Raw genomic sequence first — 55,323 nt, 5'->3', positions numbered from 1 at the left:
AGGGGGCGTTCGACATGTTCTCCATGCCGCCCGCCACGATGACCGAGGCCCCGCCCAGCGCCAGCTGGTCATGGGCCATCATCACCGCCTTCATCCCCGAGCCGCACATCTTGTTGAGCGTCGTCGCGGGCACGTGGCGCGACAGGCCTGCGCTGAACCCCGCCTGACGCGCCGGGGCCTGGCCCTGCCCCGCCGGCAGCACGCAGCCCATCAGCAGCTCGTCCACGGCCTCGGGGCGGACGCCGGCGCCAGACAGCGCGGCCGCGATCGCCTCGCCGCCCAGCCGCGCGGCGGGCACGCCGTCAAAATCGCCCTGAAAGCCGCCCATCGGGGTGCGCATGGCCCCCGCGATCACGATGCGTTCCATGCTCGGTCTCCTGATGCTTGCTTGCCGGTTTCTGCATACCGGATCGTAACCTTTGCCGTCTAGCCATGTTCCCGGGTGGACGAGAGGTACGGGATGCAACTGACAAAGGAATACGAACCCGATCTGCTGATCGTCACGGTGACGGAGGATCGCCTGGACGCCGCCGCCGCTGTCGCCTTCAAGGACGCGATGAAGGCCGCGACCCGCGATGCGCCGCGCCGCGTGATCCTGGACCTTGGCCAGGTGACGTTCCTGGACAGCAGCGGCCTTGGCGCGATCGTCGCCGTGATGAAACAGCTTGCGCCGGCGCGACAGCTTGAGGTGGCGGCGTTGCACCCGAACGTGATGCGCGTCTTTCGCCTGACGCGCATGGACTCGGTGATCCCCGTCCACCCGGGACGGCCCCGGCGTAATCAGGATCTGCCGAAAGTATCTTGAAAGGACCCTCTTGATGCCACACCCCGTATCGGTCCCCCTGCGCCCCTCCCCTCCAGGGTCGCGCCCGCCCATGAGCGGCGGCAGCAGCCTGACGCTGAGCCTGCGAAGCGAGCTGATGGCCGTGCGCCAGACACTGCGCGCGGTGCGCCGCAGCCTCGACGCCATGCCGCTCACCGAAGGCGGCGCCGGCATGGTCGAGCTTGCCCTGGCCGAGGCGATGAACAACGTGGTCATCCACGCCCACGGAAAAGCGACCGGCATCCTTCAGCTGCGCCTGCGCCAGACCGGATCGCACCTGTTGGTGCGGCTTCGGGACAACGGGCGGGGAATGCCCGGCGGATCACCCCCCGATGGCCTGCCGCCCTTGACCGGGGAATTGGGGGAGCCGCCGCGCGATGGCGGGTTCGGCTGGTTTCTCATCCGCTCGGTCACGTCGCGCGTGCGCTACCGAAGGGCCGGCGGCTGGAACTGCCTCAGTTTCAGCGTCCCGCTGATCCTGCGCGGCCCGGCGGAGGGCCCATCGCCCCGACCCCGGCATGAACGGCCGGGTTTCCGCTTGGGCGTCGTGCCGACGCGGGAGGAGGCGGGCAGCCCGCTGCCGCGAAGCTGGGTCATCGGGTAGCCGGTTCTGGTTCCCTGATCTTGGCCTCCCAGCCCGGGCGCGCGGGGAGTGGCGTCGGCCCCCCCGTATTCTTACATCCTTTCTCGCGCTTCCATCGGCTGGCTGTACCCCAGAGAGCTAGGGACGGCCCGAGACTGCTGCCCCCTCCAATGCCATCCTCGCCCCCAAAGGCACTCGATCCCACGCACACCCGTTTGCCTCCGGCGAGTTGCCGCATCCGGTGCCGCCATCGGGCCCAAGGGCCGCGATCGGGTCGGGGAATGGGCAGGCCCCGGGGCACAGTCCGCGCCGCCGGCGCGAAAGGCTGCGCCTTCGTCTTGGCAAGCCCCGCCGCTCGGGCTAGCGTGCCGGCGCAGCAGCAGGGGGGCCAGAACATGCGCGACTTCCAACAGCCGGGACGCTCGACCGTCATCGCTACCAATGGCATGTGCGCGACATCCCATCCGCTGGCCGCGAAAGTCGCCGTCCAGATGCTGGAGGCGGGCGGCAACGCGGTCGACGCCGCCATCGCCGCCGGCGTCCTTCTGGGCATCTGCGAGCCGCAGATGACCGGTATCGGCGGCGACTGCTTTGCCCTCATCAAGCCCGGCGACAGCGACGACATCGTCGCGATCAACGGCTCTGGCCGGGCGCCGGCGGGTCTTTCGGCGGAAAAGCTGCGTGCGCAGGGGCATGCCGAAATGCCCCAGGGCAGCGCGCATACCGTCACCGTCCCCGGCGCAATTGACGCCTTCTGCCGGATGTCGGCGGAACACGGTCGGATGGGTCTGAAAGCGGTTCTCGCCCCCGCCATCCACTATGCCGAAGCGGGCGTGCCCGTGGCCGCCCGCACCGCCTTCGACTGGGTCAACGGGGCCGAGAACCTGCAGGGCGCTGCCCGCGACAGCTATCTCGCCAATGGCCAGCCGCTGAAGGTCGGCCAGATCTTCCGTTCTCCCGGCCAGGCCGAGGCCCTGCGACTGGTTGCCGAACACGGGCGCGCCGGTTTTTACGAGGGGCCGGTCGCCCAGGACATGCTGGCCGCCCTGCGCGCCGCCGGCGGCACCCACACCGAGGAGGATTTCGCCCGGACCGAGGCCACGGTGGGCACACCCGTCTCGGGTCAATACAAGGGGTTCGAGCTGGTCGAGCATCCGCCCAACGGCCAGGGCGCGACCGCGATCCTGCTGGCCAATATCCTGGCACAGTTCGACGTGGCCGCGATGGACCCCATGGGCGCCGACCGCCTGCACCTGGAGGCGGAGGCGACAAAGCTTGCCTATGACGCGCGCAACCGCTTCATCGCCGATCCGGACCACACCGAGAGGCTAGACCACCTGCTGGACATGGGCACGGCCAAAAAGCTGGCGGCGTTGATCCGCATGGACAGCGTGCTGCCCGACGCCTCGGCCGCGGCGGGGGGCGTGCACAAGGACACCGTCTACCTGACCGTCGTGGACCGCGACCGCATGGCCGTCTCGCTGATCTATTCGATCTTCCGCGCCTTCGGCTCTGGCATCGCGTCCGAGCGTTACGGTATCTTGTTCCAGAACCGTGGCATGGGCTTCACCCTGCAAGAGGGTCACCCGAACGAGGCCGGCGGCGGCAAGCGTCCGATGCACACGATCATTCCGGGCATGCTCAAGCGCGACGGCCGTTTGCTGATGCCCTTCGGCGTGATGGGCGGGGCCTACCAGGCCACGGGCCACGCGCGGTTCCTGTCCAACATCGCCGATTTCGGAATGGAGCCGCAGCAGGCCATAGACGCCCCCCGCGCCTTCGCCGAACAGGGCATCCTGAAGGTCGAGCGGGGCTATTCCGACGCGGTGCGCGCCGACCTGTCGGCCCGCGGCCACCGGGTCGAGGTGCCCGAGGTCGCGATCGGCGGGGCGCAGGCAATCCTGATCGACGACGAGGGCGGCACGCTGCACGGCGCCTCGGATCCGCGCAAGGACGGCTGCGCACTGGGCTACTGACGGATATAATGGCGGGGCGATGCCCCCGTGAAACTGTGGAGAAGACCGAAGATGGCAATCACGCCGGTAAAGAAACTGGTCGAACAGGCCAAATCCGAGATCGAGTCGCTGACCCCGCGCGAGGCCAAGCAGTTGGCCGATGATGGCGAGGCGCTGCTGCTGGACATCCGCGACGTGCGCGAACTGGACCGCGAGGGGCGCGTCCCCGGCGCCAAGCACGCCCCCCGCGGCATGCTGGAATTCTGGGTCGATCCCGAAAGCCCCTATCACAAGGAAGCCTTCGCCACCGACCGCAAGCTGGTGCTGTTCTGCGCCTCTAGCTGGCGCTCGGCGCTGGCGGCCAAGACCCTGCGCGACATGGGGGTCGAGAACGTGGCCGAGATCGAGGGCGGCTTCAAGGCTTGGGTCGAAAGCGACCTTCCCGTCGACAAGGACTAGGGATTTCGGGGAACCGGAGGGCCGCATCGGCCCTTCCGGAACCGCCACTTGAACGGGCGGGGCCGACCGTTGGCGTCAGGCCGCCCGAAGCCTGCGGGCAGGGGCCCGCGCGGGGCCCGATTGTCCGGGATGGCAGGTGTGTGGCCGGCTCGCCTCGGGGCTCAGTTCAGCTGGAAGTGCAGCGGGTAGCGCCCGTTCTCGAAATCGCCGAACAAGTCGGGAAGATCGGGATGTTCGACCGGCTCGCCGGTCTCGTCCGCGATCAGGTTCTGTTCGGACACATAGGCCACGTAGTAGCTTTGGTCGTTCTCGGCCAGAAGGTGGTAGAACGGCTGATCCCGCCGGGGACGGCTGTCCTCGGGGATGGCATCATACCATTCCTCAGTGTTGGAAAACCTGGGATCGACGTCGAAGACGACCCCGCGGAACGGGTGCCGTTTATGTCTGACCACCTGGCCAAGGTGATATTTGGCCTTGAGTTTAATCATTGTTGCAACCCCCGTGGACCGTTACTAGACGATTGATCGGGGGCCTGTCCATGATACGGGCGCTTTTGCGGGGAAACAGTCTGTGAACCTTGTTTTGACAGTCTTGCAGACTGTTGCGCCTGTTTTTCTGCTGGGTGCGATCGGTTTCATCTGGGTCAAGCTTGGGTTCGAGTACCGGGTCGCCTTCGTCACCCGCATGGCCATGACCCTGGGGATACCCTGCCTGATCTTCGTCGCCCTGATGAAGACCGAGATCGAGCCTGCCGCGCTGACCACCGTCTCGCTGGCCGCGATTGTCGCCTACGCCGTCGTCACGATTGCCAGTATCGCCGTGGTCAAGCTGAACGGTCTGGACCAGCGGACCTACCTGGCGCCCCTGATTTTCGGCAACACCGGCAACCTGGGCCTGCCGCTGGCGCTTTTCGCCTTTGGTGACGCGGGGCTTGGCTATGCCGTGGTGATCTTTGCCATCATGGCCGTCTATTCTTTCACGGCGGGGATCTGGCTGGTTTCGGGCGGGGGCAGCATCGTCAAGGTGTTCCAGGAGCCGCTGGTTGGAGCCACGCTTCTGGGCGGGCTGTTCCTGTGGCAGGGATGGCAGACCCCGGTCTGGATCACCAACACGCTGGAGCTGATCGGCCAGATGCCGATTCCGCTGATGCTGATCACCCTTGGCGTGGCGGTGGCGCGGCTGCATCCGGGCGGCATGGTGCGGGCCTTCTGGATATCGGCAGCCAAGCTGGTGATCTGTATCGCCGTGGCCTGGACCGTCGGCCTTTGGTTCGAGCTTCCTCCGGTGGCTTTTGCAGTGCTGGTCCTTCAGATCACGACCCCCGTGGCCGTCACCTCCTACCTGCTGGCCGAGAAATACGGTGCCGACAGCGACGCGGTGGCGGGGCTTGTCGTGGCCTCGACCCTGATCTCGGTCCTCGCCATTCCGGCGACGTTGGCAATTCTCCTCTGAGCCGCGATCAAGCCCATTCAAACCCGGCGTGAAATGGGTTAATCTTGGCGCAACTATAAAAAATGGCTGAGGCTCATGAGCAGACTGATCGCGTTGTCCGCATTCCTGTTCCTTGCTGCGTGCTCGGGCTCGGGATATTCGCCGCCCCGCAATCTCGACAACGCCTGCGAGATTGTCAGGGAACGACCGGCATATTTGAAGGCAATGAAGAAGACCCAGCGGAAATGGGGCGTGCCCGTCGCGACCCAGATGGCGGTCATCTATCAGGAATCGAAATTCATCGGCGATGCCCGCACGCCGCATAAATACGCCCTCGGGGTGATCCCGATGGGCCGGCAAAGCTCGGCCTATGGCTATGCGCAGGCGCTGGACGGCACCTGGGACGAATACCTGGCTTCCGAAGGGGGCTGGCGCGCCAAGCGGCACAAGATCGAGGACGCGACCGATTTCATCGGCTGGTACTTCAGCAAGACCGCCGAGCGGAACGGCGTCGCGCTGAACGACACCCGCAACCAGTACCTGGCCTATCACGAGGGGCGGACCGGTTACGCCCGCGGCAGTTACCGCAGCAAGCCGTGGCTGATGACAGTGTCGGACAAGCTGCAGGACCGGGCGGTGCGCTATCACATGCAGCTTCTGAGTTGCCGCCAGATCTAGGATCGCCCCTTCCTGAAAAAGAAAAAGCCCTCGCGGAGATGATCCGCGAGGGCTTTGTCGTGACCCTGCCCAAGAAAGGGCCGGGCGCACGGCGCGGATCAGTTCAGGCCGCGCGCCTGGATCTCCTGGGGGATATTGAAGAGGCGTGCGCCGACGCTGGCGCCGTTCTTCAGGCTGTTGAGGATGACGGTCGTCTTCTGACCGCTGTCGTCGGTCACCACCCACTGGCGAAGCTCGACCGGGCTGCCGGTGAAGACCAGGCGGATGTTGCCGTATTCCGGATGCTGAGGGTCCTGTGCGACGACCGTGGTGGACTTGGCGTCCGCGCTGTGGCCGATGACCATGCCCGACCGTCCAAGGTTCACGTTCTTCTCGAGGATTATCTTCAGCGGCGTCCGGCTCAGCGGGAACTGGTCGGGGGGCGTGTTCGACTTGGGGTCGAAAACCGCGACCTTGCCGCCGCCGGCAATCACCAGGCTGCGATCGGGGGGATCATATTCGAACCGCATCCGGCCCGGGCGCTGGATATACAGCTTGCCCGTGGTCATGGACCCGTCGGGGTTGATCTGGGTGAACTTGCCCGACGCGTTCTTGATCGTGTTGAGATAGCCCGAGATCTCCCCAAGGGGGATCTTGGCGGCGAAAGCCGGACCGGCGGCCAGCAGGCCGGCGGCACCAAGCAGGAATGAGCGACGTGTGTTCATGAAATCTATCTAGGTGCTCCACGTGGATATTGCAGGCAAAACGTGCTCACGTTCTCGCCAGTTCCACGTTGCGCGCAAACCTTTGTCCTGCAAGGGGTTTGCCCGTCCCTGCCCCGTGGCCACAAAGGCGATGCGCGCCTGCCCAGCGCCGGTTTCGTGATCGGCCGCGCCCGACCGGGTCGCGGCGAGGGCGGGCAAGCGCAGGGGCGCGCGATTCGGCGCCCCCGCGCATCAGCTCTGTTCGGGGACCAGGATCTCGCGCTTGCCGACGTGGTTGGCGGGGCTGACCAGCCCTTCCTCCTCCATCTGCTCAACCAGGCGCGCGGCCTTGTTGTAGCCGATCGCCAGCTTGCGCTGGATGTAGGAGGTCGAGCATTTGCGATCCTTGATGACGATCGCGACCGCCTGATCGTAAAGCGCGTCCTCGCTGTCGGTGTTGCCGCCAAGACCAAGCACCGCATCGATGTCGCTGCCCTTCTCCTCGTCCGGTCCCTCGACGACGCCACCGACATAATCGGGCGGGCCATAGGACTTGAGGTGGTTGACGATCTCCTCGACCTCCTCGTCCGAGCAGAAGGGACCGTGCACGCGGGTGATCTTGGCACCGCCCGCCATGAACAGCATGTCGCCCATGCCCAGAAGCTGCTCGGCGCCCTGTTCGCCCAGGATGGTGCGGCTGTCGATCTTGGAGGTCACCTGGAAGGAGATCCGGGTGGGGAAGTTGGCCTTGATCGTGCCGGTGATGACATCGACCGACGGGCGCTGGGTGGCCATGATGAGGTGGATGCCCGAGGCCCGCGCCATCTGCGCCAGACGCTGGATGCAGGCCTCGATCTCCTTGCCGGCGACCATCATCAGGTCGGCCATCTCGTCGACGATGACGACGATGTAGGGGATCGTCTCGGGCTTGAACTCGTCGGTCTCGAACACGGGTTCGCCGGTCTCGTCGTCAAAGCCGGTCTGGACGGTCCGCTTGAACATCTCGCCCTTTTCAAGCGCGTCGCGGACCCGGCCGTTGTAGCCTTCGATGTTGCGCACGCCCATCTTGGACATCTTGCGATACCGCTCTTCCATCTCTCCGACGACCCATTTCAGGGCGACGACCGCCTTCTTCGGGTCGGTGACCACGGGCGACAGAAGGTGGGGAATGCCGTCATAGACGCTGAGTTCCAGCATCTTCGGGTCGATCATGATCAGCCGGCATTCGTCGGGCGACAGCTTGTAAAGCAGCGACAGGATCATGGTGTTGATCGCCACCGACTTGCCCGAACCGGTGGTGCCCGCGATCAAAAGGTGGGGCATCTTGGCAAGGTTCGCGACGATGGGATCCCCGCCGATGTCCTTGCCAAGGGCCAGCGGCAGGCGCTGGTTGCCGTCGCCGAAATCGCGGTGGCTGAGAATCTCCCGCAGGACGACCTTCTCGCGGTGTTCGTTGGGAAGTTCGATGCCGATGACCGAGCGGCCGGGCACGGTCGAGACACGCGCCGACAGGGCCGACATCGACCGGGCGATGTCGTCGGCCAGGCCGATCACCCGGCTGGCCTTGAGGCCCGGCGCGGGCTCCAGCTCGTACATGGTGACGACGGGGCCGGGGCGGACCGAGACGATCTCGCCCTTGACGCCATAGTCGTCGAGCACGTTTTCCAGCATCCGCGCGTTTTCTTCCAGCGCCTCGTCCGACAGGTGGTGCCGCTGGATCTCGGCGGGGTTGGTCAGAAGCGACAGCGGCGGGCTTTCGTATTCCGGCAGCGGCGCATCCTCGAACCGCAGGTCGGGCTGGGCCTCCTGCCGGGCCTGGCGGCTGGGCTGGGCCGGCTTGCGGGGGCTGTGCTGGACGACCTTGCGCGGCTCGTAGGCCGGGATGCCGGGAACCGGGGCGGCGTCGGGCGCGGTGCGGCTGACCACAGGCTGGAACATGGGGCGGGGCGCGCCGCCGGGGGCCGACTGTTGCGACAGCGCGTCGTGGTCGTCCTCACTGTCTGCCAGGGAATCATATCCCTCGTAGGGGTCCTCATGGCCGTATTGGTCCAGACCCTCTTCATAAGCGGCAGCATAGGGATCTCCGGCGAAGGGATCGTCGCCGAAGGGATCGGAGGAGTCGCCATGGGCGGGCGCGGCGTCGAAGGCGTTCATCGCGCCCGAGGCCGCGGCAGAGGCGGCTCCGATGCCCGCACCGGCGGCACCGGCGGCGGATCCAACCCCCGCCCCCGCGATCGAGGCGGCGAGTGCGGCGGCGGTGGTGCCGCTTTCGGCAACGCCCGCGCGCGGTCCGCGGTCGGCGATCAGCGGCTGCGGGCCGCGGGGATGGCGGCGGGCGGCGGCAACGACCGGCGGCTCGCTGCGGGTGGTCAGGATCGGTGCCGCGCGCACGCGGCTCTTTATGACGCTGGCGATTTTTTCGCGGATGCGGTCGTCGTCGGGTGCCGCGACCTCCAGGTCCGGCGCAACCTGCGGCGACACCAGTTCGGGCACCGGGTCGGGGGTGCGCCGGATCAGCGAGGTCACACCCGAGAGCAATCCGCGCCGGGGCGCCGGATCGTCGAAATCCTCGTCGTCCAGCAGGTCGGGTTCGACCTCGGGCTCGGTGCGCGCGCGGGTGACGCGGGCGGTCCGGCTGAGGGAGGGATCGGGCTGGCGCGCGTCGCGCTCGGCGCTCGATGCGGCGCGGGCGGCGGCACGGGCTTCGCGCCCGGCGGCGTGGCGGTCCTGAAGGCCCTGTGCCCCCTGGGCCGCGCGCATCGCACCCTGACTGGCCAGCCGAACCGTGTGGTCATAGGCCAGGATCACGCCGACCAGCATGAAGCGCCCGATGCCCCGCAGCTCGGCCATGCTGAACCCCAGCACGAATAGCGCCGTCACCACGGTGATCGCGGCAACAAGCACCGACAGGCTTTTCAGCCCCAGCGAGGCGCTGACGGGGATCACGCCCAGGAAGGCGCCAAGGATCGTGTCACCGAACAGGCCGCCCAGGCCGAAGCTGTGGGACCAACCCTCGAACGGCACGTGGGTCGAGGCAAGGACAGCCCCCAGCGCCACCGCGATCGGGGCAAAGATCACCCGGCCCAATGCACGCTCTTCGCCGATGTGGAACAGGAAACGCCCGCCCCAGACCAGCAGCGCCAGCGCGATGCCCCAGCCGCCGAGGCCCACGATCACGAACAGCGGCGAGGCCAGCGAGGCCCCGAACCGTCCGAAGAAGTTGCGCGCTGGCTCGTCGGTTGCCGACAGCCAGCTTGGATCGTCGGGCACATAGGTTCCCAGCACCAAGGCCACGCAGAGGCCCAGCGCGATCAGGGCAATGCCCAGAAGCTCCTTGCCGCGGCGTTCGATGGCGGCCTGCATTTTGCGGTCCAGCAGGGGGTCCCTGGAGCGTGCCTGATAAGATGCCATGTGTCTCGGTCCTTATCCGTAGAGGCAGTCGCGAAGGCTGGTCAGCCCGCGCTGCATTTCGTCCTGATCCACCACCAGCGCGACGCGGATATAGCCCGCGCCGGGGTTGTGCCCGTCCACCTCGCGCCCAAGATAGGCCCCCGGCAGCACGCGCACGCCCGTCTGCTGCCACAGCTTCAGCGCGGCGGCCTCGCCGTCCTCGACCGGAAGCCACAGGAAGAAGCCCGCTTCGGGGGGGTGATAGCCGGGCACATCGCCAAGGATGTCATCGGCCAGGCGGTATTTCTGCTGATAGAGGGCGCGGCTGGCCTCGACGTGTTCCTCGTCCTGCCAGACCTTTTCGGCCACGTGCTGCAACGGCAGCGGCAGCGGCGCGCCGCCGTATGCCCGCAGCCGCTTCATCGCCGTCATGCTGCGCGGCCCCGCCACGGCAAAGCCCGAGCGGATGCCAGGCAGGTTCGAGCGCTTGGAAAGCGAGTGGAAGGCGACGACACGCTCGGGGTCGGCGCCGGTCTCGGCCAGCGCCTCCAGCACGCCGGGGGGCGGCGCGTCGCGATAGATCTCGGAATAGCATTCGTCGGCGAAGATGCGGAAATCATGCTTCTCGGCCAGGCGCAGCAGCTCGGCCCAATAGGCGCGACTGGCGACAGCCCCTTGGGGGTTCGAGGGCGAGCAGACGTAGATCACCGCCGTCCGGTCCAGAAGTGCGGGGTCAAGCCCGGCGTAATCGGGCAGAAAGCCCGTCTCGGCCTCGGCGGGCACGAAGACGGGCTCGGCCGCGACGGTCAGGGTCGCCACCGCGTAGACCTGATAGAACGGGTTCGGCATCAGGACGGCGGGGCGCTGACCGTTCTTGGTTTCCGGGCACAGCGCCAGCAACGTGTTGAAAAGACCCTCGCGGGTGCCGTTCAGCGGAAGCAGGCGGGTGTCGGGATCAACCTCGACCCCGTAGCGGCGCGACAGGAACCCGGCAAAGGCCCCGCGCATGCCGGCGGTGCCGTCATTGGGGGGATAACGCCCCATGTCACGCCAGCTTTCGGCCAGAACCTCACCAATCCAGTCGGGGAAGGCGTGGCGCGGCTCGCCGATGGTCATCTCGATCCGGTCGCCGCCCGGTTCATGGACGTCGAGCAGGCTTCTTAGACGCGGGAACGCGTATTCTGGCAGGTTGGAAAACCGCTCAGGGAACATCTATGCCTCATGGTTCGGGGTCGTGCCGCCCCTTTTTTGACAGGATAGCCAAGTGGATGCTGGGGGTCCAGAGAAACCCGGGCGCGCCATCGGGGCCCGCCGGGGGCCTGTGGCTTTTGGGTTGGGGGACGGGCGGTTGTGACTCGCCCGCCCGATTTCGTGCCCCCTGCCCGCCTTGGGCCGCGGGCCGGGTCTAGCCCCGGCGCAGGGCCTTTTCGGCGGCTGTCCCCAGCCGCAACAGCCGCTCTTCGCCGCCCGAAGGGGCCAGGAACATGATCCCGGTGGAGGGCACGCCCGTCGGCAGGGTCAGCCCGGCCGAGTTCATCAGGTTGCCGATCCGGGTATTGCGCAGGGTCAGCATGTTGCGGGCCTTGAAATACTCAGGGTCCGCGGTCAGCCGGGCGATGTCGGGCGGCATGATCGCCACCGTCGGCGCGATCACCGCGTCAAAACCCGCCGTCTCGGCCAGCCACTCTTCGCGCAGGCGGTCGAGCTCCCGCCAGGCGCGGATATATTCCACGCCCGAGAAATTGGCGCCGGCGCGGAACCGCTCCAGCGTGGGGGGGTACATCACCCCCGGATCGCCCTCGATCGTCTCGCCCCAGACCGCATAGGCCTCGGTCGAGTAAAGGACCCCCGACAGCGCCTCGGCGGCGGCGACCTGGGGCATCTTGCGGCGCTCGATCACGGCGCCGGCGGCTTCAAGCGTGGCGATTGCCTGCTCGAACCCCTGGGCCGGCTGATCCTCCAGCGCGTCCAGCGCCAGCGTTTCCAGCACCATCAGCCGGACGCCGGACAGATCCGCGCCGGCTAGGTCGGCGGCCCTGCGCCCTTCCAGCACCGCCAGGATCTCGGCCGCGTCCTCGACCGTGCGGCACAGCGGGCCGACCGTGTCGAAGCGCGGACAAAGGTCCACCACACCCCGGTTCGACAGGCGCCCGGACGAGGTTTTCAGCCCCACCAGGTCGTTCCAGGCCGAAGGCACCCGCACGGACCCGCCTGTGTCCGACCCGATCCCCGCCGCTGCCAGGCCATGTGCGACCGATGCCGCCGCCCCCGACGAGGACCCACCGGGCGCCAGTGCCGGGTCGTTGATGTTGGGCGGTGTCTGGGTCGCGAGGTTCAGGCCGACGCCCGAGAAGGCAAGTTCGGTCATGTGGGTCTTGCCCAGGGCGACCGTGCCGGCCGATGTCGCGTTCACCAGAACTTCGGCATCCGCATCGGGCGTGCGCCCGGCCAGCAGCCTGGAGCCCGACTCGGTCGCGACGCCGGCGGTGTCGAAAAGGTCCTTCCACGAGATTGGCACCCCATCCAGCAACCCCCGGCGCAGCCCGTCGCGGGCGCGATTGGCGGCGGCCTCGGCCTCGGCGCGGGCGCGCTCTGGCATGGTGCGGGCATAGATGCGCGGCCCGAACTCGTGGGCGTCGATGGCGTCAAGGAACGCCTCGGTCAGCTCACGCGGATCGATGCGGCCCGCCCCGATCTCGCGGCCTAGGTCGGACGCGCTCATGTTTCGCCAGGTCTCGGACATCGCAGGTTCTCCCCCGTATTTCATGGTGATCGTCCGACAGGGCCCCGCCCCGCAGCGGACCGGCGATCACCGTTGCGCGGACGCTAGCGCGTCCGGCAGGCATGGACAATGCCGGCAGAGCCGCCATATTTCCCCCGATGACAGATGTATCCCCCACCGCCCGCCCCCAAGGCGATGTCCTGATCGTGGGATCGGGTCTGAACGGCCTCAGCCTTGCGCTGGCCCTGGCCGAGGGGGGGCTTTCGGTGCAGGTGATCGACGCCGCCCCGCGCCCCGCCGATGACCCCGACAGCCACGCCGCCTTCGACGGGCGCGCCTATGCACTGGCCCTGGGATCTCAGCGGATGCTGCGCGCCCTTGGCCTGTGGGAGAAGCTGGATGCGGTGACACAGCCGATCCTTGGCATCACCGCCAGCGACGGGCGTCCCGGCGAGGGGCCGTCGCCCCTGTCGCTGCATTTCGATCACGCCGAGATCGAAGAGGGGCCGATGGGCTACATGGTCGAGGATCGGCACCTGCGCCCCGCCCTGCTGGCGGCGGTCGCGGCCCATCCGCGGATCCGGCATGAGTGGAACGCGCGTGTGGTGGCCCAGCAGCGTGACGCCGCCGGTGTCGGCGTCACGCTGCAGGACGGCCGGGCCTTCACCGCACGGCTTCTGGTGGGATGCGACGGGCGCCGCTCGGGCACGGCAGAGCGGGCGGGCATCGGCCGGACCGGCTGGCCCTACCGGCAGACGGCGCTGGTCTCGGCCATCTCGCACGAGGCGCCGCATGAGGGCGTTGCGCACCAGTTCTTCATGCCTGGCGGTCCGCTGGCCATCCTGCCGCTGCGGGGCAACCGCGTCTCGATCGTCTGGTCCGAGCGGACCGAGGAGGCCCAGCGCATCGCGGGGCTGGACGACGCGGGCTATCTTGAGGCGCTGCGCCCCCGCTTCGGCGACTTCTTGGGAGAGATCGCCCTGGACGGCGCCCGCTTTGCCTATCCGCTAGAGTTGAGCCTGGCAAATTCCATGACCGGGCAGCGGCTGGCGCTGGTTGGCGACGCGGCACATGCGGTGCATCCCATCGCGGGCCAGGGCTTGAACCAAGGTCTGCGGGACAGCGCCGCGCTGGCGCAGGTCCTGATCGAGGCGCTGCGCAGGGGCGAGGATTTCGGGCGCGAGGATGTGCTGGACCGCTACCTGCGATGGCGGCGCTTCGATGCCACGACCCTTGCCCTGGCGACCGACGCCTTCACGCGGCTGTTCTCGAACGACAATCCCCTGCTGCGGGGGCTGCGCGACCTGGGGCTTGGGGCGGTCAACGCCCTGCCCGGCCTGCGCCGCGGCTTCATCCGCGAGGCGGCGGGCCTGACCGGCGACGTGCCGCTTCTGCTTCAGGGGCGGCGGATCTGAGACGGGGTTGGCGGGGGCGCGGATCCTGCGACCCGGCGCGGTCTACTCGACCTCCCGCGCCTCGCTTTCCAGCATGATCGGAATGCCTTCGCGGATCGGGTAGGCCAGATGCGCGGCCTTGGAGACCAGTTCCTGGCGCTCGGCGTCATAGGACAGCGGCGCCTGGGTCACGGGGCAGACCAGCGCCTCGAGCATGTGGCGGTCGAAATCGGGGCGCGTGTTCATTGCAGCACATCCTCTCCATCGCCCCGGCGCAGCGCGAAATCAATCAGGGTCGTCAGGGTCCGGCGCCGCTCGGCCAGGGTTTTGGCCTCAAGCAGGGCCTGCTTTTCCTCGGTATCGAAGGGGCAGAGCATCGAGAGCGAGTTGATCAAAAGCTCATCCTCGGCCTGTTCCAGGCTGTCCCAGTCGGCCGAAAGCTCCCGCGCGCCGAAGAAGCGGCGAAGCTGGTCCAGGAAACAGCCGCGATCAAACTCGGGATCATGCTCCACCGGGCCAAGGTCCCGCTCATAGCCCGACCAGTCCACGTCAGCCCGCAGATAGGGCGAGAAGCCGTCGACCATGCCGGTGATGCGGAACCGGCTGATTCCCGACAGGGTGATCATGTAGCGCCCGTCCTCGGTCTCGGAAAAGGCGGACAGGCGGCCGGCACAGCCGATCCTGTGCAGGCCCTGGCAACCTTCGTCGTTCTGGGCGCGGATGCCGCCCCCTTCCTCGAGGGGCTGGACCATGCCGATCAACCGATGCGGTGTCTTCAGCGTGTCGTCCAGCATCGCCAGGTAGCGCGGCTCGAAGATATGAAGGGGCAGACGGGCGCGCGGCAGCATCAGGGCACCGGGCAGCGGGAAGACCGGAACGGATCCGGGCAGGTCGGCTGCTGTAATCAGTCCCATGATGTGCCTTTCGGGCTCAGGTGAAGATCATCGAGGATAGTTTCCGCCGACCGTTAAGGGCGATGGGATCCTGCGGCTTCAGCGCGTCGAAGATCGTGAAAAGTTGGGTCTTGGCGGCCCCGTCGTTCCATTCGCGGTCCTGCCGGAAGATGTCGAGAAGCAGGTCAACCGCCTCCTGCACCTGGCCCGAGGCATGCAGCGCGATGGCCAGATCAAACTGGACCTGAAGATCGCCGGGGTTCTCGGCCAGACGGGCCCGAAGTTCGGTCACGGGGCCGGCGCTGGCGGCCTGCTGTGCCAACTCAAGCTGGGCCCTCGCGGCCTCGATCTCGGGGGCGCTGGCAATCTCGGCCGGGGCATTGTCCAGCAGGGCCTGAGCCTGCTCGACCTCGTCCATCGCAAGATGCGCGCGGATCAGGCCGCCATAGGCTGCGGCATTGGCCGGATCCTCGCCAAGGATGGCGGCGAAGGTCTGGGCCGCATCCACGGCCGCCCCCTCGGTCAGCATCTGCTCGGCCGCTTCGATCGCCTCGTCAAGGCCGCCGCTGGCGTCGCCACCCGACGCGGCCACCAGCCGGTCGATGAATGCCTTGATCTCCGAAGGGCTGACCGCGCCCTGGAAGCCATCGATCGGCTGACCCTTGTAGAAACCGTAGACAGTGGGCACCGACTGGATCCGCAGCTGTGCTGCGATCTGCTGGTTCTGGTCTATGTCCACCTTGACCATGCGCACGGCGCCACGGGCTTCGGTCACAGCCTTCTCGAGGGCGGGGCCCAGTGTCTTGCAGGGGCCGCACCAGGGCGCCCAGAAATCGACGATGACGGGGACCTCCTGGCTGACGTCCACCACGTCCGCCATGAAGTTGGCTTCGTTCGTGTCCTTGATCAGGTCCGAGGACCCGCCGGCCGAAGCACCCGTATTGCCGAATTCTAGCATCTTCCCACCACTCCGCTTGGGTTGTCGTCTTGCATGCGCCGCGCCCCGCCATCCCGGCCGGCCGCGCGGCCATTGGCCTTATATGTGGAGCGCGCCGGAATTTGTCAAAGATCGAAACTGGCGAAGACCGGCGCGTGGTCCGAGGGTTTTTCCCATCCGCGCGCCTCGCGAAGCACCCTGCTGGAGTGTCCGGCGGCGGAAATGTCGGGCGTGGCCCAGACGTGATCCAGCCGCCGACCCTTGTCCGCGGCATCCCAATCGCGGGCCCTGTAGGACCACCATGAATAAAGCTGCCCCGTGGGATGATCCTGGCGGGTGATGTCCACCCAGCCGCCCGCGTCCTGGGCCTGTGCCAGGTGCTCGACCTCAACCGGGGTGTGGCTGACCACCTTCAGAAGCTGCTTGTGATTCCAGACGTCATCCTCACGCGGGGCGATGTTCAGATCACCCACCAGCACGGACTTGCGCGGGGCCTCGGCGTGGAACCAGTCGCGCATCTCGGTCAGGTAATCCAGCTTCTGGCCGAACTTGTCATTGCGCTCCCGGTCGGGGATGTCGCCCCCGGCGGGCACGTAGAAATTGTGGACCGTGACGCCGTTCTCCAGCCGCGCGGCGACGTGGCGGGCATGGCCGAGGGTCGCGAAGTCATGGGCGCCCGCTTCCTCGATCGGCAGCTTGGACAGGATGGCGACCCCGTTGTAGCCCTTCTGCCCGCGCGCAACCATGTGCTGGTAGCCCAGGGCACGAAAGGCCTCGAGCGGGATCTTCTCGACCGGTGACTTGCATTCCTGAAGGCACAGCACGTCCGGCGCGTTCTCGCGCAGCAGGCGGCTGACGATCGGCTCGCGAAGACGAACCGAGTTGATGTTCCATGTGGCAAGCGTGAAGGCCATTGGCGATCTCCCCGGGCGGTTTTTCAGGCGCGTCCGCTGCTCATCGGATAAAAAAAGCCCCGGCACAAGGCCGGGGCAAGTCCAACAGGGAGGTTCATGTCATAACCCGGACATGAGACGGGATTGCTCAGGATACCAACCGCGCCGCGGCCCGAAGGTTCCCCGAAGGGCCTTTCGGGCCTCAAGCGGCGCGCATATCCGCGCTCAGGCTACCAGGCGATAGCCGCCGGATTCGGTCACCAGAAGACTGGCGTTCGAGGGGTCCGGCTCGATCTTCTGGCGCAGACGGTAGATGTGGGTTTCCAGCGTGTGGGTGGTCACGCCGGCGTTGTAACCCCAGACCTCGTGCAGCAGCACGTCACGGGGCACCACCCCCTCGGAGGACCGGTAGAGGAACTTGAGGATGTTGGTTTCCTTCTCGGTCAGGCGGATCTTGCGCTCATTCTCGTCGATCAGCATCTTCATCGACGGCTTGAACGTGTAGGGCCCAAGCTGGAAGACCGCGTCCTCGGACTGTTCGTGCTGGCGCAGCTGGGCGCGGATGCGCGCCAGCAGAACCGGGAACTTGAAAGGCTTGGTGACATAATCGTTGGCGCCCGCGTCGAGGCCCAGGATGGTGTCGGCGTCGCTGTCATGGCCGGTCAGCATGATGACCGGGCATTTCACGCCCTGCTTGCGCAGAAGGCGGCACAGCTCGCGCCCGTCGGTGTCGGGCAGGCCCACGTCCAGGATCACCAGGTCGTAAAGGCTCTCCTTGACCCGCTCCATCGCCGACTGGCCGCTGTTACCCTCGATGACCTCGAAATCCTCGGTCATCACCAGCTGCTCGCTCAGCACCTCGCGCAGGTCGTCGTCATCGTCGACCAGCAGGATCTTCTTGACGTTGCTCATCTTGTCTCACTCCCTCTTGGGAACCGCGGCACTCCCCGGGATGCGGGAAGCGGGGCGGCCCGTTCAGGCGGAAGGTGTTGCCAGCCGGGCCCAACCTCAAGCTTTGCTGCATCCGCCTCACGCGCTCGTGTCGCGCAGCGGCCTATTGTTTCATATCTGTCGCAAACTCTGTACATCTTCACCTGCCCGCGCCACCCCGGCGCCCCCGCGACCGCCCCGGCAAGGGGCACCCAGGACGGACACAGACATGAGCCTTGCCCCCGGCATGACCGAACAACTGTCCCGCGCCCGCGCCGACCTGCGCCTCGGCGTGCCTGTGGTGCTGCACGACGGCACGCATGCCATCGTCGCCGCCGCGGCCGAGACACTTGGCAAGGTGCGCTGGCGCGCGATGCAGGAGTTGGGCGCGCCCCTGACCCTGGCCGTCACCGCCCGTCGCGCCGCCACCCTCAAGGCCCGCGCCTATGACGGGGATCTGGCACGTATCGCGGTACCGGCTTCGGCCGACCTGCGCTGGATCGCCCAGGTGGCCGACCCGGCCGACGACCTCAACGCCCCCATGAAAGGCCCCTTCCAGACCCTGCGCGAAGGGGACGCGACCCTGCACCGCGCCGCCATCGCCCTGCTGAAGGGCGCGCGCCTGCTGCCGGCCGCGCTGACCGCGCCCGTCGTGGGAAACGCCGCCGAATTCGCCGGGCGCCATGATCTCATCTCCATCCCCGTCGATCAGATCGACGACAGCGCGGCCCTGCTGGAAAAGGTCGTCAGCGCCCGCGTGCCCCTGGCCGCCGCCGCAGGCACCCGCCTGCACGTCTTCCGCCCCGAGGATGGCTCGGAAGAGCATTACGCCATCGAGATCGGCCAGCCCGACCGCGCCGCCCCGGTGCTGGCCCGGCTGCATTCGGCCTGTTTCACCGGCGACCTGCTGGGATCGCTGAAATGCGACTGCGGTCCGCAGCTTCGCGGCGCCCTGGCGCGGATGGGGGCAGAGGGCGCCGGCGTTCTCCTCTACCTCAACCAGGAGGGACGCGGCATCGGCCTCGTCAACAAGATGCGGGCCTATTCGCTTCAGGACCAGGGCTTCGACACGGTCGAGGCGAACCACCGTCTGGGCTTCGAAGATGACGAAAGGGATTTCCGCATCGGCACCGCCATCCTGAAATCCATGGGGTTCGGCGCCGTGCGGCTGATGACCAACAACCCCGCCAAGGTCGCGATGATGGAAGCCCAGGGTATCACCGTGACCGAGCGGGTGCCGCTCAAGATCGGCGAGAACCCCCATAACGCCGACTACCTTGCCACCAAGGCGGCCAAGTCGGGGCACCTGCTATGAGCGCGCCGCTCTCCCCCCGCGACCTCGTGGTCACGCCAACGGGCTGCCGCTTCCACGGCCGCGTCATGCCGTGCGTGATCGGGCGCGGCGGGCTTGTCCGCGACAAGCGCGAGGGCGATGGCGCCACTCCAATCGGCACCCACCGGATCACCGGCATGCTCTATCGTCCCGACCGGCTGCGCCCGCCCGCCGACTGGGCCCAGCCCATCGGCCCGGGCGATCTGTGGTCCGATGATGTCGCCGATCCCGCCTACAACCAGGCCGTCACCGCGCCGCACCCCTTCCGCCACGAGCGGCTGCGCCGGGCCGACCCTCTCTACGATCTCGTGCTGCTGACCGACTGGAACAGCGCCCCGCCGGTCCCCGGTCGCGGCTCGGCGATCTTCCTGCATACCTGGCGCCGCCCGGGCTTCCCGACCGAGGGCTGCGTCGCCTTCGCCCGCCCCGACCTGCTGTGGATCAGTGCGCGGCTTCGCCCCGGCGATCTGCTGCGCGTCCTGCCGCGCCCCCAGGCCACCGGCTGACCCGCCCCGCTTCATTGTCGTGAAAATATCCCGGCGCGGCGCCGGCCGCCCCCGCCCGACCCCGGGCATGGGCCCGGCCTAGCCCTCGGTCGTCCGCGCCCCGAAGATGGCCGATCCCACCCGCACGTGGGTCGCCCCGAAGGCCACCGCCTTCTCGAAATCCGCGCTCATCCCCATCGACAGCCCCTCAAGACCGTTGCGGGCGGCGATCTTTGCCAGCAATGCGAAATGCAGCGCCGCCTCTTCCTCGACGGGGGGGATGCACATCAGCCCCCGCACCGGCAGGTCCATGGCGCGGCACTCGGCGATGAAAGCATCGGCCTCGGCGGGCAGGATCCCGGCCTTCTGCTCTTCCTCGCCGGTGTTAACCTGAACGAACAGCTCGGGGCAGCGCCCCTCTTCCTGGGCCAGGCGGGCCAGGGTGCGGGCCAGCTTGGGCCGGTCCAGCGAATGGATCGCCTCGAAGAGGTCCAGCGCCTGGCGTGCCTTGTTGGTCTGCAGCGGCCCCAGCAGGTGCACGGCGACACCCTCGTGGCGGGCGCGCAGTTCGGGCCATTTGCCGGCCGCCTCCTGCACGCGGTTCTCGCCGAACAGGCGGTGGCCTGCCTCCAGCACCGCCTCGATCCGCGGCAGTGGCTGCACCTTCGACACGGCAATCAGCTCGACCGAGCCCTCGGGCCGGCCGGCGGCGCTCTCGGCGGCCCTTAGCCGCGTCCTGATCTCATCCAGCGACATCGTCATCCTCCTCCAGATCAAGGGCCTCCAGCATCGGCGCCAACTCGTCGCGATAGCGCCGCCACCCCTTCAGCGAGGAGGCATAGATCGGTTGGCGGACCTGGTAAACCGACAGGGTGCGCACCTCGTGGCGGGCCTGGTGAAAGCTCAGGCAGCCCGGCTCGAACTCAAGCGCGCAGGCCTCCAGCAGCCGCCGCGTCTCGCCCTCGGGATCGGCAACCAGCGCCTCATAGGAGATCTCGACGAACCAGCCGGGGAACTTCTGGCGCCAGATGCGGATCGTCTCGTCGAAAAGCTTCCAGGTCTCGGCCAGGTCGCGCAGGTCGCTGGCATAGCCATAGCTGCCGGCGGCAAAACTGTTGCGATAGATCGACAGAAGCGTGTCGCGAGGATCCCGGCGCACCACCACCACCCGGCTGGCAGGCAGGGCCAAGCGGATAAGCGGCATCACCCGGTAGGTCTGGATCGACTTGTCGATGACGCGCCGCCCGTCGAGATCAATGCCCGCCCGTTCCAGCAGTTTGCCGTACCGGTGGCCGAGGGCCGCGATCTCCTCGTCCTGCAGGCTATCCACGGGCCGAAAACCGGGGGCCTCCCCCTCCGCCCCGGCCCCGATTGCGCTCAGCAGGCGCCCGGCCTCGCGCGCGGCCAGGCCGATCTCGCCGATGCCGCGGGTGCGGGAATGGCTGGCCAGGATCTGCTCGACCAGCGTCGTGCCCGACCGGGGCATGCCGGTCACGAAGATGGGGGCCAGATCGCTCGTCCCGGCGGGGGGCGTGGCGCCCGCACCGAGGCCCGCGAAGGCGGCCGTCATGGCCCGCGCGTGGCGAAGCTCGGCCTTGATGTCATAGGGGGACTGGCGGCGGGCGGCGGCGTTGGCCGCGTGCAGGTAGCCCATCACCCGGTCATGCCGGCCCAGGTCCTCCATGACCTTGGCCAAGGCAAATCCCAGCGCGCTGCGCTCGGCATCCGACAGGGTTGCTTCGTCAAAACGGGCCGCCATCCGTTGGAGGTGCGGGTCATCCTCGCTCAGCTTCACGCTCAGGGCATAGCCGCGAAAGATCTCCGCATCCTCCGGTGCAAGCGCCAGTGCTGCTTCGAAGGCGGCGCGGGCCTCGGCGAAGGCCCCGGTGGTTTGCAGAAGGGAGGCTTTGCGCGACAGGATCGCGGCCCCTGCGGGTGCCTCCCCCTCGACCTGGGCCAGCAGACGGTCGTGAAGCGCCAGCGCCTCTGCCGCGCGGCCCAGTCGGGCCAGCGCCTCGGCAAGGCGCAGCCCCGCCTCCGGGCCCGGGTCCAGCGCCACCAGCTTGCGAAAGCTTTCCTCGGCCCCGACGAAATCCCGCTCCTGCATCTGCTGGTCGCCCAGGATGGCGAGGGGGATGGCGTCGGCCCCGGGGGCCTTCGAGGGCAGGGCAAGCGCCCGGCGCGCCGCCGCGATGGCGGCGGGTGCGTCGCCCCCGTCGGCCAGCATGCGGGCAAGGTCAATCCAGGCGCGGCGCATGCCCGGCAGCAGCGCCAGGGCCTTTCGGGTGGCCGCCAGCGCCTCGGCCCCGCGCCCCGTGGCGGCAAGGATCCGGCCCCGGGCAGCGTGGGCCTCGGCATAGTCCGGCGCCAGAGTGATGGCCTGCTCGACCGCCTTCAGCGCCGCGCCGTGTTGCTTCTGGGCGGCCAGCACGTCGGCCCGGATCGCGTGCAGCGCCGGGGCACGGGTGTTGCCGGCCAGCAGCGCCTCGATCCGTTTGCGGGCCTGGTCAAGGCGGCCGGCGGCCAGCGCCTCGATCGCCTGCTGCACTTGCCGGGGGTCGGCCGTGCCGATGTCGGCGCGGGTCGCGGACTTGGCGCGGGCGGGCGGGCGGGCGCGTTCCTGCACCTTCAGAAGAGCGGCCGGGGACAGTCGGGCCTTCTTCGCGCGGGCCAGGAAGTCACGGGTCAGGGCGGCATCGTCCAGGGCGCGCACGGCCTGGGCGGCCTCGGTCCAGATCGCGGGCTCACCGGGCTTAAGGGCCAACGCCCGTTCGAACCCCTCAAGGGCGGCGCCGGGATTGCCTTGGGCGGCGTCGATACGGGCGGCCTGGAAATGAACCTCGGCCAGGCCGGTGTTGGCGGTCAGAATGCGCTGGTAGATCGCGCGCGCCTCGTCCAGCCGGCCCGCCGCCTGAAGGCCCATCGCCTGCTTGTAGAGGGCTGGGATCTGGGCGGGGTTGACGGGGATCATCGGCGCGGCTCGTCACTGGTTCGGGTGCGGGCCGGCGGTCGGTCGCTTCGGGACTGTCGGCACGGCTGGCCTAGCACGACGGCGGAACCCTGTCGAACCCGCGATAGCCCAAAAGAAAAGGAGCGGGCCAAGGCCCGCTCCTCTCTGTCGTTTCAGATCCGGTTGGGATCAGAAGGACATGGATGCGCCGAACGAGTACATGTCGGTCGAAGCGCCAGCGGCGGGCTCGTTCTTGCCGTAGCCAGCCAGCAGCTTCAGGCCGCCGCCCAGGTCGTAACCAGCAGCCAGGCCGTAGCCCGAGGTCTTGCCAGCGTTGTCCGGGTCGAACTGACCGTAGTTGGCGTGCAGCGAAACTGCACCGGCCGAGTAGCCAACGCCAACACCGATGTGCTTGCCGTCAACGCCAGCGGCGCCGCCGATGTCGTTCATCATGGTGTAGGTGACGCCAGCCGAGACGCCAGCAGCCATCTTGGTGCCAACCGAGATACCGGTCTGCGAGGTTTCGCCAGCGGCCAGAGTGGCCTGCTGATGACCAACGCCGAGGTTCAGCGTGGTGCCGCCCAGGTCGAGGTTGTACTTCACACCGACGGCGTAGCCGACGTTGCGAACGGGAGCGGTGTCGTCAGCTTCGATCGACACGGCGAAACCGAAGTCGCCGTAGGTGTTGTCGTAGCGAACGATCTGGCCGTCATACGAACCGTCGAGGTACGCACCGAGGTAACCGGCGTGCGAGGTCTCGTCGTCGTTGATCGAACCGGGGTTGCCGACGTTGCCGGCTTCGGTCATGGCCCAGTCCAGAGCGCCATCGGTGTCGCCCATGGTCAGGGTGCCGAAGTCGCCGGAGACGAAGATGCTTGCGCCACCGTCGTCAGCGTTGTTGGCCAGCGCGCCGTTGGGGGCTGCGCCGTTGGTGCCCTGCCAGGATTCGTCCAGGTCGATCGAAGCGCCGAACGACAGGCCGTTGTCGGTGGTGCCCGACATGCCGAAGGTCACGTCCAGATCCTGGAAGAACTGAGTTTCAATACCGGTACCGCCGAAGATACCCATTTCGGCCTTGCCGCTGACTGCAACTTCGGCAGCTGCAACACCAGCAGTGGCAACCAGAGCCGTGGAAGCAAAGAGAACCTTTTTCATGGTTTTCCCTCATTTCGTTAAAAGGTGCACCTCAATCCAGCGTCTCCGAATTGAGTATGCTGCTTCATCCCCCTTTGCCGTCTTCAATGCAACATGCCCAAGGAACCCCCCCGGAGAGTCCCGTTTGATGGTGCAGCTTTGCCACAGTGATCCGCCCGGCCCCCGTCGCCCCCTCCCCGGCCGCTTTCACCGGGCCCGCGCGGCCCGCGGGATCGCTTGGCGGGAGGCCGGGATGCCGGGCACTGCGCCACCGCATCCCCTCGCGGGCGCGCGCGAGGGGATGACTGAGGGGATGGCGTCGCACGCCGGCGGAAACGGGCCGTGGTGGCCGGGGCGCGGCAGGGGAAAACCCTTGTCGGCCTGATTCCGCTAAGTTACACCGGCAGGAGCGATCCAAGGCACAAGGTGACGGGACCGATGATTTTGCGTAAACTGCTACTTGTTGGCCTGCTGGCGAGCCTGGCCGCCTGCGGAAACTCGTCGCCCTTCGGCAGCTCCGACGCCGATGCCTACGAGCGCAACCAGCGCCGCGCGAAGCAGCAGCTTGAGGCCAACGGAGTTCTGCAACCCAAGCGCGAATCCATCTTCGACCTGTTCCAGAACCGCGACGATCCCAACACCACGATCGAGGTGAACAAGTACCTCTGGACGGCGGCACAGGACGTGCTGTCCTTCCTGCCGATCGAGTCTGTCGATCCCTTCTCGGGCGTGATCGTCATGGGCTATGGCACGCCGCCGGGATCGAACCGCGCCTACCGCGCCACCGTCTATGTCCGCGACCCGGCGCTTGACGCCCGCTCGCTCAACGTCGCGATCCGCACCCGCTCGGGTCCCGCATCCCGCGAGACCGTGCGCGCGGTCGAGGATGCGATCCTGACCCGCGCCCGGCAGCTTCGGATCGCCGACTCGAAGCTCTAGCACTTCGATCCGCGACGACGTATCAACACGCCGGGCCCGCGCGCCCGGCGTTTCCATGTCCAAAGGAAGAATAAGCCCATGTCCCGCCTGAACACCGCCGAGGTCGAACCCAAATGGCAAAGCGCCTGGGAAGAGGCCGGCGTCTTCACCGCGACCCGCGACGAGTCGAAGCCGAAATACTACGTGCTCGAGATGTTCCCCTATCCCTCGGGGCGGATCCACATGGGCCACGTGCGCAACTACACGATGGGCGACGTGATCGCGCGCTACAAGATCTCGACCGGGCACAACGTCCTGCATCCGATGGGCTGGGACGCCTTCGGCATGCCGGCCGAGAACGCCGCAATCGAACGCGGCGGCCATCCCGCCACCTGGACCTATGACAACATCGCGGACATGCGCGCCCAGATGAAGCCGCTGGGCCTCAGCATCGACTGGAGCCGCGAGTTCGCGACCTGCGACCCCGAGTATTACGGCCAGCAGCAGGCGATGTTCATCGACATGCTCGACAAGGGGCTGGTCTATCGCAAGAACGCGGTGGTCAACTGGGACCCGGTGGACATGACCGTGCTGGCCAACGAACAGGTGATCGACGGGCGGGGCTGGCGTTCGGACGCGCCGGTCGAACGGCGCGAGCTGACCCAGTGGTTCTTCCGCATCTCGGATTTCGCCGACGAGCTGCTCTCGGCGCTGGACGGTCTGGACAACTGGCCCGAGAAGGTCCGCACCATGCAGGCCAACTGGATCGGCCGGTCGCGCGGTCTGGAATTCGCGTTCCAGCTGACGGCCCCCACCAATGGCTTTGCCGAGCTGCCGGTCTACACCACCCGGCCCGACACCCTGCTGGGCGCCAGCTTCGTCGGTATCTCGCCCGACCATCCGCTGGCCAAGTCGCTGGAAGAGGGCAACCCCGAGCTTGCGGCCTTCAGCGCCGATTGCCGCCGCATGGGCACCTCTGAGGCCGATATGGAGAAGGCCGAGAAAAAGGGCTTTGATACAGGGCTGCGGGTGCGCCACCCGCTGAACCCCGCGTGGGAGCTGCCGGTTTGGGTCGCCAACTTCATCCTGATGGATTACGGCACCGGCGCCGTTTTCGCCTGCCCGGCCCACGATCAGCGGGATCTGGATTTCTGTCGCAAATACGACTTGCCGGTGACGGACACGTTCTTCGCCCTCGACAACCCCCGCCCCGTCGAGGACGAGGCCTTCGTGCCCCCCAAGACCGAGCCCGTGCGCTGGGTCGATCATTTTGCCGGGCTGGACGTCGCCACCGGCCAGGAGGCGATCGACGCCACCATCGACCTTGCCGAGAAACAGGGCTGGGGCAAGGGCGTCACCCAGTTCCGCCTGCGCGACTGGGGCCTGTCGCGGCAACGCTACTGGGGCTGCCCGATCCCGGTCGTCCACTGCGACGCCTGCGGCGTGGTGCCCGAGAAAAAGGAAAACCTGCCGATCGAACTGCCGCGCGACGTCAGCTTCGACAAGCCCGGCAACCCGCTGGACCGGCACCCGACATGGCGCGACTGTGCCTGCCCCGCCTGCGGCCAGCCCGCCAAGCGCGAAACCGACACGATGGACACGTTCGTCGACAGCTCGTGGTATTACGCGCGCTTCACCTCGCCCCGGGCCGCGACGCCCACCGATGCCGAGGACGCGGCCTACTGGATGAATGTCGACCAGTATATCGGCGGGATCGAACACGCGATCCTGCACCTGCTTTACTCGCGCTTCTTTGCCCGCGCGATGAACCAGACCGGCCACCTGCCCGAAAAGGCGATCGAGCCGTTTAACGCGCTTTTCACCCAAGGCATGGTGACCCACGAGATCTATGTCACCCAGGATGACAAGGGCCGCCCGGTCTACCATCTGCCCGAATCCATCGAATGGACCGAGTCCGGCGCGCGCCTGGGCGAGTCGGGGGCCCCCGTGCAGGTGATCCCCTCGGCCAAGATGTCGAAATCCAAGAAGAACGTGGTCGACCCGGTCAACATCATCGAGGCTTACGGCGCCGATACGGCCCGTTGGTTCATCCTGTCCGACTCGCCCCCCGAGCGCGATGTCGAATGGACCGCCGCCGGGGCCGAGGCCGCCTTCCGTCACCTCAACCGGGTCTGGCGCATTGCCACCGACGCCGCCGAGGCATCGGATGCCGCCGGGGATGCCGCCGAGGACCAGGCGCTTGACCGCGCCACCCACCGGGCCATCGCCGACGTGACCGAGGGTGTCGAGAACTTCGCCTTCAACGCGGCCGTCGCCAAGCTTTACGGGTTCACCAACACGCTGGCGAAATCCAAGGCCAGCGGGCAGGCGCGCCGCCGCGCTGTCGCGACGCTGGCCCAGCTGATGAGCCCGATGACCCCGCACCTGTCCGAGGAGATCTGGGCGCTGCTGGGCAACGTGGGGCTGGTGGTGCGGGCGCCCTGGCCCAAGGCCGACCCTGCCCTGCTGGTCGAGGACAGCGTCACCCTGCCCATCCAGATCAATGGCAAGCGCAAGTCCGAGATCACCGTGGCCGCGGACCTGCCCCGCGAAGAGGTTGAAAAGATCGCCCTTGCGGATAAAGCTGTCCAGAAGGCGCTGGCCGGTGGTCAGCCGCGCAAGCTGATCGTGGTTCCGGGCCGGATTGTGAATGTCGTCATCTGATCGCCGCCTCTTTCTCGCCCGCCTGGGCGCCGGCACGCTGGGGCTTGGCGCCGCGGTCGGGCTGGGCGGCTGTGGCTTCACCCCGGTCTATGGGCCCGGCGGCAGTGCCGCGGGCCTGCGTGGCCGCATTCGCGTCGGCGATCCCAAAAGCCGTCGCGGCTTCATGCTGGTGGGTCGGCTGGAAGAACGGTTGGGCCGCCCCTCGGCCCCCGATTTCGAGCTGGATTTTAAGCTGGGCACCCGTAGCGAGGGGGTCGCGATCAGCTCGTCCAACGACATCGAGCGCTACCAGCTTTTCGGCAACGTCGATTTCACCCTGCGCCCGCTTGGCGGCACCCAGGTCCTGACCACGGGCCGGGTCCGCAGCTTCACCTCCTACTCGACCACCTCGTTGACCGTCGGCACGCTGGCGGCGGAAGAGGATGCCTATGACCGGCTGATGGTCTCGCTGGCCGACCTGGTGGTGGCCGAGCTTCTGGCGACGGCGGTGGACTGGAACGCGGGGGGCCGCGCGCGATGAAGCTGTCGCCGCGCGATGCCGGGCGGTATTTCGCAAAGCCCGATCCCGACCGCGCCGGCATCCTGATCTACGGCGCCGACGCCATGCGCGTGGCCCTGAAGCGCCAGGAACTGATCGCCGCCCTCGTCGGCCCGACCGGCGAGGAGGAGATGCGCCTCACGCGGCTTCCCGCGGCCGAGGTTCGCAAGGACCCCGCCCTGCTGCTGGATGCGCTGAAGGCACGGGGATTCTTTCCCGGCCCCCGCGTCGTCTTTGTCGAGGAGGCGACGGACCAACTGGCGAAACCCGCGACCACCGCCCTGGCCGAGTGGCAGAAGGGCGATGCGCAGCTTGTCGTGACCGCCGGGCAACTGACGGCCAAGTCAGCCCTGCGCAAGCTTTTTGAAGGGCATCCCTCGGCCTATGCCGCCGGGATCTACGACGATCCGCCCGGACGTGAGGAGATCGAGGGCCTGTTGAAGAAAGCTGGGCTTGCCCAGATCGAGCCCGAGGCGATGACAGACCTGGGCGCCCTGGCCCGCGAGATCGACCCCGGCGATTTCCGCCAGACGCTGGAAAAGCTGTCGCTTTACAAGCTCGGCGACAACAGCGCCGTCACCTCGGACGAGGTCGCCGCCTGCGCCCCCGCCACCATCGAGGCCGAGACCGACGACATCCTCAACATCGCCGCCGAGGGGCGCCTGTCCGAAATCGGCCCCGTCATGCGCAAGCTGGAGGGCCAGGGCGTGCAGCCCGTCGGCCTGACCATCGCCGCCACCCGCCATTTCCGCCTGTTGCACGCGGCCAGCAACGATCCGGGCGGCGCGGCCGCGGGCCTGTCGCGGGCGCGCCCGCCGGTCTTCGGGCCGCGACGGGACCGCATGGCCCGCCAAGCCCAGAGCTGGGGCACCCACAAACTGGAATCGGCGCTGGGAATGCTGACCGATACCGACCTGCAACTGCGCTCGGCCGGGCAGATCGCCCCGGCCATGGCGCTTGTCGAACGCACTCTCATCCGCATTGCCATGCTGGGAAGGAAATAGCCCGTGTATACAGTCATCGGACCCGTCAAAAGCCGCGCCCTGCGCGTCCTGTGGATGCTTGAGGAGCTGGGCGAACCCTACGAGCATCGTCCCGAGGCGCCGCGCTCCGACGCGGTGCGCGCGCTCAACCCCTCGGGCAAGGTGCCGGTGCTGCTGGCCGATGGCGCGGCGATCACCGACTCGACCGCGATCCTCCAGTTCCTGGCCGACCGCCACGGTCGCCTGACCCATGAGGCCGGCACGCTGGCGCGCGCCCGCCAGGACGGCATGACCCATTTCGTTCTGGACGAGATGGACGCGATCCTTTGGACCGCCGCGCGCCACAGCTTCATCCTGCCCGAGGAACGGCGCCTGCCCGAGATCAAGGACAGCCTGAAGTGGGAGTTCACCCGCAGCCTCGAGCGGCTGGAAGAGCGGCTGGGCGACCAGCCCTTCCTGATGGGCGAAGAGATGACCGTGCCCGACATCCTGTGCGGCCATTGCGGCAACTGGGCCACCAACGCACGTTTCCCCGTGCCCGAGGAGGGGCCGGTGGCCGCGTATTTCCAACGGTTGCGCGATCGGCCTGCCTTCGGCCGCGCCGTGGCGCAGGCGGCCTAGGCCGCCCGGCTCAGTCCTTGGGCGATCCGGCCAGGCGGGCGGCGGCGGCGCGGCCCGCGTGCCGGCCCGTGGCAAGACAGGCGGTCAGAAGGTAGCCGCCGGTCGGCGCCTCCCAATCCAGCATCTCGCCCACGGCGAAGACCCCCGGCAGGGCGCGCAGCATGAGATCTTCGTCCAGCGCGTCCCAACGGATGCCTCCGGCGGTTGAAATCGCCTCTTCGATGGGGCGCAGGCCCTGATGGGCCACGGGCAGGGCCTTGATCAGTGCCGCCAGATCCCCGGCCTCCTCGGGCAGGGGGCGGCCAAATTCCTGCAACAGCGCCAGCTTGACCGGGTCGAGGCCCAGCGCCTTGCGGATATGGTTGGCCCGGCTCTGCTTGCCACGAGGGCGCCCCAAGCGTTCGGCTACCCGCTGGGCCCCCAGATCAGGGCAAAGGTCGAGGCAAAGGCGCGCGCCCTCGCGGACGGGTTTCGAGATGCTGTAGACGCCGCCCCCTTCCAGGCCACGGGCGGTGATGACGAATTCGCCCCGGCTGAGGTGGCGCTGCCCGTTGTCACCCTGGGCCAGCAGAGCGACACCCTTTACCGGCGCGCCGTGGTGGCGGGTCATGTGATCGCTCCAATCCACGGCGAGTCCGGCGTTGGCCGGGCGCAGGGGGGCGATGGCGACACCCGCCTCCTCCAGTGCGCCCACCCAGGCGCCGTCCGAACCCAGGCGCGGCCAGCTTGCCCCGCCCAGCGCCAGCACCGTCACGCGGGGGCGCAGTGTCAGCGGCCCGTCCGGCGCCTCGAAGCAAACCGCGCCACCTTCGGCAAACCCGGTCCAGCGCCAGCGCGTCCGGGTTTCGACCCCTTGGCCGGCCAGCCGCGCCAGCCAGGCCCGCAGCAGTGGCGAGGCCTTCATCGCCTTGGGAAAGACTCGCAGCGAGGTGCCGGTGAAAACCTCCTGCTCCAACCCCTCGGCCCAGGACACGACCGCCCGGGGACCGAATTCGGCCAGCATCGGGGCCAGGGGCGCGGATGCCTCTTCGTAGGCGGCAAGGAAACGCGCGTCATCCTCGTCGCGGGTCAGGTTCAGGCCTGACTTACCGGCCATCAGGAACTTGCGCCCGAGACTGGGCCGGGCGTCGGCCACCAGCACGCGGTGGCCCGCGCGTGACAGTTCCTCGGCGGCCATCAGCCCGGCCGGGCCGCCGCCGATCACCAGCGCGTCGGGCGTCACCTCGTCGAAATCGCTCATCGCATATCGCCTTTCGGACCCGCCTAGCGCAGCAGGTCCTTGATTGCCGCCACGTGGGCCGGGATGGCGTTGACCGCGTCCCGGGTCACATCCCGGATCGCCTGTTCCAGACCCCGGCGCGGCACCAGGCGGTCAATCAGCCCGAAGGACAGCGCCTCCTGGTCCGACAGGCGAGCGCCGCCGATCAGGACCATGCGCGCCCGGGCCGGACCCACCAGCGCCGCCAGCCGGGCCGGATCCGACGGCTGTGGCTGAAAGCCCAGCCGCAGCACGGGATAGAAGAACTCCGCCCCCTCGACCCCGATCCGCAGGTCGCAGGCCATCGCCATGCCGAAGGCGCCCCCCGCCAGCGTCCCGTTGAGGGCAGCGACCGTCAGGAAGGGCAGCGCGGCGACCCGCGACGACAGCCGTTCCCAGATATCGTCAAGGGCCAGGCCGGCGCGGGCCTCTTCCAGATCGGCGCCGGCGCTGAAGACATGCCCGCGCCCGGTCAGCACCAGCGCGCGCGCCCCCTGGACCGAAGCGTCGTCCATCACCGCCGTCAACTGAACCAGCATGTCGCGGGTCAGGGCGTTGGCCTTCTCGGGACGGTTGAGCGTGACTATCCAGCACGGTTGCGACTTGTCGACCTCGATCGTCACAAGCCGATCCTCTGTCGCATGGCCGGATCGCGCAGGGAAATCTCCTCGCCCAGGAAATCGTCCGAGCTTGCGTCGGCCATCCAGAGAAGGGCCTGGGCGGGCCATTCGGGCGGGATGTGGTCGGACCAGTCCAGACGGCTGACGGGGTTGATGCCCGAGGCCTTGATCTCGCGCTGCATCTGGGTCGCGACGGTGCCGGGCGAAAGGCCCATGGCCCGGATGCCTTGCGCGGCCGCCTCGTGGTGCAGGCTGCGGGTCAGCATCGCCGCCCCGGCCTTGGAGGCGCAATAGGCGCTCCAACCCTCGACGGGGTAGTGGGCCGCGCCGGAGGACACGGTCAGGATGCTGCCGCCACCGGCCTCGATCATTACGGGAAGTGCCGCGCGCATGCCGTGGTAGACGCCCTTGAGATTGACATCGATCGCCAGCGACCATTCGTCGGGATCGGTGTCGGCGAAGGGGGCGATGGGATCGATGACCCCGGCGTTGTTGATCACGACGTCCAGGCTGCCGAAGGCCTTGATCGTGGCCTCGACCGCTGCCTGCATCTCCCAGAAGCGGCTGACGTCGCAGGGGATGGCCAGGGCTTTCGGCCCGATCCGGCCCGCCAGGTCCGCGATCGCCTCCCGGCTGCGGGCCAGCAGGACCACGTTGGCACCGGCTTCCGCAAAGGCCAGCGCGGCGGATTCACCGATGCCCCGGCTGGCGCCAGTTATCAGAACCGTCTTCGAGTCAAACCGCATTGGAATACTCCCTCCCTCCACGTGGAAATCCGCATCCGCCGACCTGTCGAATACAGGAGCTACGCCCTTCAAGACCAGAGTTCCACAGGATTCCGTCCTTGACCGGTCGGTTGCCCATGACCCAAGCTGGTCTCGTCAATTTCTATTTCGAACGGATTTTAGTGATGTTTCGCACTGCTGTCGCCATTGGCGGACTGCTGGCGCTTTATCTGGTTCCTTCTGTCGCACGCGCCGCCATGACACCCCAAGAAGCTTGGGAATTCGTCCTCTCGCTGAACGCGGGCTATGGCGTCACCATGGAGTCCGCGGCCCGTGACGAGGGCCCCGACGAGTTGATTCTCCACGATGTCTCCTACGCGATGCCCCTGCCCGGCGGAACGCTGGAGGGCAGCATCGGCGAGATCCGGCTGACCCGGGTGGAGGGCGGCGATATCCTGTTCGAGATGAGCGCGCAGCACATGATGCGCCTGCAAGTCGTGGCCGACGACCAGTCGCCGCCGCTGGTGGCCGATGTCCTGATGGAGACCCCCGGCCTCAGCATCAGCTTGGCCGGCACGCCCGATGACGCGCTGATCGACTATTTCGCGCCCGCCATCACCCTCAGCCTGGACGGGATCGAAAGCGGCGCGAACCGGCTGCCGTTGCAGGCGGTCGTCGACCTTGAGGGGCTGGAGATGACCTACCGCGTCGCCGGTGAAGGGCCCACCGCCGTCGCCCGCGAGACCATCACCGACGGAACCATCGCGGCGGCGGGTTTCGTGGTGTCGCTGGCCAAGCCCGGCGGTGACGGCCAGTTCGACGCCGAAGGCGCCTTCGTCGAGATCGGCTTCAGCGGCTCGGGGGCCAGCGGTCAGCAGCCGGTGGACCTGGCCGAGACCACCCTGCCGGAACTGCTGCGTCAGGGTTTCGAAAGCGACCTCAGCCTCAGCCACACGGGCAGCGATCTATCGTTCAGCCTGGTGGATGGGACCGCCAACGCCGCCGGGCACGTCACCTCGGACAACGGCCGGCTGGACCTGTCGCTGTCCCAGGCCGGGCTGCGCTATGCGGGTGCGACCGAGGCCATCGCCGCCAGCTTCGAAAGCTCCGAACTGCCGATGCCCCCCGTCTCGGCCCAAGCGGAGGCGCTGGAATTCTCCGTCGGCCTGCCGGTGCAGAAATCCGACACGCCCGAGGATGTCGATATCCTGGTCGATGTGGCCGAACTCAGCCTTGCCGACCCGATCTGGCAGATGCTGGACCCGATGGGCGTGCTGCCCCGCGAACCGGCCAGCCTGGTGATCGACATGGCCGCGAAGGCCAACTGGTTCGGCGACATCCTCGAGGAACCCGAGGCGATCGGCGCCATCGGTCCCGAGGCCGGAGAGATCCACGCCCTCGACGTGCGGCGAATTCGGTTGCGGGCCGCGGGCGCGGATCTGACGGGCGCCGGCAGCTTCACCTTCGACAACAAGACCCCGTCGCCCTTCGGGCCCGGACCGAAACCCGTGGGCCACGCGCAGCTTCGCCTCGACGGGGCGGAGGCACTGTTGCAGAACCTCACCCGGATGGGGTTGCTGCCCCAGCAGCAGGCGATGATGGCCCAGATGATGCTGGGCATGTTCGGCCGCACCGTCGAGGGGGAGGATGCCGTCACCTCCGAGATCGAAATCACGCCCGATGGCGGGATCCTGGCCAACGGACAGCGTGTCCAGTAACTCGCAATGATGCCGTAAACACCGTCCGGCCCCCCGCTCCTGCGCCTGCCGGGGCCAAGGCAGCTTGCGTCGCGGCCTTCGGGGCACTACCTCCGACAGGTCAGGAACAGACGGGACTTCACATGACGCAGACCTCCTTGCCCGATTTGACCGCCGCACTGCTGGACCTTGCCAAAAGCGCGGGGGCCGAGGCGGCCGATGCCCTGGCCGTCGACGGGCGGTCGGTCTCGATCGACGTGCGCGGCGGCGCGCTGGAACACGCCGAACGCGCTGAGGGGATCGAGATTGGCCTGCGCGTGCTGATCGACGGGCGGCAGGCCTGTGTCTCGGCCTCGGACACCCGCCACGACACTTTGGCCGAGATGGCCGAGCGTGCCGTCGCCATGGCGCGCGAGGCGCCGCGCGACCCCACCCTGGGCCTGGCAGACCCCGCCGCCCTGGCGACCGGTTGGGACGCCGCCGCGCTGGAACTGTCGGATCCCGCGCCCGAACCCGACCCCGCCGCCCTGGAGGAGGATGCCCGCCGCGCCGAGGCCGCCGCCCTGGAGGTGCCCGGCATCAGCAAGATCGACACCGCCTCGGCCGCCTATGGCGCGCGGCGCCTGCACCTGGCCGCGACCAACGGCTTCTCGGGTGGCTATTCGCGCACCGACCGGGCGCTTTCCTGCGTCGCCATCACCGGCGAGGGCACGGGGATGGAACGTGACTATGCCGGCGAGGTGCGCATCTTCCAGTCGGACCTGCCCAGCCCCGAGGAGATCGGCCGCCTGGCTGCTGAGCGCACGATCGCCCGCGCCGGCGCCCGCCAACCCGGCACCGGGACATATCCGGTCCTGTTCGACGAACGGGTCTCCGGCAGCCTGATCGGCCACCTGCTGGCCGCGATCAACGGCTCCGCCATCGTGCGCGGCTCGTCCTGGCTGCGTGATGCGATGGACCAGCCGGTTCTGCCCGACGCCCTGTCGCTGGTCGAGGATCCGCACCGGCCCCGGGTCGGCGGCTCCCGCCCCTTCGACGGCGAGGGGCTGCCCACCGCGCGCCGCGCCATTGTCGAGGACGGGGTTCTTCGGGGTTGGACGCTGGATCTGTCCAGCGCGCGCAAGCTGGGGCTTGCCTCCTCGGCCAATGCCAGCCGGGGCGTTTCCTCGCCACCCTCGCCTTCGGCCGGGAACGTGACGCTGACCCCGGGCTCGCACAGCCGCGACGATCTGGTTGCGCAGATGGGCACCGGCCTGCTTGTGACCTCGATGATCGGCTCCTCGATCAATCCCAACACGGGCGACTATTCGCGCGGCGCCTCGGGCTTCTGGGTCGAGAACGGCGAGATTGCCTACCCGGTCAACGAATGCACCATCGCGGGCAACCTGCGCACCATGCTGCGCGGGATCATTCCCGCCAACGACGCGCGCCAGTACCTTGGCCGCGTCGTGCCCTCGCTTCTGGTCGAAGGGATGACCCTTGCCGGAAAGTGAGCTGTCGCTGCTGAGCGAGGCCGCCCGCGAGGCCGGGCGCATCGCGATGGGGTTCTGGCGCCGCCAGCCCAAGGTCTGGGACAAGGAACTGGGCCTCGGCCCGGTGACCGAAGCCGATCTGGCAGTGGACCGCATGCTTCACGAACGCCTGCTCGGGGCGCGGCCCGACCACGGCTGGCTGTCCGAGGAGACGCCAGATACCGACAGTAGGCTGGGCACGCGGCGCACCTTCATCGTGGACCCGATCGATGGCACCCGCGCCTTTGTCGAGGGCAATCCCACCTTCGCTCATTCCCTTGCCCTGGCCGAGGATGGCCAGGTGGTCGCGGGCGTCGTCTACCTGCCCGAGCCCGACCTGCTATATGCGGCGACCCGGGGGGGCGGCGCCACCCTGAACGGCCGGCCGCTGAAGCTTGGCACCGCCAAGGCCGGGGCCGAGGGCGCACGCATCCTGGCCGCCCGACCCGTGTTCGACGGGCATCACTGGACCGGCGGCGCCCTGCCGGCCGAACGCCATTTCCGCGCCTCGCTGGCCTATCGCATGTGCCTGGTCGCCGAGGGGCGGTTCGACGCGATGATTACCCTGCGCGACAGCTGGGAATGGGACATCGCCGCCGGCACACTGATCGTCGAGGAGGCGGGCGGCACCGTCAGCGACCGCCACGGCGCGCCGCTTAGCTTCAACCACCCGGTGCCGCGTCGCCCGGGTGTGCTGGCCGCCGGCGCGGACCTGCAACGCGATCTGCTGTCACGGCTGCGGGTTCCGCAGTAGGATCGAACCGGGCCGCCCGATGCGGCGGACCCGGCGCCACATCCCCGACGGCTTGACCGGGCGGGGCTTTGCAATAGGGTGCGCGCCACCCAGTCAGCTCAAGGAGGATCCCGTGGTCCAGCGACTTCACCTGGTGTTCGGCGGCGAGTTGATCGACCCCGGCAAGACCGAATTCCGCAACTCGGACGATATTCACGTCGTGGGCGTCTTTCCCAGCTACGAGACCGCCTACAACGCCTGGAAATCCGAGGCGCAGCGCACCGTGGACAACGCCCACATGCGCTATTTCATCGCCCACCTCCACCGTCTGCGCGACGAGGAGGAGCCGACCTCGCCGACCGAGGAACTGGGCGGGCGGACAGGCTGAGCATGCGCAAGTCGCTGGGCGTCGGCCTTTACCTGTTCCTGTCGAAACGCGGCACCGGACACTGGAACCGGATTCTCAAGCGCCGTCTCGACGAGGGCAAAGAGGATCCGGCCCGGATCGAAGAGCGCCGCGGCTTCGCCTCGGTCGACCGTCCCGAGGGGCGGGTGGTCTGGTTCCACTCGGCCAGCGTCGGCGAGGTGCTGTCGATCCAGGAACTCGTCCGTCGCCTGGGCGAGGAGGATCCCGGCCTCAGCTTTCTGCTGACCACCGGGACCCGCACCTCGGCCGAGATCCTGGAAAGCCGGCTGCCGCCGCGCACCGTGCACCAGTATATCCCCATGGATTCGGTTGAATTCGTGCGCCGTTTCCTTGACCACTGGCGGCCCGACGTGGCGGTCTGGACCGAATCCGAGATCTGGCCCGCCCTGATGGTCGAGACCCATTCCCGGGGCATCCCGATGCTTCTGGTCAACGCACGGATCTCGGACCGGTCTTTCCGGCGCTGGCGCTTCATGAAGGGGGCGGCGGGCTCGCTGTTCTCGCGCTTCAGCATGGTGCTGTCCCAGGACGCCCGCACCGCCGCGCACCTGCGGCGGCTGGGCGTGCCGAAGAACCGGCTTCAGATCACCGGCACCCTCAAGGAAGGCACCGCCGCCCTGCCCTGTGACGAGGCCGAGCGCGACGAGATCGCCTCGCAACTCAAGGCGCGGCCGGTCTGGCTGCTGGCCTCCTCCCACGCGGGAGAGGAAGAGATTGCAGCCCAGGCCCACGAGGTCGCGCTTGGCAGCTCGCACCGGCTGCTGCTGATCGTGGCCCCCCGCCACCCCGAGCGGGGCGACGAGATTGTCGCCATGTGCCGAGAACGCGGCCTGGTCACGGCCCAACGCTCAAAAGGCGACACGATCCGCGAGGAAACACAGGTCCTTGTCGCCGACACGCTGGGCGAGATGGGGCTGTGGTATCGCCTCGCCCCGATCAGCATGATCGGCGGATCCCTGGTCGAGATCGGCGGACATAATCCGTTCGAGCCTGCGGCGCTCGGCTCGGCCATATTGCACGGGCCGCACGTGCAGAATTTCCGCGATATCTACGACCGGTTGACCGACGCGGGCGCCGCCTGGCAGGTCACCGATTGCCGTTCGATGGCCGAGGCCGTGCGCGCCCTGCTGGAACCCGACCGGGCTGCCCGCATGGCCCATGCCGCCTGGGAGGTCTGTTCCGACGGGGCCGAGGTCACGGACCGCGCGCTCGGCATCATCATGGACACTCTGGACGAGGTCGCCTGATGCGGCGGCCGGGCTTCTGGTATCCCGCGCCCGAGGGCCGGGATGCGCCCGGCGCCGGCCTGTCCCTGGCCCCCCGGCTGCTGTCGCCCCTGTCGGCGATCTACGCCACCGCCACCCGCCGCCGGGTGGCGCGCCCGCCCCTCATGCGCCCGCCGGTGCCGGTGATCTGCGTCGGCAACCTCAACGTCGGCGGCACCGGCAAGACCCCCACGGTGATCGAGATCCTGCGCCGCCTGGACGGGATGGGCGTGACCGCGCACGTCCTTTCGCGCGGCTATGGCGGCAGCCTGGAAGGACCCGTCCGGGTCGATGAGCGCCGCCACGAGGCCGGGCAGGTGGGCGACGAGCCGCTGCTGCTTTCGGCCTTCGGCCCGGTGTGGATCGGGCGCGACCGCACCGCCACCGCCCGCCAGGCCGTGGACGCCGGGGCCCAGGCCTTGATCCTGGACGACGGGTTCCAGAATCCGTCCCTGGCCAAGGACCTGTCACTGGTCGTGGTCGATGCGCACCTGGGTTTCGGCAATGGCCGCGTCCTGCCCGCCGGCCCCCTGCGCGAGCCGGTGTCGCGGGGGCTGGCACGGGCCGACCTGTTGCTGTCGATCGGCTCCGACACGGCGCAGGCGCGGTTCTCCCAGCGCTGGGGTGGCATGGTGGGGTGCCCGCATCTGCGCGGCGCGCTGCGCCCGCTGGCGACGGGGATGGACTGGGCCGGACTTCGGGTGCTGGCCTTCGCCGGTATCGGCCACCCCGAGAAGTTCTTTGCCACCCTGCGCGAGCTGGGCGCCGAGACGGTGCGCGCCGAGGCGCTGGACGATCATCAGCCCTTCACCCCGTCGCTTCTGACCCGCCTGGAGAAGGAGGCGGCGCTGCGCCACCTTCAGCTGGTCACGACCGAAAAGGACGCGGCGCGCCTGCCGGCCGGGTTCCGGCGCAAGGTGCTGACCCTGCCGGTCCGACTTGAGATTGCGGAGGATGAAGCCCTCACGCGGGCGCTCAGCCGCCTGTTCTGAGCCGGTGCGCGCCGTCGGGCGCCGCCGGGCCGAACCCCTCTCCCTGATGCTCGCCCAGCTTCGGTGAGGGGCGTTCCAGCGACAGTTCGGCCCCCGAAAAGCGAAAAGGCGAGAGCACGGTCGGCACGCCGCCCACCTCCGAGGCAAGGCCCCTGTGGCGGACCTGCGGATCCTCGAACACCTCCTGGAAATTGTTGATGGGGCCGGCGGGGATCCCTTCGGCCTCGCAGGCCGCGAGCAGCGCGGCCTTGGTGAAGGCCATCGTCCCCTCGGTCAGGCGGCGGGTCATCTCTTCGCGGTGGGCGATGCGGTCCGAGTTGGTCGCGAAACGCGGATCGTCGATCATGTTCTCGCATCCCAAAACCCGGCACAGGCGCCGATACTGGGCATCGTTGCCGGTGGCGATGATGATCCAGCCGTCGCTGCAATCGAACACCTGGTAGGGGGTCAGGTTCTGGTGCGCATTGCCGATCCGCTGGGGCGGGGTGCCGGTGGTCAGGTAGTTCATCGCCTGGTTGGCGGTGACCGACGTGGCCACATCCAGTAGGGCCATGTCGATATGCTGCCCCTCGCCGGTCTGGTGGCGCTGTTGCACGGCGGCGAGGATCGCCGCGACGCTGTAGAGCCCGGTGAAGATGTCGGTCACGGCGACACCCACCTTCTGGGGCTGGCCGGCGGGATCGCCCGTCACCGACATCAGCCCCGACATGCCCTGGATGATATAATCATAGCCCGCCCTGTGGGCGTAGGGCCCAGTCTGACCGAAGCCGGTGATCGAACAGTAGATCAGCCGCGGATTGACCTGGCGCAGGCTATTGTAATCCAGCCCGTATTTCGCCAGCCCGCCGACCTTGTAGTTCTCGATCAGGATATCGGCCTCGGCGGCAAGTTCGCGGATCGTCTGTTGGCCTTCCGGGGTGCGGAAGTCGACCGTGGTCGAACGCTTGCCCCGGTTGCAGCTGTGGAAATAGCTGGCAGACCGGTCCGCGTCCCGGGTCACGAAGGGCGGTCCCCAGGCGCGGGTGTCGTCGCCGGCGGGGCTTTCGACCTTGAGCACGTCTGCACCCAGATCGGCCAGGGTCTGACCGGCCCAGGGGCCGGCCAGGATTCGTGCCATTTCCAGGACCTTCAGCCCCGCCAGCGGTGCCGCCATCAGTCGGCCAGCTTCTCGTCGAGAAGCTTGGAGAAGTCGGCGTAGTTCATGTTGGAGTATTTCTTGCCGTCGATGACGAAGGACGGGGTCGAGTTGATGTCGTCCTTCTTGGCGTTCTCCTGGTAGGTGGCGACCATGGCCTGGGCCTTGGCGCCGTCCGAAAGGCAGGCCTCGAGCTTTTCGTCGGTGAGGCCCGCGCTGCGGCCGATGCGGCGCAGGTTGTCGGCGATCACGGCGGGGTCGTTGCCTTCCAGCCATTCCTTCTGCTTGTCATAGAGGATGTCGGTCAGGCCGAAGTACCGCTCGGGGCCGGCGCAACGGGCGACCATCCCGGCCCAGAGGCCGTAGCGGTCGAAATAGACCTCGCGGTAGACAAAGCGGACCTTGCCGGTGTCGACATAGTTCTTCTTGATCTCGTCGAAGACGTTCTCGTGGAAGCTTTGGCAATGAGGGCAGGTGAACGAGGCGTATTCGATCACCTCCAGCGGCGCGTCCTCCTGGCCCAGGGCCATCTCGAGGACCTCGGGGGTGGCGGGGGTGCTCGCCTCGGCGGCGGGCTTGGTTTCGGACGTGGCGGCGGTGCTGGTCTCCTGCGCCTGGGCGGCGCCGAAGGGGGTTGCGGCCAGCAGCAGCGCGACAAGCGCGCCCGAAAGATAGCGACGGGACATATGAATGCCTTCCTAGGTTGTCTTGCGTTTTGACAGGACGTTGCGGCCCAGCGCTTCAAGCGCCTGGCGCAACCCCTGGTCGGTGATCGGCCGGACCGTGCGATGCGCCTCCTGGGCGATCTCGGGGTCCGGAGTCGTGTCTTGGCCAGCCTTGGGCGCGTGGTCGAACGACACCTGCCCCTCGGCAAAGCCGATGGGCGCCGTCTGGGTGATCCGGATGCGCGAGATCGCCGAATAGCCGTAGCAGGCATTCACCTTCTCGCGCAGCGTCTCCTTCTGCATTTCCAGCATCGGGGCCATGGCGCCGGTGGTCAGCACGGTCAGGGTCGCGCCCAATCCGCCGCTGCGGCTGTAGCCCACCTCGACCGGGCGGGCCATGGCGGCCATCTCCTCGCCGACGATCTCGACCCAGTGGGTCAGCAACCGCGTCACCGCGAAGCCGCGCGACTCGCCGGCGGTGCGGATCTGGGGCTGAACGAAACCCGCCGCCTGGCGGAAGCCACGCCCGAAGGTCCGGCTGGCCCGGTTATCGCGCGGCCCTCCGTTCCCGGGGGCGTCGGGCGTCTTGCCACGGCTTTTGCTCATCATGCGGTTCCAATTCCTCGGCCGGGGCTTATTCTATGGCTATGTCCCGGCGACGCCAGACCCTTTCCCGGACGGAGGCATAAATTTGCGTGATCTGACAACCACCCCGGGCGCGACCGGGTCCGACGGCAGTAACCCGTCACCCGATCCGGCCGCGCGGCTTCTGGCGTGGTATGACCGGCACGCCCGCGATCTTCCCTGGCGCGTCTTGCCCGCGGCGCGGGCCGAAGGCGTGCGCACCGATCCCTACCGCGTCTGGCTGTCCGAGGTGATGTTGCAGCAGACGACGGTTGCCGCGGTGGATCGCTATTTCCGGCGCTTCACCACCCTCTGGCCAAGGGTCGAGGACCTGGCCGCCGAGGAGGACGCCCGTGTCATGGCCGAATGGGCGGGGCTTGGGTATTACGCCCGCGCCCGCAACCTGCTGGCCTGTGCCCGGGTCGTGACACGCGATCACGGCGGGCGCTTTCCCGATGGGCGCGAGGCGTTGCTGGCCCTGCCGGGCATCGGTCCCTACACCGCCGCCGCCATTGCCGCCATCGCCTTCGACCGGCCCGAAACCGTAGTGGACGGCAATGTGGAACGGGTCATGGCCCGCCGTTTCGCCGTTGAAGAGCCGCTTCCCGGCGCCAAGAAGCTGCTGACCGAGCATGCGGCGCGCCTGACGCCCGACCAGCGGCCCGGCGATTATGCCCAGGCGGTGATGGACCTTGGCGCCACGATCTGCACGCCGCGCAACCCGGCCTGCGGGATCTGCCCCTGGTCGGACGATTGCGCGGCCCGGGCCAAGGGAATTGCCACCGAACTGCCGCGCAAGATGGCCAAGAAGCCCAAGCCCGTCCGCCTGGGCACCGCCTACGTCGGCCGCACCCCCGAGGGCGCCTGGCTGCTGGAGGATCGCCCCGCGCGCGGCCTGTTGGGCGGGATGCTGGGCTGGCCCGGGGGCGAGTGGCTGGAGGTGGGCCCCGAGGCAGAGGGCGACACCGGCGATGACGGATGCCCGGCCCCGGGGACCGCATGGCAGCAGGTCGGAGAGGTTCGGCACACCTTCACCCACTTCCACCTGCGCCTGGTGGTCAGGGCCGCCCGGCTGCCGGCCGGGTTCAACCCGCCACGCGGCAGGCTGGTCCCGGCTGCCGAGTTCGACCCCGCCGCCCTGCCGACCCTTTTCCGCAAGGTCCACGCCGCCAGCCGCGACGCCTGGACCGATTGAGTCCCGCCGCCATCGGGGTATGATGTGCACGGGGCCGGCCGGTGCGCCCTTGATGGGCGGTGATCCATCGCGGCGCGTCCGACCTTTTCGGCCCCGGCAGAGCGGAGTCACCAGATGACCGTTTCCGACCCTTCCCCCGCACGCTCCGGCGCCCCGATCGGCGATGTCACCCTGGCCGCGGCCAGCGGCGGCCTGCGCCGGGCGCTGCCCTTCTGGCTGGCGCTGGGACTTTTCCCCGTGGCGATCCTTGCGGCCTGGCAGGGCGGATGGTGGATCGCGCTGATCCCTCTTTACGGCTGGGGCCTTTTCACCCTGCTCGACGCGCTGACCGGGCGGGACGAAAGCAACCTCGACCCCGCCACAGGCGAGGATGCGCTGCGCTGGTATCGGCTAGTGACGCTGCTGTGGCCGCCGCTACAGTTCGCGCTGATCTTCGGGATGATCTGGTGGGTCGGGGTGGCGGATCACCTGGGCTGGATCGAGAAGATCGCGCTTTTCTTCGGGGTGGGCGTCGCCTCGGGGACGGTGGGCATCAACTATGCCCACGAGCTGATGCACCAGAAATCGAAGGTCGAGCGGTGGCTCGCCGATCTGCTGCTGGCATCGGTCCTTTATTCGCATTTCCGATCCGAGCACCTGCTGGTCCATCACCGCCATGTCGGCACCCCCGCCGATGCGGTGACCGCGCGCTACAACGAGGGGTTCCACCGCTTCCTGCCGCGGGTCCTGTGGCAATGCCCGCAATCGGCCTTCGCCAGCGAGAAGGAGATGCTGAGGCGGCGTGGGCTGCCCTGGTATCACCGCAGCAACCCGTTCTGGCGCTACTGGGCGCTTCAGGCCGGGTTCCTGGCGCTGGCCTTCGCCATCGGCGGTTGGACGGGCCTTGCGCTGTTCCTCTACCAGGCTTTCGTCGCGATCTGGCAGCTGGAGCTGGTGAATTACATCGAGCATTACGGCCTGACCCGGGAATATCTGGGCGAGGGCCGGTACGAGCACGTGAAGCCGCGCCATTCGTGGAACGCCTCGCACCGGGCGTCGAACTGGCTTCTGATCAACCTGCAACGCCATTCGGACCACCATTACAAGCCCGACCGCCGCTTTCCCCTGCTTCAGACCTATGACGAGGTCGAGGCGCCGCAGCTTCCCTACGGCTACCCGGTGATGACCATGGCGGCGATGGTCCCGCCCTTGTGGCGGCGGGTGATGAACCCCCGCGTGCGCAAGTGGCGGGCCGATTTCTATCCCGCGATCCGTGACTGGAAGCCCTATTACAAGGGCGGCAACCCCAAGCCGCGCGGCGCAGCTTGATTCGCTCAAGGGCGACAATGCCAAATAAGACAGACGCCCTTTCGCTTCGATCAGACCAAATTTTGTTATTCCAAGGCAGGACCCAGGAATTTAATCTTTAAGGAAATCAGTGATTTATCCACAATTCTGTGGATAACCCAAATACGTTGGTGGACTCAAAGGTCTACGTAGCGGATTTTGTAGATGCGCCCTGCATCCACCACCTCATATGGTGGATGCAGGGGCTGGCTCCGGCGAGCGCCGGTGCACCTTTACGATGCTCAACCTAACAACCTGAGCTTAATCGTAAGGTGCACCGGAATGCAAGCGTCCGGCTAACTGTTGACCCTGCCGCAGGATACGGACCGAGTGACGCTTTAACCGCAACCTGCTCCGATAAGTTACGAAGGTGGTATCTGCGCGACCCCCAAACCGCGCGGCGCGGTCTGACCGGCATCGGGAACCGCCGCCGCCCCCGGGCGTAGAGTCATCAGGCATGCAACAGGAGCGCGTGATGACCAAATCCGAAAGAAACAGTGGCGAGGACTGGAGCGACGATGACGTCGCGCAGCTGAAGAAACTGGCGGCCGAGAACACCCCGACCCGGGTCATCGGCCTGAAGCTGGGACGCACCGAAGATGCGGTCTATGCCAAGGCGTCCGAGCTTGGCATCAGCCTGAAACCCACCAATCAAAGCCCCTATGGCTGACAAAAAAAGCCCCCGTCCATCGGGACAGGGGCCAAGTGGCGGTTCCGAATATGGGTTCGGCCCCGCAGGCGACTGAATGTCGTGACATACCCGACCCCCGCGCCTCGCGCGGGGCTTCCCTCACCGGGAAATCGGGGTGGTTGTCTGGGTGAACTCGGGGTGGATCAGTTGGGGCGTTCCACCATCTCGGCGCGGATCTGCTGGCGCAGAAGGTCGATCGGCACGCGCTTGCCATCGCGCTTGTAGCACCAGTAAGTCCAGCCGTTGCAGCTGGGCGCGCCTTCCAGCGCGGCACCGACCTGGTGGATGGATCCCTTGACGTCGTTGCCGATCAGCGTGCCGTCGGCGCGCACCTTGGCGCGGTAGCGGCCGTTCATCGACAAAAGCTCCTCGCCGGGGCTCAGCATGCCACGCTCGACCAACTGGCCGAAGGGCACGCGCGGCTCGGCACGCTTCGAGGTCGTGACCTCGAGCGAGCTGCGGTCGAACTTGCGTACGGATTTCAGGCGCTTTTCGGCGACCTCGCGATAGGCGGCCTCGCGCTCGATCCCGATGTATTCGCGGCCCAGCTTCTTGGCGACGGCGCCGGTGGTGCCGGTGCCGAAGAACGGGTCAAGGACCACATCGCCGGCATTGGTGGTGCCGATCAGGATACGGTGCAGCAGGCTTTCGGGCTTCTGCGTCGGGTGGGCCTTGTCGCCGTTGTCGTCCTTCAGCCGCTCGTGGCCGGTGCATATCGGCAGCACCCAGTCCGAGCGCATCTGGATGCCTTCGTTCAGCGCCTTCAGCGCCTCGTAGTTGAAGGTGTACTTGCTGTCCTCGGACTTGGCGGCCCAGATCAGCGTCTCGTGGGCGTTGGTCAGGCGCTTGCCGCGAAAGTTCGGCATCGGGTTCGACTTGCGCCACACCACGTCGTTCAGGATCCAGAAGCCAGCGTCCTGAAGCGCGGCGCCCAGGCGGAACACGTTGTGGTAGGAGCCTATGACCCAGATCGCGCCGTTGGGCTTGAGCAGGCGGCGCGCGGCCTTGAGCCATTCGCGCGAGAAATCGTCATAGACCTGGAAGCTTGCGAACTGGTCCCAGTGGTCGTCCACCGCGTCGACCCGGCTGTTGTCTGGCCTGTGCAAATCGCCCTTGAGTTGCAGGTTGTAGGGCGGATCTGCAAAGATCAGATCAACGGATTCGGCGGGAAGACCATTCATCAGGTCGATGCAGTCCCCGTCCAATATCTGGTTGAGCGGCAAGATCGTTGCCGCCTCTCGAATGACTTTGTTCATTGCTGCCTCGGATGCTGCGCTTTGCGCTTGTTTTGTTGCCCCAAGGATGAGTCATCGGTGATTCCCGGTCAAATTCTTTTTAAGTCAACAACTTAAGTTTTCTTCTTGATACAAGATATTGTGGACTGGACGGAAGCTGCGCCGATGATGCGGTGTGACGCCCAGATCGTTCAGGGCAGAAATGTGGCTTTTTGTGGGATAGCCCGCATTCGTCTCCCAGCCGTAGCCGGGGTGCTGTTGCGCCAAATCCACCATCAGCCGGTCGCGGGCGACCTTGGCCATGATCGACGCGGCGGCGATGGACAGGGAAATGCCGTCGCCGCCGATGATCGCCTCTGCCCGGCAGGGGCAGTCGCGCGGAAGGTCGCGCCCGTCGATCAGCAGGTGGTCTGGCCGTTCCCCGGTGGCAAAACGAAGCCCTGCCACCGCCCGCATCATCGCCAGGTGAGAGGCTCGCAGGATATTGACCTCCTCGATCTCGCGCACGGTCGCATGGGCCACCGAAACGATGGCGCATTCGGTCAGGATGACCTCCAGCGCCTCGCGGCGGGATTGTGGCAACTTCTTGGAATCGTTCAGCCCTTCGGGGATGCAATCGAGGTCCAAGCAGACCGCGGCGGCGGTCACGGGCCCCGCGATCGGGCCGCGCCCCACCTCGTCCACACCGATGATGCAGCGGGCACCGGCGGCGCGCGCACGAAGTTCGAAGCTGAGATCGGGTCCGGACATACCTGCGTTTTCCCCGTTTCCGGTCCGGCTTGCAACCGCGCCGTTCCGCTGTTCTTCCCGTGCCCGTGTGCCCATCTACGCCTTCCCCTGCCCAGCAACGTCCCGGGCGGCGCGCCCGATCTCGTCGATCAGCCAGTCGCGCAGGCGCGCGGGAAGGTCCCCGTTCCGGGCAGGCGCGGGAATGGTGATGAAATAGTTGGGTAGCGGCGGCAGATGGGTGCGGGGGATGGTGAACGGCTCGATCAGGGTGCCGGCGCGCAGGAAAGGGGCCGCGTTGACCCGGTTACCCAGCGCGATGCCCAGCCCCAGGCTCGCGGCCTCGTAGGCTTGGTGGGAATAGCCCACGGTCAGGAAGGGCCGCCCGACGTGGCCTGCATCGACGATGTCGTTCCATGAAGACAGGCGCCGCTCGGTCTCGATCAGCCGGGCGCGATGGATGTCGTTGACGCTTTTCAATCCCAGGTTGCGGGCATAGTCGGGCGCGGCAAAGGCCGACACCTCGTCGGCCATCAGGAACCGGCTGTCGGTGGTTGGCTCTGGCTGGAAGCGATATTCGATCGCGAGGTCTGCGGCGACCGGCTGGCTGGGCAGGACCAGCGCCTCCACGAACCGCAGGGCGGCACCGTCCAGCAGCTCCTCGATCCTTGCGGCGTTGCGGATCAGCCAGGTCGCCAGGAACGTGGGCGGCGCCGCGATGGTCATCTGGCGCATCGGGGCGCTGCGCGCGGCCTGCCGCGTCGCCCGCTGGATCCAATCGAGAGCGGGTCCAATATGCTGGAAGTAATCCTGCCCCGCCTCGGTCAGTTCCAACCCCCGCCCTCGCCGGTCGAAGAGCGGTGTGCCCAGCATCTTCTCCAGCGCGGTGATCTGGTGGCTTATGGCCGATTGGGTCAGGTTCAGCTCGGCCGCGGCGGCGCGGACCCCGCCAAAACGAACGACGCAGGCAAAGGCATGGAGGGCTTTGGTCGAGGGCAGCATTGTTCGACAATATCGAACGCTCAGGCGAATTTATATCACTTTTTTCAGCGACGGTGGGCGCATAGCCTGCGCGCGAACCCCAGGAGGACACCCGTTGATCGAGACCCCACGCCACGAAGAAGAACATGTTTCCGAGATCCGCTCGGCCGTCCGGGCGATCTGTGCCCGCTACAGCGAGGATTACTGGAAGGACCTGGACGCCACCCACGGCTATCCCACGGAATTCGTGGCGGAACTGACCGAGTCCGGCTTCCTTGGCTGCCTCATCCCCGAAGAATACGGCGGGGCGGGCCTGGGCCTGCCCGAGGCCTGCGCCATCCTTGAGGAAGTGTCGCGCGCCGGCGGGCACCCGGGCGCGGCCCATGCGCAGATGTATGTCATGGGCTCTGTCCTGCGCCACGGCACCGCCGAGCAGAAGCAGAAATACCTGCCCAAGGTCGCCTCGGGCGAGCTGCGGCTGCAATCCTTCGGCGTGACCGAACCCACCACGGGCACCGACACCACCTCGCTCAAGACCACGGCGCGGCGGGAGGGCGACACCTATGTCGTCAACGGACAGAAGGTCTGGATCAGCCGGGTGCAGCATTCCGACCTGATGGTCCTTCTGGCCCGCACCAAGCCGATCGAGCAGCGTAGCCGCAAGACCGACGGGCTGTCGGCCTTCATCGTCGACCTGCGCGGGGCCGAGGAGCGGGGCCTGACGGTCAAGCCCATCGACGCCATGATAAACCACCATTCCTGCGAGCTGTTCTTCGATGATTTCGAGATCCCCGCCGAAAACCTGCTGGGGACCGAGCACGAAGGCTTTCGCGTCGTCATGGATGGCATGAACGCCGAGCGTATCCTGATTGCCGCCGAATGCGTGGGCGACGGGCGCTATTTCGTGGACAAGGCCGTCGCCTATGCCAATGACCGGGTCGTCTTCGGCCGGCCCATCGGCCAGAACCAGGGCGTCTCCTTCCCCATCGCCAAGGCCTACGCCAAGGTCGAGGCTGCTTCGCTGATGGTGGACCGGGCCGCGGCGCTGTTCGCCGCTGGCAAACCCTGCGGCGCCGAGGCGAACATGGCAAAGATGCTGGCCGCCGAAGCCTCGTGGGAGGCGGGCGACACCTGCCTTCAGACCCACGGCGGGTTCGGCATCAGCCGCGAGTACCATATCGAGCGTAAGCTGCGCGAGACGCGGCTTTACCAGATCGCCCCGATCTCGACCAACCTGATCCTCTCCTACGTGTCCGAGCATGTGCTGGGCATGCCGAGGAGCTTTTGATGAAACCACTCGAAGGGCTTGTGGTGGTGGCGGTCGAACAGGCAGTCGCCGCGCCGCTGTGCAGCCTGCGCCTGGCCCAGGCCGGCGCCCGGGTCATCAAGGTCGAGCGGGCCGAGGGCGATCTTGCCCGTGGCTACGACGATGCGGCCGGCGGCGACAGCTCGTATTTCGCCTGGCTGAACCAGGGCAAGGAATCCGTCGTTCTGGATTTCAAGACGCCCGAGGGCGCGGCCCTGCTGCGCGCCATGCTGGCCCGGGCCGACGTGTTCATCCAGAACTTCGCCCCCGGTGCGCTAGACCGGGCCGGATTCTCGTACGAGGAACTGGCGGAGCTTAATCCCCGGTTGGTGCGCTGTGATATCTCGGGCTACGGCTCGGGGCCGGAAACGGCGCAGAAGCGGGGATACGACCTGCTGGTGCAGGCGGAAAGCGGGCTGATCGCGGTCTCGGGCAGCCCGGGCGCGCCCGGGCGGATCGGCGTTTCGGTTTGTGACATCGGGGCGGGGATGACGGCCCATGCCGCCGTGCTGGAGGCGCTTCTGGCCCGGGGCATCACCGGCCGGGGCGCGCATCTGGAGGTGTCGCTTTTCGGGGTGGCGGCGGAATGGATGACCGTGCCCTTCGTGCATGCGGAATACGGCAAGGGTGCCCCTCGGCCCGCCGGGCTGAAACACCCCTCGATCGCGCCCTACGGCGCCTTCCCGACAGCCGACGGGCGCGAGATCCTGATCGCGGTGCAGAATGAGCGAGAGTGGCAGCGCCTTTGTAGCGACGTGCTGGGCGATGCCGGGCTGGCCGGGCGCGAGGCCTATGCCTCCAACATCGCGCGGGTCGAAAACCGTGAGGCACTCGACCAGGAGATCGCGGCCATCACCTCACGCATGGAATCGGACCGCTTCTGCGGGCTGCTCGACGCGGCCCGCATCGCCTATGGGCGGCTGAACGGGGCCGCCGACCTGTCGGATCACGCCGCCTTCAGGACGGTAATCGTGCGCAATTCGGGAGGAAGTGAGATTTCACTGCCGGCCCCGCCTGCCGTCGACCTGGCCGATATCCCCCGGACGGGCGGCCCGGTGCCCAAGGTCGGCCAGCAGACCGAGGCGATCCGCCGGGAATTCGGGGCCTGACGCGGGGGGATGGAAGTGCCCTATCGAGGGCATCAGAATGAACCGGGAAAAAAAGGGGGCGGGGGGCTTTGTGCCCTCCCGCCCCAGTCGGGACAAATGTTGGGATCGGTTACTCGTTACGCTGCTCGATGTTCGGTGTCCGGCCCTCCTTTCAGCCGCGATATCCGTGATCGCGAAGGCAGGAGGTCGACCAGAATTCTTCCCAGCCGCTGTTGGTCCAGCGCTTGCGCAGGCACTCGCGCGGCTTCTCGCGGCTGCGGGGGACGTGGCGGACGGCCCGGTCATGGGTCTGCTGCCGGCGACGATCCAGTTCGCGCAGGCATTTCTGGTCCTTGTAGCTGACCCAGCCGTCGGGGGTCCAACGCTGGCGCAGGCACTGGCGGGGATCGTCGCGCCCGGCGCGGGCGGCGCCGGCGGGGATCCGGGTGTGGCTGTGGTTGGCGCGGCTTGCGGCCTGGGCGGCGGCGCGGGCGCGGGCCTTTTCGCGGCTGCGCTTGTCCTCGTAACTCTTGATCAGAAGGCCGACCGCGGCGGCGCCCAGGATGGCGCGGCTGATCTCGTGGTTGGCGCGGGCCGGGGCCGGGGTCAGCCCGCCGATCATCAGGCCGAGGATCAGGGCGGGTATAATGAACAGTTTGCGTATCATCTTGGACTACCTCCATCGCGCGTCGTTGTTGTTGCTGTCGTCCGGGGCGTGGCCCACGTGACGGGGATCGAACGGGTCGATCCGGGCTATGCGATCAGCCTGCCCCCGATGGAGGAAGTCGCTCAATATCGGGGCGGGGTTATCGGATAACAGCGACCGTAACGGGCGATTGCTATTGAATATCGCGGGGCGGCGTCATGATAGTGGGGGCATGAGACAAATCTTTTTTCCCCTTTGCCGCCTGCCGCTGGTCCTGGGCCTGACCCTGGGCCTGACCCTCGCGGTCGAGCCTGGTCCTGCCCTCGCCGGCAATGGGCCGGGATTCGGCGCCCTCCTCGGTGCGGGTCATTGGGTCGGGCCCAAGGCCAAGGCAGGCCCCCCCCGCCGCCTGGCCCAGGGACGTCCCGCCCTGCCGCCACCTCCGCCGGGTGCTGCGCTGCGCGGTGCCCCCGGCCCTGTGCCCGGTTCCGAGACGGGCCGTCCAGACGGCCCGGGCTGCTTTGCCGATTACAAGGCCAAGAAGGACCGCCCCCTGCGCCTTCACTACGGGGTGATGCGGCTGGAGCCGCCCCTTTGCGGGCCCGGAGGCCGACCGGCGGCACGGGCCCGCGTGGCGGCGCGGCTGGCGCGGGATGGCTGGCGTTTGCTGACCATCCTGTCCATATTCGGCACCGAGGGTCTGGAGGAAAGAAGAGACAGTGCCGGGACCTATTACCTTCGCTACTGAACGGGGCCGGCCGCTGAACCGGCTGATCGCCGGCGGCATCGGGGCCATCGTGCTGATCCTGCTGGTGGCGCTGCTGGTGCTGCTGCTGAACCTTCCCGACGCCAACGCCTTCAACGCGCGGGTCGAGCAGCTGTTCGTCGAAAACGACGCGCTGACCGGCGAGGCCGAGATCAAGCTGCTGGAGATCCTGGCCCAGTCGGGCACGGCCTTCTCGGACACGCTTGCCTCGTACAGGTTCGTGATCTTCGTGCTGCTGGTCTTTGCCACCGCGATGCTGATCGCGGCGCTGGCGCTGCTGGTGGCGCTGGCGGGGCTGGCGCGGCGCATGTCCGAGGTCGAGCGGGCGGGGATCCAGGTCAATTCCCTGCTGATCTCGCGCGAGGAGCGGACTGTCTATCTCAACAACATGGAATTCACCCTTACGGGGGCGGCGATGGAGACGCTGGCGGTGCTGGCCGAGGCGCGGATGGACGACGACGTGCTGTCGGGGGCGCAGATCGAGGCGATGATCTCGGGGCGCGACGCGGCCGATTGCGACGAGGCCGCCGGCGCCACCCGGATCAAGCGGCTGCGCGACAGCCTGGGCAACCAAATCGTCAGCGAGCTTCTGGTCAAGAATATCGCGCGCCGCGGCTACATGCTGTCCATCGATCGGGCCGTGATCCGGATGCTGTGACGCCTCCGGCGGGGATATTTTCGCGACAATGAAGGGGGCCGGTGCGCCCCGTCGCGGGGTTTGTGGTGACCCCGGCAGGATTCGAACCTGCAACCTGCCCCTTAGGAGGGAACCGTTCATAGCGCTATTCCTTCTGTGATTTCTTGCTCTTGGTTGTTTTTACAGTGCCCGCCTGTACGTGGTTTGTACGAAATCGGGCCCTAACATCGGCCTCATCCGTCTCCGCGTGGGCATAGATGCGCATGGGCAAATTGGGGTCCGACCAGCGCCCAGCCTTGGCCGCTGTAACAGGATCGACGCCTTGTCTGACCACTAATTCAGTGAAGAACCCGTGCCTTCCTGCTGGGTGCGCCGAGAGGTATGGGATACCGGCGCTTTTGCAGATCGTCTTCCAGCGCGTGTTGTAGCCGGTAGAACTGCCATAGCCGAACACACGCGGTTTCATAAACTTGCCGGTCTTTCGATTCTTGGGGCGCTTCGGCGGCAAGGCCAGCAATTCATCCATCATCTGAGGCGAAACCGTGATCCAGCCTTCGGGATGGCCTTTCTGAGCTTTCACCCTGACCTTGTTCTCGGCAGGCCGCAGATCGTCAGGCTCGATTGAGACAGCCTGATCGATCCGCGCCGCTGTCTCGAACATGAACCGAACCAAAGCGGCGTTGTACGGATCAGCGGCCCGGCAGAAAGCCTCGATCCACTCTTTGTCGGCAGGCTTCCGTTCAACCCGGCTGGTTTTGCCTCGCCGCTTGTCCTGAGCGATCCGCTCAAACTTGTCATATGGCTTCACCCGGATTAGTGGCGTGCCTTCCAGCTCGTGCGCGTTATTGATGACCGCGCTCGCGGGCGTCACGATCTCGCGCCACCAAGTGTCTGTAGATGCCTTTGGTTTTAGTTTGGGGCCAAGGCCTTTTAGCAGCGCACCTGAGATAGCTCCCAAAGGCATATCACCAATCTCTTCGACTATCGGGATCAACTGCTTCGCGGTCTTGGGTGAGGCGTTGTAAAGCATGATTGCATCGGAGAACGTCTTGCTCGGCTCATCGCCAACAACATGGCGACGTATCTGCAGTTCAGTTTCACGGGCTACCCAGTCCCGTGCGCCTGCTTCTGTAGTCGATCTAGTGCTGTCGCGGTATGTGCGTGTGATCGGTCGGCCATTGTACTCGATCTTGCCGTAGACGTAGTAGTACCGGCCCCTCTTGTAGATTTGGAGCGGCATGCCTCGCCTCCTTCAAAAATCTTGTCAATCTGCGCAGGCGTGATCAGCATGGTCCGCCCCAGGCGATAGAATGCCCCTGTGTCATTCGCCCGCTCACGCAATGTTCTCTCTGAAATATCGATCCCCATGCCGGACATGACTTCGACCCATTGGGCTGGCGTCTTGCCAAGTCCAAGGATTTGTGAACCATCGGCAGCTTCTAGGCTAGACATAGATCAGCCCTCCCTGCGCGAGGTTGCGGCCTTAGGTTCAGCTTTGACGGTGAACTGGGCCACGTACTTTTCCCAAGCCCCGTTAGGAATCTTAGGATTCCGGCGGCCTGGTGCAGTGTAGATATGATCCAGCATGTCTTCCCGGATCAGATAGCGAATATTGGTAACGGGCAGGCCCACGCGCTCAGCCAGTTCCTTGGGTGTTTCGAGAGGTTTCGTCATCGTTCACCTTTCGGTTGGAAATCGGCCCTAAACTCTGCAAGAGTGAACACAATCGCGCAGAACTCAGGTACAGTGCATATATGTGCACTTTTAGTAATCTAAGGTGCACCTTGTCAACAGACCTGTCTGGAATTGGCCTCCGTCTAAGACAAATTCGTAAGATTAATGATCTTACGCAGCCCGTCATGGCCGCCTCAATCGACGTGTCTGACCGAACCTACAAATATTACGAACAAGAGAAGCGCGAACTGCCTGCGCTTGCGGCAGTCAAGATCAGCGAAGCGTTCAACATCACGTTGGAATGGCTGCTGACTGGCAAAGGCGGCATCCACAAGACCGACGACCCCGAGCTTTCAGAGCAATGCTCAATGGCTGTTCTGTCTGAAGCCCAGGCAAGGCAGGCAGAACTGCCAATCGGCAAGCTGGCAAAGGTTATTGGGTTCGTTGCCGCGCAAGCTGCACAAACTGGTGAAACCCCGGAAACCGTCGCCAAAAAGTACTTTGACACACTCGAATAAGGAGGAAATCGAATGACTGACACCGCCCATCACTCGACATCAAACACCGAAGATCTTCAACCTTGTGAAAAAGAGGTGTTCACGTTCGCGCGCCAAATCGGCGTCGTGTGTGCGATCTGCTTACTCGTCGGCGGAACTGGCCTAATCGCTACGTCTGGTCAAGCGTCGTGGGACATCGCCCGTTCGTTCTATCTGGCGCTGGTGGTCATTGGCCCTGTCGGCATCCTTATCGCACAGAGGTTTCTCCGCATTTTGATGAAGCACACTCAGAAGGAACTTTCGATCTTCGACCGGTAGTCGAGGTTTTTATTTTGTTACGCTTCTCTTGTCCTTTTGCGCAGTTCCTAGATCGATGACGCAAGGTGGATTTCGACACGATGAAAATTTTGTTCGTTTCCAAAAATGCGACGCCTGGGACATCAGACGCATTGAGCGCGTAACGTGGGCAACCTATTAACTTGAAGCGCAAACGCTTTGGCCGAGCAGAGGCAAGAAAGAAAATCAATGAATACTGGCTTAACAGCGGCAAAAACAGCAAAGCAAGACGAGTTCTACACTCAATATGCTGATATTCAGAAGGAGGTTGAGGCATACCTTGAATTTGATGCCGACACCTTTCGAGGGAAAACCATCTACTGCAACTGCGACGACCCCTTCGAAAGCAACTTCTTCAAGTTTTTTGCTGCGAATTTCAATCGGTTGGGACTGCGAAAACTAATAAGCACAAGCTACGACGGGTCGTCTATCGCGGGTGCCCAAATTACCTTTGACGAATACAGCTCCGGCGGCGGAGAGCGGGAGAAACCAAAGGCGATTTGCGTTGAAATTGAGGAGGTCACCGACCTCGACGGAGACGGCGCAGTTGGGATCGAAGATGTCAAAATTTTTCTTGAAAAGAACCCTCACTCTCATTGGCCCCTTGAGGGTGGCGGTGACTTCCGGAGCGCCGAATGCGTAAAACTACTTGCTGAGGCAGATATCGTTGTAACGAACCCACCTTTCTCGCTTTTTCGCGACTACGTTGCACTGCTAATGGAGCACAAAAAGAACTTCCTTATCATCGGTCCCAAGAACGCAATTACATACACAGAGATTTTCAGGCACATAAGAAACGCCGAACTGTGGTTGGGTGCTGGATTCGCAAATGGGAACGCATATTTCCGCATTCCCGACAAGGAAGGGGAGCGGCAATTTGCCAGTGGCGTATTTGACCCTCAAACAAACCTTGTAAAATTCAGAAACGTCGGTTGGTTCACGAACTTAGATCATGGCCGGCGACATCAAGAAATTCCGTTGATGACAAAAATGGATAACCTTCGCTTCAGTAAGCACAAGGAAATCAAAGGGAAGGCGGACTATGACCACTACGACAACTATGATGCCATTGAAGGGCTCTGTTGCACAAATCGCGTGAGGGATTCATCTTGTGAATCCAGCGTGGTAGCCGGGCTCCATGAGCAAACCGACATCCCCGACCTACAAGAC

General features: G+C 66.8%; 56 protein-coding genes (1 of these 56 only partly in view). 30 read left to right on the top strand and 26 right to left on the bottom strand.

Features of this window, described 5'->3' with window-relative positions; genetic code table 11:
• Window positions 1–367, bottom strand: partial view of a thiolase family protein gene (locus CLV77_RS00470; RefSeq protein ID WP_076979743.1) — the beginning only. The gene continues 812 nt to the left of window position 1, outside the view; 367 of the gene's 1,179 nt are visible here — the first part of the coding sequence; it begins with the start codon at window positions 365–367; its stop codon lies beyond the left edge, outside the window.
• Window positions 368–460: 93 nt separating this feature from the next.
• On the opposite strand from CLV77_RS00470, the gene CLV77_RS00465 reads away from it, so the two are divergent.
• The 4 genes from CLV77_RS00465 (at window position 461) to CLV77_RS00450 (ending at window position 3,820) form a co-directional block, all read left to right on the top strand.
• Window positions 461–805: an STAS domain-containing protein gene (locus CLV77_RS00465; protein WP_076979744.1), complete on the top strand. Its 345-nt coding sequence runs from the start codon at window positions 461–463 to the stop codon at window positions 803–805.
• A gap of 13 nt (window positions 806–818) precedes the next feature.
• Window positions 819–1,427, top strand: coding sequence for an ATP-binding protein (locus tag CLV77_RS00460; RefSeq protein WP_083707763.1), 609 nt, complete (start codon window positions 819–821; stop codon window positions 1,425–1,427).
• A 374-nt stretch (window positions 1,428–1,801) separates the two neighbouring features.
• Window positions 1,802–3,382, top strand: a complete 1,581-nt coding sequence (locus tag CLV77_RS00455) for a gamma-glutamyltransferase family protein (protein WP_076979746.1) — start codon at window positions 1,802–1,804, stop codon at window positions 3,380–3,382.
• Between the two features lie 51 nt (window positions 3,383–3,433).
• Window positions 3,434–3,820 carry a rhodanese-like domain-containing protein gene (locus CLV77_RS00450; RefSeq protein ID WP_076979747.1) on the top strand — a complete coding sequence of 129 codons (387 nt, stop codon included), beginning with the start codon at window positions 3,434–3,436 and terminating at the stop codon, window positions 3,818–3,820.
• A 161-nt stretch (window positions 3,821–3,981) separates the two neighbouring features.
• Here the strand turns inward: CLV77_RS00450 and hspQ are convergent, their stop codons facing one another.
• Window positions 3,982–4,308 (bottom strand): heat shock protein HspQ, encoded by a 327-nt coding sequence (hspQ, locus tag CLV77_RS00445; protein WP_076979748.1) that lies wholly within the window; start codon window positions 4,306–4,308, stop codon window positions 3,982–3,984.
• 82 nt (window positions 4,309–4,390) lie between these two features.
• On the opposite strand from hspQ, the gene CLV77_RS00440 reads away from it, so the two are divergent.
• Both CLV77_RS00440 and CLV77_RS00435 read left to right on the top strand, forming a co-directional pair.
• Window positions 4,391–5,272, top strand: coding sequence for an AEC family transporter (locus CLV77_RS00440; protein WP_076979749.1), 882 nt, complete (start codon window positions 4,391–4,393; stop codon window positions 5,270–5,272).
• 75 nt (window positions 5,273–5,347) lie between these two features.
• The gene (locus CLV77_RS00435) at window positions 5,348–5,929 is read left to right on the top strand and encodes a transglycosylase SLT domain-containing protein (protein WP_076979750.1); all 582 of its coding nucleotides are present in this window, start codon (window positions 5,348–5,350) and stop codon (window positions 5,927–5,929) included.
• 98 nt (window positions 5,930–6,027) lie between these two features.
• Here the strand turns inward: CLV77_RS00435 and CLV77_RS00430 are convergent, their stop codons facing one another.
• The 4 genes from CLV77_RS00430 to CLV77_RS00415 form a co-directional block, all read right to left on the bottom strand.
• Window positions 6,028–6,633: a LolA family protein gene (locus CLV77_RS00430; RefSeq protein ID WP_076979751.1), complete on the bottom strand. Its 606-nt coding sequence runs from the start codon at window positions 6,631–6,633 to the stop codon at window positions 6,028–6,030.
• A gap of 231 nt (window positions 6,634–6,864) precedes the next feature.
• Window positions 6,865–10,023, bottom strand: a complete 3,159-nt coding sequence (locus CLV77_RS00425; RefSeq protein WP_076979752.1) for a DNA translocase FtsK — start codon at window positions 10,021–10,023, stop codon at window positions 6,865–6,867.
• A gap of 12 nt (window positions 10,024–10,035) precedes the next feature.
• On the bottom strand, window positions 10,036–11,214 hold the full coding sequence (locus CLV77_RS00420; protein WP_076979753.1) for an aminotransferase class I/II-fold pyridoxal phosphate-dependent enzyme: 1,179 nt from the start codon (window positions 11,212–11,214) through the stop codon (window positions 10,036–10,038).
• Between the two features lie 193 nt (window positions 11,215–11,407).
• The gene (locus tag CLV77_RS00415; RefSeq protein WP_076979754.1) at window positions 11,408–12,745 is read right to left on the bottom strand and encodes an amidase; all 1,338 of its coding nucleotides are present in this window, start codon (window positions 12,743–12,745) and stop codon (window positions 11,408–11,410) included.
• Window positions 12,746–12,846: 101 nt separating this feature from the next.
• Here CLV77_RS00415 and CLV77_RS00410 point away from each other — a divergent pair, with 101 nt between their 5' ends.
• Window positions 12,847–14,139: a UbiH/UbiF/VisC/COQ6 family ubiquinone biosynthesis hydroxylase gene (locus CLV77_RS00410; RefSeq protein ID WP_076979755.1), complete on the top strand. Its 1,293-nt coding sequence runs from the start codon at window positions 12,847–12,849 to the stop codon at window positions 14,137–14,139.
• 42 nt (window positions 14,140–14,181) lie between these two features.
• Here CLV77_RS00410 and CLV77_RS00405 read toward each other — a convergent pair whose 3' ends face one another.
• From CLV77_RS00405 to CLV77_RS00385, 5 genes are all read right to left on the bottom strand, one after another.
• Entirely contained in the window at window positions 14,182–14,364 is a 183-nt protein-coding gene (locus CLV77_RS00405; RefSeq protein WP_076979756.1) for a Trm112 family protein, read from the bottom strand.
• Window positions 14,361–15,032, bottom strand: coding sequence for an LON peptidase substrate-binding domain-containing protein (locus CLV77_RS00400; RefSeq protein WP_076979757.1), 672 nt, complete (start codon window positions 15,030–15,032; stop codon window positions 14,361–14,363). The genes CLV77_RS00405 and CLV77_RS00400 overlap by 4 nt, the downstream gene beginning before the upstream one ends.
• Before the next feature lie 16 nt (window positions 15,033–15,048).
• Window positions 15,049–15,969: a thioredoxin family protein gene (locus CLV77_RS00395; protein WP_076979758.1), complete on the bottom strand. Its 921-nt coding sequence runs from the start codon at window positions 15,967–15,969 to the stop codon at window positions 15,049–15,051.
• 104 nt (window positions 15,970–16,073) lie between these two features.
• Window positions 16,074–16,862, bottom strand: coding sequence for an exodeoxyribonuclease III (locus CLV77_RS00390; RefSeq protein ID WP_076979759.1), 789 nt, complete (start codon window positions 16,860–16,862; stop codon window positions 16,074–16,076).
• A gap of 204 nt (window positions 16,863–17,066) precedes the next feature.
• Window positions 17,067–17,753, bottom strand: a complete 687-nt coding sequence (locus CLV77_RS00385) for a response regulator transcription factor (RefSeq protein WP_076979760.1) — start codon at window positions 17,751–17,753, stop codon at window positions 17,067–17,069.
• 247 nt (window positions 17,754–18,000) lie between these two features.
• Between CLV77_RS00385 and ribA the strand changes: the two genes are divergently transcribed.
• Together ribA and CLV77_RS00375 are read left to right on the top strand one after the other, a co-directional pair.
• The gene (gene ribA / locus CLV77_RS00380; RefSeq protein WP_076979761.1) at window positions 18,001–19,086 is read left to right on the top strand and encodes a GTP cyclohydrolase II; all 1,086 of its coding nucleotides are present in this window, start codon (window positions 18,001–18,003) and stop codon (window positions 19,084–19,086) included.
• Window positions 19,083–19,610: a L,D-transpeptidase family protein gene (locus CLV77_RS00375; RefSeq protein ID WP_076979762.1), complete on the top strand. Its 528-nt coding sequence runs from the start codon at window positions 19,083–19,085 to the stop codon at window positions 19,608–19,610. The genes ribA and CLV77_RS00375 overlap by 4 nt, the downstream gene beginning before the upstream one ends.
• Before the next feature lie 78 nt (window positions 19,611–19,688).
• Here CLV77_RS00375 and CLV77_RS00370 read toward each other — a convergent pair whose 3' ends face one another.
• The 3 genes from CLV77_RS00370 to CLV77_RS00360 all read right to left on the bottom strand — a co-directional run bounded on the left by CLV77_RS00370 (window position 19,689) and on the right by CLV77_RS00360 (window position 23,694).
• A complete protein-coding gene (locus CLV77_RS00370; protein WP_076979763.1) occupies window positions 19,689–20,345 on the bottom strand; it encodes a YggS family pyridoxal phosphate-dependent enzyme in 657 nt (218 codons plus the stop codon).
• Window positions 20,332–22,560 (bottom strand): tetratricopeptide repeat-containing sulfotransferase family protein, encoded by a 2,229-nt coding sequence (locus CLV77_RS00365; protein WP_076979764.1) that lies wholly within the window; start codon window positions 22,558–22,560, stop codon window positions 20,332–20,334. Before CLV77_RS00365 ends, CLV77_RS00370 begins: the two co-directional genes overlap by 14 nt.
• 168 nt (window positions 22,561–22,728) lie before the next feature.
• Complete coding sequence (locus tag CLV77_RS00360) at window positions 22,729–23,694, bottom strand: porin (RefSeq protein ID WP_076979765.1); 966 nt, start codon at window positions 23,692–23,694, stop codon at window positions 22,729–22,731.
• Between the two features lie 417 nt (window positions 23,695–24,111).
• Between CLV77_RS00360 and CLV77_RS00355 the strand changes: the two genes are divergently transcribed.
• From CLV77_RS00355 to CLV77_RS00335, 5 genes are all read left to right on the top strand, one after another.
• On the top strand, window positions 24,112–24,612 hold the full coding sequence (locus CLV77_RS00355; protein WP_100053127.1) for a DUF3576 domain-containing protein: 501 nt from the start codon (window positions 24,112–24,114) through the stop codon (window positions 24,610–24,612).
• A 78-nt stretch (window positions 24,613–24,690) separates the two neighbouring features.
• Window positions 24,691–27,255, top strand: a complete 2,565-nt coding sequence (leuS, locus tag CLV77_RS00350; RefSeq protein WP_076979767.1) for a leucine--tRNA ligase — start codon at window positions 24,691–24,693, stop codon at window positions 27,253–27,255.
• Window positions 27,242–27,775, top strand: coding sequence for an LPS assembly lipoprotein LptE (lptE, locus tag CLV77_RS00345; RefSeq protein ID WP_076979768.1), 534 nt, complete (start codon window positions 27,242–27,244; stop codon window positions 27,773–27,775). The genes leuS and lptE overlap by 14 nt, the downstream gene beginning before the upstream one ends.
• Window positions 27,772–28,797 carry a DNA polymerase III subunit delta gene (holA, locus tag CLV77_RS00340; protein ID WP_076979769.1) on the top strand — a complete coding sequence of 342 codons (1,026 nt, stop codon included), beginning with the start codon at window positions 27,772–27,774 and terminating at the stop codon, window positions 28,795–28,797. The genes lptE and holA overlap by 4 nt, the downstream gene beginning before the upstream one ends.
• A gap of 3 nt (window positions 28,798–28,800) precedes the next feature.
• Window positions 28,801–29,397, top strand: a complete 597-nt coding sequence (locus CLV77_RS00335) for a glutathione S-transferase family protein (RefSeq protein WP_076979770.1) — start codon at window positions 28,801–28,803, stop codon at window positions 29,395–29,397.
• Between the two features lie 10 nt (window positions 29,398–29,407).
• On the opposite strand, the gene CLV77_RS00330 is transcribed toward CLV77_RS00335, so the two are convergent.
• From CLV77_RS00330 to CLV77_RS00320, 3 genes are read right to left on the bottom strand one after another with little or no spacing between them, the layout of a single operon-like run.
• Complete coding sequence (locus CLV77_RS00330; protein WP_076979771.1) at window positions 29,408–30,637, bottom strand: TIGR03862 family flavoprotein; 1,230 nt, start codon at window positions 30,635–30,637, stop codon at window positions 29,408–29,410.
• A gap of 23 nt (window positions 30,638–30,660) precedes the next feature.
• A complete protein-coding gene (locus tag CLV77_RS00325; protein WP_233128057.1) occupies window positions 30,661–31,278 on the bottom strand; it encodes an enoyl-CoA hydratase/isomerase family protein in 618 nt (205 codons plus the stop codon).
• The gene (locus tag CLV77_RS00320; RefSeq protein WP_076979772.1) at window positions 31,275–32,021 is read right to left on the bottom strand and encodes an SDR family oxidoreductase; all 747 of its coding nucleotides are present in this window, start codon (window positions 32,019–32,021) and stop codon (window positions 31,275–31,277) included. Before CLV77_RS00320 ends, CLV77_RS00325 begins: the two co-directional genes overlap by 4 nt.
• A 164-nt stretch (window positions 32,022–32,185) precedes the next feature.
• Between CLV77_RS00320 and CLV77_RS00315 the strand changes: the two genes are divergently transcribed.
• The 6 genes from CLV77_RS00315 to lpxK all read left to right on the top strand — a co-directional run bounded on the left by CLV77_RS00315 (window position 32,186) and on the right by lpxK (window position 38,625).
• Entirely contained in the window at window positions 32,186–33,718 is a 1,533-nt protein-coding gene (locus CLV77_RS00315) for a DUF2125 domain-containing protein (RefSeq protein WP_076979773.1), read from the top strand.
• Window positions 33,719–33,840: 122 nt separating this feature from the next.
• The gene (locus CLV77_RS00310) at window positions 33,841–35,190 is read left to right on the top strand and encodes a TldD/PmbA family protein (protein WP_076979774.1); all 1,350 of its coding nucleotides are present in this window, start codon (window positions 33,841–33,843) and stop codon (window positions 35,188–35,190) included.
• On the top strand, window positions 35,177–35,962 hold the full coding sequence (locus CLV77_RS00305; RefSeq protein WP_076979775.1) for a 3'(2'),5'-bisphosphate nucleotidase CysQ: 786 nt from the start codon (window positions 35,177–35,179) through the stop codon (window positions 35,960–35,962). The genes CLV77_RS00310 and CLV77_RS00305 overlap by 14 nt, the downstream gene beginning before the upstream one ends.
• A gap of 112 nt (window positions 35,963–36,074) precedes the next feature.
• Window positions 36,075–36,329 carry a DUF4170 domain-containing protein gene (locus CLV77_RS00300; RefSeq protein ID WP_076979776.1) on the top strand — a complete coding sequence of 85 codons (255 nt, stop codon included), beginning with the start codon at window positions 36,075–36,077 and terminating at the stop codon, window positions 36,327–36,329.
• A gap of 2 nt (window positions 36,330–36,331) precedes the next feature.
• Complete coding sequence (locus CLV77_RS00295; RefSeq protein WP_076979777.1) at window positions 36,332–37,615, top strand: 3-deoxy-D-manno-octulosonic acid transferase; 1,284 nt, start codon at window positions 36,332–36,334, stop codon at window positions 37,613–37,615.
• A complete protein-coding gene (gene lpxK, locus CLV77_RS00290) occupies window positions 37,615–38,625 on the top strand; it encodes a tetraacyldisaccharide 4'-kinase (protein ID WP_076979778.1) in 1,011 nt (336 codons plus the stop codon). The genes CLV77_RS00295 and lpxK overlap by 1 nt, the downstream gene beginning before the upstream one ends.
• On the opposite strand, the gene CLV77_RS00285 is transcribed toward lpxK, so the two are convergent.
• The 3 genes from CLV77_RS00285 to CLV77_RS00275 are packed head-to-tail and all read right to left on the bottom strand — an operon-like array spanning window position 38,609 to window position 41,031.
• On the bottom strand, window positions 38,609–39,778 hold the full coding sequence (locus CLV77_RS00285) for a CaiB/BaiF CoA transferase family protein (RefSeq protein ID WP_076979779.1): 1,170 nt from the start codon (window positions 39,776–39,778) through the stop codon (window positions 38,609–38,611). The genes lpxK and CLV77_RS00285 overlap by 17 nt on opposite strands.
• Entirely contained in the window at window positions 39,778–40,446 is a 669-nt protein-coding gene (locus CLV77_RS00280) for a DsbA family protein (RefSeq protein WP_076979780.1), read from the bottom strand. Before CLV77_RS00280 ends, CLV77_RS00285 begins: the two co-directional genes overlap by 1 nt.
• Before the next feature lie 12 nt (window positions 40,447–40,458).
• Window positions 40,459–41,031, bottom strand: coding sequence for a DUF721 domain-containing protein (locus tag CLV77_RS00275; protein WP_076981077.1), 573 nt, complete (start codon window positions 41,029–41,031; stop codon window positions 40,459–40,461).
• A 94-nt stretch (window positions 41,032–41,125) separates the two neighbouring features.
• Here CLV77_RS00275 and CLV77_RS00270 point away from each other — a divergent pair, with 94 nt between their 5' ends.
• The 3 genes from CLV77_RS00270 to CLV77_RS00260 all read left to right on the top strand — a co-directional run bounded on the left by CLV77_RS00270 (window position 41,126) and on the right by CLV77_RS00260 (window position 44,240).
• Window positions 41,126–42,244, top strand: coding sequence for an A/G-specific adenine glycosylase (locus tag CLV77_RS00270; RefSeq protein WP_416171607.1), 1,119 nt, complete (start codon window positions 41,126–41,128; stop codon window positions 42,242–42,244).
• Window positions 42,245–42,358: 114 nt separating this feature from the next.
• Window positions 42,359–43,552, top strand: coding sequence for an alkane 1-monooxygenase (locus CLV77_RS00265; RefSeq protein ID WP_083707767.1), 1,194 nt, complete (start codon window positions 42,359–42,361; stop codon window positions 43,550–43,552).
• A 493-nt stretch (window positions 43,553–44,045) separates the two neighbouring features.
• A complete protein-coding gene (locus CLV77_RS00260; RefSeq protein ID WP_076979781.1) occupies window positions 44,046–44,240 on the top strand; it encodes a hypothetical protein in 195 nt (64 codons plus the stop codon).
• Window positions 44,241–44,404: 164 nt separating this feature from the next.
• Here the strand turns inward: CLV77_RS00260 and CLV77_RS00255 are convergent, their stop codons facing one another.
• From CLV77_RS00255 to CLV77_RS16225, 3 genes are all read right to left on the bottom strand, one after another.
• Window positions 44,405–45,517: a site-specific DNA-methyltransferase gene (locus CLV77_RS00255; protein WP_076979782.1), complete on the bottom strand. Its 1,113-nt coding sequence runs from the start codon at window positions 45,515–45,517 to the stop codon at window positions 44,405–44,407.
• A gap of 84 nt (window positions 45,518–45,601) precedes the next feature.
• Window positions 45,602–46,246, bottom strand: a complete 645-nt coding sequence (locus CLV77_RS00250; protein WP_076979783.1) for a ribonuclease HII — start codon at window positions 46,244–46,246, stop codon at window positions 45,602–45,604.
• A 75-nt stretch (window positions 46,247–46,321) separates the two neighbouring features.
• Window positions 46,322–47,224: a LysR family transcriptional regulator gene (locus CLV77_RS16225; protein WP_076979784.1), complete on the bottom strand. Its 903-nt coding sequence runs from the start codon at window positions 47,222–47,224 to the stop codon at window positions 46,322–46,324.
• Between the two features lie 94 nt (window positions 47,225–47,318).
• On the opposite strand from CLV77_RS16225, the gene CLV77_RS00235 reads away from it, so the two are divergent.
• Both CLV77_RS00235 and CLV77_RS00230 read left to right on the top strand, forming a co-directional pair.
• On the top strand, window positions 47,319–48,491 hold the full coding sequence (locus CLV77_RS00235) for an acyl-CoA dehydrogenase family protein (protein WP_076979785.1): 1,173 nt from the start codon (window positions 47,319–47,321) through the stop codon (window positions 48,489–48,491).
• Window positions 48,491–49,618, top strand: coding sequence for a CaiB/BaiF CoA transferase family protein (locus tag CLV77_RS00230; RefSeq protein ID WP_076979786.1), 1,128 nt, complete (start codon window positions 48,491–48,493; stop codon window positions 49,616–49,618). Before CLV77_RS00235 ends, CLV77_RS00230 begins: the two co-directional genes overlap by 1 nt.
• A gap of 151 nt (window positions 49,619–49,769) precedes the next feature.
• On the opposite strand, the gene CLV77_RS00225 is transcribed toward CLV77_RS00230, so the two are convergent.
• Window positions 49,770–50,264 (bottom strand): hypothetical protein, encoded by a 495-nt coding sequence (locus CLV77_RS00225; protein WP_076979787.1) that lies wholly within the window; start codon window positions 50,262–50,264, stop codon window positions 49,770–49,772.
• A 211-nt stretch (window positions 50,265–50,475) separates the two neighbouring features.
• On the opposite strand from CLV77_RS00225, the gene CLV77_RS00220 reads away from it, so the two are divergent.
• Window positions 50,476–50,991 (top strand): hypothetical protein, encoded by a 516-nt coding sequence (locus CLV77_RS00220; RefSeq protein WP_076979788.1) that lies wholly within the window; start codon window positions 50,476–50,478, stop codon window positions 50,989–50,991.
• The gene (locus CLV77_RS00215; RefSeq protein ID WP_418222456.1) at window positions 50,975–51,667 is read left to right on the top strand and encodes a winged helix-turn-helix domain-containing protein; all 693 of its coding nucleotides are present in this window, start codon (window positions 50,975–50,977) and stop codon (window positions 51,665–51,667) included. Before CLV77_RS00220 ends, CLV77_RS00215 begins: the two co-directional genes overlap by 17 nt.
• Window positions 51,668–51,791: 124 nt before the next feature.
• Here CLV77_RS00215 and CLV77_RS00210 read toward each other — a convergent pair whose 3' ends face one another.
• Together CLV77_RS00210 and CLV77_RS16220 are read right to left on the bottom strand one after the other, a co-directional pair.
• Window positions 51,792–52,886, bottom strand: coding sequence for a tyrosine-type recombinase/integrase (locus CLV77_RS00210; protein WP_076979789.1), 1,095 nt, complete (start codon window positions 52,884–52,886; stop codon window positions 51,792–51,794).
• A 215-nt stretch (window positions 52,887–53,101) separates the two neighbouring features.
• On the bottom strand, window positions 53,102–53,320 hold the full coding sequence (locus CLV77_RS16220; RefSeq protein ID WP_143815143.1) for a hypothetical protein: 219 nt from the start codon (window positions 53,318–53,320) through the stop codon (window positions 53,102–53,104).
• Window positions 53,321–53,400: 80 nt separating this feature from the next.
• On the opposite strand from CLV77_RS16220, the gene CLV77_RS00205 reads away from it, so the two are divergent.
• The 3 genes from CLV77_RS00205 to CLV77_RS00195 all read left to right on the top strand — a co-directional run.
• The gene (locus CLV77_RS00205; RefSeq protein WP_076979790.1) at window positions 53,401–53,838 is read left to right on the top strand and encodes a helix-turn-helix domain-containing protein; all 438 of its coding nucleotides are present in this window, start codon (window positions 53,401–53,403) and stop codon (window positions 53,836–53,838) included.
• 12 nt (window positions 53,839–53,850) lie between these two features.
• Window positions 53,851–54,135 (top strand): hypothetical protein, encoded by a 285-nt coding sequence (locus tag CLV77_RS00200; protein ID WP_076979791.1) that lies wholly within the window; start codon window positions 53,851–53,853, stop codon window positions 54,133–54,135.
• A gap of 207 nt (window positions 54,136–54,342) precedes the next feature.
• Window positions 54,343–55,323: adenine-specific methyltransferase EcoRI family protein (locus CLV77_RS00195; protein WP_100339197.1), on the top strand; the 981-nt coding region annotated here is incomplete at its 3' end.

It is taken from the genome of Brevirhabdus pacifica (assembly GCF_002797755.1).
Taxonomy (GTDB): Bacteria; Pseudomonadota; Alphaproteobacteria; order Rhodobacterales; family Rhodobacteraceae; genus Brevirhabdus; species Brevirhabdus pacifica.
This window is presented reverse-complemented; position numbering and strand designations above follow the sequence as displayed.

Coding starts and splice junctions, on each gene's coding strand:
- CLV77_RS00330 (WP_076979771.1), bottom strand. CDS start 30,637: ATGAGCGATTTCGACGAGGTGACGCCCGACGCGCTGGTGATCGGCGGC.
- CLV77_RS00360 (WP_076979765.1), bottom strand. CDS start 23,694: ATGAAAAAGGTTCTCTTTGCTTCCACGGCTCTGGTTGCCACTGCTGGT.
- CLV77_RS00425 (WP_076979752.1), bottom strand. CDS start 10,023: ATGGCATCTTATCAGGCACGCTCCAGGGACCCCCTGCTGGACCGCAAA.
- CLV77_RS00355 (WP_100053127.1), top strand. CDS start 24,112: ATGATTTTGCGTAAACTGCTACTTGTTGGCCTGCTGGCGAGCCTGGCC.
- hspQ (WP_076979748.1), bottom strand. CDS start 4,308: ATGATTAAACTCAAGGCCAAATATCACCTTGGCCAGGTGGTCAGACAT.
- CLV77_RS00400 (WP_076979757.1), bottom strand. CDS start 15,032: ATGGGACTGATTACAGCAGCCGACCTGCCCGGATCCGTTCCGGTCTTC.
- CLV77_RS00250 (WP_076979783.1), bottom strand. CDS start 46,246: ATGTCCGGACCCGATCTCAGCTTCGAACTTCGTGCGCGCGCCGCCGGT.
- CLV77_RS00205 (WP_076979790.1), top strand. CDS start 53,401: ATGTGCACTTTTAGTAATCTAAGGTGCACCTTGTCAACAGACCTGTCT.
- CLV77_RS00310 (WP_076979774.1), top strand. CDS start 33,841: ATGACGCAGACCTCCTTGCCCGATTTGACCGCCGCACTGCTGGACCTT.
- CLV77_RS00255 (WP_076979782.1), bottom strand. CDS start 45,517: ATGAACAAAGTCATTCGAGAGGCGGCAACGATCTTGCCGCTCAACCAG.
- CLV77_RS00315 (WP_076979773.1), top strand. CDS start 32,186: ATGTTTCGCACTGCTGTCGCCATTGGCGGACTGCTGGCGCTTTATCTG.
- CLV77_RS00285 (WP_076979779.1), bottom strand. CDS start 39,778: ATGGCGGCACCGCTGGCGGGGCTGAAGGTCCTGGAAATGGCACGAATC.
- CLV77_RS00430 (WP_076979751.1), bottom strand. CDS start 6,633: ATGAACACACGTCGCTCATTCCTGCTTGGTGCCGCCGGCCTGCTGGCC.
- CLV77_RS00435 (WP_076979750.1), top strand. CDS start 5,348: ATGAGCAGACTGATCGCGTTGTCCGCATTCCTGTTCCTTGCTGCGTGC.
- CLV77_RS00210 (WP_076979789.1), bottom strand. CDS start 52,886: ATGCCGCTCCAAATCTACAAGAGGGGCCGGTACTACTACGTCTACGGC.
- CLV77_RS00390 (WP_076979759.1), bottom strand. CDS start 16,862: ATGGCCTTCACGCTTGCCACATGGAACATCAACTCGGTTCGTCTTCGC.
- CLV77_RS00320 (WP_076979772.1), bottom strand. CDS start 32,021: ATGCGGTTTGACTCGAAGACGGTTCTGATAACTGGCGCCAGCCGGGGC.
- CLV77_RS00365 (WP_076979764.1), bottom strand. CDS start 22,560: ATGATCCCCGTCAACCCCGCCCAGATCCCAGCCCTCTACAAGCAGGCG.
- lpxK (WP_076979778.1), top strand. CDS start 37,615: ATGCGGCGGCCGGGCTTCTGGTATCCCGCGCCCGAGGGCCGGGATGCG.
- CLV77_RS00465 (WP_076979744.1), top strand. CDS start 461: ATGCAACTGACAAAGGAATACGAACCCGATCTGCTGATCGTCACGGTG.
- CLV77_RS00375 (WP_076979762.1), top strand. CDS start 19,083: ATGAGCGCGCCGCTCTCCCCCCGCGACCTCGTGGTCACGCCAACGGGC.
- CLV77_RS00200 (WP_076979791.1), top strand. CDS start 53,851: ATGACTGACACCGCCCATCACTCGACATCAAACACCGAAGATCTTCAA.
- CLV77_RS00415 (WP_076979754.1), bottom strand. CDS start 12,745: ATGTCCGAGACCTGGCGAAACATGAGCGCGTCCGACCTAGGCCGCGAG.
- CLV77_RS00370 (WP_076979763.1), bottom strand. CDS start 20,345: ATGTCGCTGGATGAGATCAGGACGCGGCTAAGGGCCGCCGAGAGCGCC.
- CLV77_RS00450 (WP_076979747.1), top strand. CDS start 3,434: ATGGCAATCACGCCGGTAAAGAAACTGGTCGAACAGGCCAAATCCGAG.
- CLV77_RS00275 (WP_076981077.1), bottom strand. CDS start 41,031: ATGAGCAAAAGCCGTGGCAAGACGCCCGACGCCCCCGGGAACGGAGGG.
- CLV77_RS16225 (WP_076979784.1), bottom strand. CDS start 47,224: ATGCTGCCCTCGACCAAAGCCCTCCATGCCTTTGCCTGCGTCGTTCGT.
- CLV77_RS00385 (WP_076979760.1), bottom strand. CDS start 17,753: ATGAGCAACGTCAAGAAGATCCTGCTGGTCGACGATGACGACGACCTG.
- leuS (WP_076979767.1), top strand. CDS start 24,691: ATGTCCCGCCTGAACACCGCCGAGGTCGAACCCAAATGGCAAAGCGCC.
- CLV77_RS00230 (WP_076979786.1), top strand. CDS start 48,491: ATGAAACCACTCGAAGGGCTTGTGGTGGTGGCGGTCGAACAGGCAGTC.
- CLV77_RS00410 (WP_076979755.1), top strand. CDS start 12,847: ATGGACAATGCCGGCAGAGCCGCCATATTTCCCCCGATGACAGATGTA.
- CLV77_RS00460 (WP_083707763.1), top strand. CDS start 819: ATGCCACACCCCGTATCGGTCCCCCTGCGCCCCTCCCCTCCAGGGTCG.
- CLV77_RS00260 (WP_076979781.1), top strand. CDS start 44,046: ATGACCAAATCCGAAAGAAACAGTGGCGAGGACTGGAGCGACGATGAC.
- lptE (WP_076979768.1), top strand. CDS start 27,242: ATGTCGTCATCTGATCGCCGCCTCTTTCTCGCCCGCCTGGGCGCCGGC.
- CLV77_RS16220 (WP_143815143.1), bottom strand. CDS start 53,320: ATGACGAAACCTCTCGAAACACCCAAGGAACTGGCTGAGCGCGTGGGC.
- holA (WP_076979769.1), top strand. CDS start 27,772: ATGAAGCTGTCGCCGCGCGATGCCGGGCGGTATTTCGCAAAGCCCGAT.
- CLV77_RS00455 (WP_076979746.1), top strand. CDS start 1,802: ATGCGCGACTTCCAACAGCCGGGACGCTCGACCGTCATCGCTACCAAT.
- ribA (WP_076979761.1), top strand. CDS start 18,001: ATGAGCCTTGCCCCCGGCATGACCGAACAACTGTCCCGCGCCCGCGCC.
- CLV77_RS00405 (WP_076979756.1), bottom strand. CDS start 14,364: ATGAACACGCGCCCCGATTTCGACCGCCACATGCTCGAGGCGCTGGTC.
- CLV77_RS00295 (WP_076979777.1), top strand. CDS start 36,332: ATGCGCAAGTCGCTGGGCGTCGGCCTTTACCTGTTCCTGTCGAAACGC.
- CLV77_RS00265 (WP_083707767.1), top strand. CDS start 42,359: ATGACCGTTTCCGACCCTTCCCCCGCACGCTCCGGCGCCCCGATCGGC.
- CLV77_RS00395 (WP_076979758.1), bottom strand. CDS start 15,969: ATGCTAGAATTCGGCAATACGGGTGCTTCGGCCGGCGGGTCCTCGGAC.
- CLV77_RS00220 (WP_076979788.1), top strand. CDS start 50,476: ATGAGACAAATCTTTTTTCCCCTTTGCCGCCTGCCGCTGGTCCTGGGC.
- CLV77_RS00420 (WP_076979753.1), bottom strand. CDS start 11,214: ATGTTCCCTGAGCGGTTTTCCAACCTGCCAGAATACGCGTTCCCGCGT.
- CLV77_RS00225 (WP_076979787.1), bottom strand. CDS start 50,264: ATGATACGCAAACTGTTCATTATACCCGCCCTGATCCTCGGCCTGATG.
- CLV77_RS00280 (WP_076979780.1), bottom strand. CDS start 40,446: ATGTCCCGTCGCTATCTTTCGGGCGCGCTTGTCGCGCTGCTGCTGGCC.